This window comes from Pseudoalteromonas sp. TB51, from assembly GCF_000498055.1.
GTDB classification, from domain to species: domain Bacteria; phylum Pseudomonadota; class Gammaproteobacteria; order Enterobacterales; family Alteromonadaceae; genus Pseudoalteromonas; species Pseudoalteromonas atlantica.
This window is the reverse complement of the sequence record NZ_AUTO01000259.1, coordinates 1-42700: the sequence shown is the minus strand read 5'-3', so window position 1 is coordinate 42700 and position 42700 is coordinate 1. Positions and strand designations below refer to the sequence as shown.

Genomic DNA, 42700 nt, shown 5'->3' with positions numbered 1-42700 from the left:
GTCTTCAAAAATAAGCTCAGCGTGGCTGCCATTTAAGCTTTTAGCCACTATTTGCTGCATCACTTTTTTAGCGTCTTCTACCTGCTTTGGCGAAAGCGCCCGTAAATCACCCGCTACATGGACGGTTTGCGCAATTACGTTACTTTTACCAAACGCCGTGGCTGACGAGTTAGCACTGTCGTAATCGGCATCAGTACCGCCTACAATAAGCCCAGGATTAAAGGTTAAATTAGGTTGTGTGGCTAGTTGCTCTCTAAAGTCATTTAAAATACGCGACGCCTCGTAAATAGCGCCATAGCCCACACTGTCACTAAATATTTGCGATGAATGGGCCGCATTGGCCGTTACATTTAACGTCCAGCCGGTATAACCACGGCGCGCCGCCATCGCGGTTTTAATATTGTTATCGCCGTTCTCAAAACCTAGCGCTACGTCAGCCCAAATTGCGCCATCAACAATCGCCTTTTTAGATAAACTAAGTGGGCGGCCGCTGCTTTCTTCATCGCCGGTAAGCAGCACTTTGATGCTTACGTTTTCAAGTAAATTAAGCGCTTGCAGGCTTTTAAGTGCGGTAATTATAATAGTGTTACCACCTTTCATGTCGGCTACACCTGGGCCTCTGGCGGTGTGTTCATCAATTTGTTTATAGGTAGTAAAGTTATCGTGTTTAGCAAACACGGTATCAAGATGGCCGATCATCAGTATTTTTATTGCATCGGGATCATTACTCTCATGGGTTGCTAATACATGCCCTGCGCGGTTAAAAGCGCTGCCATCTAACCACTCAACCTTAAAACCAATCGCTTTTAGTTGCTCGCTTGCCAGCGCGCCTACCTTTTTTACGCCTTCAATATTTAGTGAGCCGCTATTAATGTTTACCGCTTGTTCTATTTCTTTAAGCGCTTGCGGCATGTTTTGCTCAACTTGTTTTACTATTTCACGCTCGTTTTTATTAAGCGCCGCATAGCTTGTAAGCGACACGGTACTCGCAAGGGTAAATATAAGTGCTTGGCTAAATTTTAAAAGTGACATAACAGCCTAATAATTGAAAAGTAGTTCAGCTAATATGAAGTAAAAATACAAAGGGTTCAATAGGCGTGCTTTATATCTTGTATAACAACAACGAGTTACAAGGTTAAGGGTTAAAGGGTGTATGTGTTATTGGTTTAAACTCAGGTATTTAAAGTATGATTTGTTAATTAATAATCAACTAGTACAACTACACAGCTATATGTCTGATATTACTGATCTCCAACATTTTGGGGTTTTGCTACATTTAGGAAAGGTAAGGCGAAGCTAACTATTTGTTTACAGGTGTTTATTTTATAGCTAGGATAAAATCACTGTAATATAGGAACATTTGTCGGTTTGTAAAACGACAGATGTCGTAGACTAAGTTGTTAGCCGCAACCTACACACGGAGGTTTTATGTCTATTCAAGAAGTTGAAGTTACTTTAGAGGAGTTACAATCATTAGATCAAGAGCAAATAGTCGGTTCATGTAAAAGCCTCGTGTATTATGAATTAGAATCGGCTTTTGGTGGCATAAAAGACTCTAATGCCGCACAGTTACTATCTGCCATTTGCTCGATGCACCTAAAACCTGAAAATTCGAAAGCTCCATTTTCACCTAAATTTATAATGCAAGACCGTAGAGGTCTTATTGCAAATGATTTTTCTAAAGAGTCTTTGAACTCTCTTTCTCAATTTTGTTCGTTTGTAACAATACCTGAATTGAAGGCAAGATTAGCTGATATTTCTTGGGTTACAAAAGCAGGAAGCGTTGAACATGCATATATGGCAATTGAATCATATATTGAATCAGCAAAGAATTTGTTAGCTGTAGCTGATTCATGGATATATCCTGCGGAAAGAATTGAACGAGCCTTAAGGCTAAGCTGCATGTTTCGAAGGGGTTCGCAACGACCTGATTTATTTGAAAAATTATCAGACTTTATTTTATCTGAAGTAAACAATAAAAAAATAGATGATTCGCCTTTTTATGCATTGCGTTTATTAAAATTATCACATGAATGTGGTGTTGGGGATGATGACTGGATTCTTAATACTGCAGAAGAAATTGCTCAAACTCGTTTTGAAATAGGCGACACAAGAACAGCGATAAGTGGGTGGGAATGTGCATTGCATTCTGCAATTTCAACACGAGATAAAATTAAACAGCAAGAAATTTGGAGAGAAATAGCCTCTTGCCACGTTAAAGATTCTGAAATACAAGATGGTGGTTTGATAGCCGCTAACTGTATACTTAGGGCAATTGATGCTTTGTCTAAAGTTCCTAATACTAGACAAGAAAGACTTGAGCTATATGAGACTATGAGAGATCATCAAATCGAATCCCTGCATCAACTTCATGAGTTTTCATCTCCGCCCCAAGACATTAGCGAAATTGTTCATCAATCAAAACTTGAAGTTCAAGGTAAAGATTTTTTCGATATGCTTTTTAGGCTCGGTGTTCTGGTTTCAAGACCAACAGACATTAATAGGCTCAAAGAGCAAGCTATCGAACAAATGCAAAATAGTATTGCATGGATGTTTAGCGGAACTCATATAGATCATGAAGGTATTACCGTTGCTAAAGTTCCATCAGGAATGGGCCTTGATGATAAACAAGATGGACCTGCTACTTGGTCCACTATGATGAAAAACATCGCAATAGACCATCAACTTGCAGTACAAGGGCAAATACGACCCGCTCTAGATGAGCTAATGATACAGCATTATGTTTCAAAGTATGCCTTAGAAAGAATTTTAAAAAATAATCCGTTTATACCTTATGGTCATGAATATTTTTACATAAAGGGTATTTCGTTTGGTCTTGAAGGTGATTTCCTTAGTGCATGTCACATACTTATTCCACAGATTGAGAATTCACTTAGATATGTAGCGCGCACTCAAGGGGAGGAACCAACAACATTACACGGTGACGGTTCTCAAGAAAGAAGTGGTCTTAAATTTCTATTAGAACATCCTGTTGTTATTGAAACTTTAGGGCAAGATATTATTGGTAATCTACAGGCAATATTAATAGATAAGATATATGGGGATTTGAGAAATCAAATGTCACACGGGTACATGCCAGCAGGTCACTTTTATGGTGTTGCCCCTGTCTTTCTTTGGTGGTTAGTTTTACATATTGTGATGTTACCTCTAGGTAGTCATTGGAAACTACATTATCGACCTGAAAATAAAGCTAACAAGGAAATTAAATTAAACAGTGGTTTATAATTTTTACATTATGACTCATTGTTTTAGTACGCTTAATTCGGCGTTGGGTGTTCTTCCGATAGAGGGTAAGTTGTGGACGATAATATAGATGATAACCCTGAATGGGTAACTCACGGCAAAACAATCAAGCAACTCATCAAAGAGCTGCAAACGTTCGAGAATCAAGACTTAGAGGTTCAGATTTCAGTTGATGGTGGTGAGTCCTTCAAATGCATAAGTTTAGTTGGCAAGCACAATAATGGCGGGGTTCAATATTGTGTTCTTGAAAATTTTGAGTAAATGTTTAGGCGTTATAAATACATGAGAATCTAATGAAGCAATACTCTGTAGTAAAAGTTATATCTCTTAATAAAAAGTTTATCTATTCAGAAAAAAGCTTTGGCTCAAGAGCTCCTCAAGTCGGTGATGTTGGAACAATAGTTGAAGTTTATGATGGAGCCTTTGATATTGAATGTTGCGATGAAAATGGTGTTACTATTTGGCTTGAAATATTCGAACCTAGTGATGGTGATTTAGAGTTACTGTACATATAGTAAGCTTTTATTAGTGACGAATACTTTCCCTGCATTCTATCCAGCCAGTATTTATCAAAAACACCCGTCAGGTTTAACGCCATTGGCATTAAACCTGAAAGCTCAAATTCAACCAATCATCGTTAATTAGTCGGCATTAAATATATCTCGCGCACGTTGTTGCGCTGGTTTGCTTCAATGGCAAATAGTACGGCGTCGGCCACATCTTGTGGGTCGAGTTTGTCGGGTTTTGCTTCATCAAAAAATGGAGTGTTTACCATGCCAGGGGCTATGGTGGTACAGCGGCCGTTCCACTCGCTCATTTCCTCAACTAAGTTTTGCCCAAACCCGTAAGCAAACAAACCATTTAGTTGCGCCATAAATAGAGCCTTTAATAGGCTTACGGCCAGCGGCTGGGCTGGTTAATATAAAGTGGCCTTTGTTTTAGCCCACATGTCTGTGCGCTTTATTTAGAAATTTGCTACCACAACAAAGTAATGCACAGTATCCTGTACATGTAATAATTTCCAGCTAGACTTGTCTTATATAATGTACAAGTGAGGTGCAAAATGAGAATAGTGTCTTTTACCGAAGCCCGAAATAGTCTAAAAGCCGTTTTGGATAATGTAATTAATGATGCAGATACGACAGTAATCACTCGCCGTGACGCTGAAGATGCAGTTGTAATGTCATTAGATTACTACAACAGCCTTATGGAAACTGTTCATTTACTTCGCTCTCCAGCGAACGCTGAACATTTAAACAGTTCAATTGCGCAGTTTAAAGTGGGCAAAACGACCCCACGAGAACTTATTGATGAGTAGTAGGTTATTATCATGGACTGATGAAGCTTGGAATAGTTACGTCTACTGGCAGACTCAAGATAAGAAAACCTTGAAACGTATAAATAAGCTAATTGTCGATGTTAAGCGCTCTCCTTTTGATGGGATTGGAAAACCGGAACCCCTCAAAGAAAATCTTTCAGGCTTTTGGTCTCGCAGAATAGATGATACAAATCGTTTGGTATATGCCTTGGATAATACAGCAATTACAGTTATCTCGTGTCGTTACAATTACTAAATAAACAAGATAAATAAACAAGACATCCATCTTAAATTTTCATTCTATCCAGCAGTATTTAGAATTAACAACCATCAGGTTTAACGCCATTGGCATTAAACCTGACAGCTCAAATTTAACCAAACAACGTTAATTAGTCGGCATTAAATAAATCTCGCGCACGTTGTTGCGCTGGTTTGCTTCAATGGCAAACAGTACGGCGTCGGCTACATCTTGCGGGTCGAGTTTGTCGGGTTTAGCTTCATCAAAAAATGGAGTGTTTACCATGCCAGGGGCTATGGTGGTACAGCGGCCATTCCACTCGCTCATTTCCTCAGCTAAGTTTTGCCCAAACCCGTAAGCAAACCATTTTGTTGCACCGTAAATAGAGCCTTTTATTGGCTTACGGCCAGCAGCTGAGCTGGTTAATATAAAGTGGCCTTTGTTTTGGCGTAAATGAGGCAGGGTTGCTTTTGCCGTCCACAGCAGGGCTTTAATGTTTATGTCTATCATGGTTGACCATTCATCGGGGTCGCCTTTTTCAGTGCCTGCGGTTGAAACGCCCATACCTGCGTTGGCAAATGCGGCATCTAGTCGGCCAAATTTTTTAAGCCCTTTTGTTACTACGTTTTCAAGTTCGGTAAAGTCGGTGGCATCTGCGGGTACACTCAGTGCGTTATCTTCACCTAATGACTCAACTAGTTCAGCTAATTTATCTTCACTTCTGGCGGTAAGAATGACTTTATGGCCGTTATTAACCAATGTTTTTGCACTCGCTTCACCTATGCCACTAGAGGCACCTGTAATTAGAACTACTTTTTCTTTCGCCATGATTATTTCTCCTATGTTTACATATTCAAAATGATAAGAACGGTTTAACTAATACGTGCTATTAACTGTACCAGTTCTGGGTTAACGGGGCTTGAATGCAGGTCACTTTACGAATGAATTATTTGGATGATGTTAGGTGAGTGGCTTTAATGGGTTTTTGCAAAGGTGGAGTGTTCGTTTTTGTTATACTTTTTATAAAAAAAAGCGCACCTTAAAGTGCGCTATACGTTTATTGTGTTATGTCAAAGCTAACTGAAAGGTCCTCAGTTTGCGGTACACTAATTTGCTTAAGTTGATAAACAGTGAAATCAGTATCTTCTAGCTCTGCATCGTCTATATGTGCGGTGCACGTATAGCCAAGTTGGTAGTCTCCCGGTGTAATGAAAGCAAGCTCAAACTCATATTGGTTATCGTCTTGATCAAATACAACATTTGCGGTCGCAAGTGGGGCATCTTCTGGGGTTTGCTCATCTATTTCGTATATATCTTTAGGTGTTTGAGCATCTGATGAATATAAATATACGGCGTGTCCAAACGTTGAATCTGCAGCAGCAGTGGCGATATTATCTGTTTCACAGTTATTAATAAGCGCTTGGCTTACTGTGCCTTCAATTTCTTGTGACTCAGAAAGATTTTGTAATCGTACGCCTCTAGGTTTTAAAAAGATCTCCTCATTACTTTGGGGATCGACCAGCGATTTTTTTAGGTCAAATTCTAAAACAAAGTCGTTATCAGTTTGGTTAAGTGTAAAGCCATCGAGTTGTATTTCGCCTACACCATCATTCCCTTTTCTTTTTACCACGAGCGGAGCAATGCTGTCGTCTTCGTATACTACGTGAGATGTAAAACTAAGGTTATTAGTATCGCCATTTATAACCTGAGCGCGGATCCACGAGTATTCGCCTGCTGGCACTTCTTGATCGTCAAGCAGCTCAAAAACATCGTCACCGGTGTAATCGAGCAAATTAACCATTTGTGGTTGAGATGCGTCAGCTTCACTTCGGGTTTCAAAACTAAATTCTTCATCGCCTTGTGTTTTAATAGTGATTGAATCAAACACGACGTTAACCGCTTTTAAACCACTAACCGGCGCATCTGACACACCAAGGCTAAAGGTTGACTTGTCGCTAGATTGTGGCGGTGTTGTGTCATTGTCATCACTTGAAGAGCCACACCCGGCTAATGCAAAAAGAACGGCGCTGCTGACTAATGTTGATTTAAAATTCATGATTTACTCCTTTAGTTTATAGAGCAGATTGTAGAAGGGCTAAGCTGAATTTAGATTGAACTGGTTTTTAGAATAGTTACTTGAAGTTAATCTTTATTTTACTTTGCGCATTTTTGAACAAAAGTATGTACGCCATAGGTTAACTAATTTGTGAGCACTAAGGTTTTAAGTGTGAAAATTTAAGCGAAAAAAAGAAAAACTTTGCCCAATTAATTTGCTGATATAGGCACACCTTCCACTTATTTTAATGCTATCGCTTTAAAATTTTTACTATATACTCCCGCCACTTCTTTTGAAGTGTATAGATTTAATTCTTGCTGATAATCAGCCCATAGTTGGAATATGTATGAAAGATAAACTTATTGTGTTTTGGCAAAGCCATTCAGAAACAATCATCACTTTAGGTTACAAAGTGGTATTAGCCTTGGCTATTTTAGTTGCGAGTGCACTTATTGCCCGCTCGGTTAAAAAAGCGATTAAAAATTCTAAGTCGCCATTAAAAAAAGTAGACGAAACGCTACTGCCGCTTTTATCGAGCATTGCGGGGTATTTAGTTTACATAATTGCTGGGCTGTTTATATTAGATATTTTTGGCGTTAATACGGCAAGCTTAATAGCGCTAATGGGCGCGGCGGGTTTAGCGATTGGTTTGGCGCTTAAAAACACTTTAAGTAATATTGCAGCCGGCATTATGTTATTAATACTTAGGCCATTTAAAATAGGCGACTTTGTAGATGCGAGCGGCACGCTTGGCACAGTGAACGAAATAAACTTATTTACGACCATTTTTAAAACCACCGACGGCCTTTATATCGCATCGCCTAACGGTAAAGTGTGGGGCGGCAACATTAAAAACTTTACCCGCAACGGTAAAAGGCGCATGGATATAGTGGTGGGTATTTCGTACGCCGACTCTATTGATGTTGGCTTAAATGTACTTAAAGAAGTTGCCGAATCAGAAAGCCGATTACTCGCAGAGCCAGCGCCTAAAGTAATGGTTACCTCAATAGGCGAAAGCGCAGTAAATATTCAATTACGTGCATGGGCTGTAAATGGCGATTACTGGCAAACCGTGTGGGATTTAAATAAACGCGTTAAAGAGGCCATAGAAGGCGCGGGGCTGAGTATTCCGTTTCCGCAGCGAACGCTGCATATATCTGAGTCGATGGCATCGGCAATAACGGTTAATAACGGTAAATAAAACCTTTAAACACTATTAGCATAAGCACAAATAAAAATAGCGAGCCTTGGCTCGCTATTTTTGTATCAGCTTTTTGCTGACGAGTATTAACCTTCTAATTGAAAGTCGTATACCGAGCCTAAATTAAGCAGTTGGGTTAGTTCATCCAGCGCTTGGTAGCTTTCGGTGAGTAGGGCTGAGTCGGCAAAGTCGCTTGCGCCTAACTTATCGCGGTAGTTACGTTTTGCCCAGTCACAAAGCTGTGTGTATTTAGTATCGGTTAAAATAACCTCTGGGTTTACTGCGCTTAGCTCTTGTTGGTTAAGGGCTACACGTAAACGTAAGCAGGCAGGGCCGCCGCCATTTTGCATACTTTGGCGCAGGTCAAAAAACTGCACTTGGTTTACTGGGTTATCCGCTAAAATCATTTCTTCAATGTAGGCGTTTACTGCGCTATTACGTTGGCACTCTTGTGGCGCTACTAATAGCATTGAGCCATCATCTAGGCTTACTAATTGGCTATTAAACAAGTAACTGCTTACTGCATCGCTAATGCTTACTTTATCGGTAGGTACTTCAATTATGTATAGCTGTTTGCTGCCGGTGTAGGCATCGCGAATTTCTTGCAGGGCATCGTGTTGGTTTAAAAATGCTTGCTGGTGGCAAAGCAATACGTTTGCGTTACCTACTGCAATTACATCGTTATGAAACACGCCTTGGTCTATAACATCTGGATTTTGCTGCAGTAAAATTTGGCTCGATTCTTTTAAATTATGTAATCGGCAAATGGCTTCTGAGGCTTCTAGTGTTTGCCTTGCAGGAAACTTAGCCGGTTTTGGTAATTGGCTGTTAAAGGCACTTGCACCAAATACAAACATTTCTAGGCCTTGCTCGCCGTGGCTGTCGCAAAGGCGGGTGTGGTTAGCCGCGCCTTCGTCGCCAAAAAAGCCCTGATCGGGTAAATGCGTGTGATGTGCAAAGTAGCTATCGTTATTAAACATGGCTTTTAGTAAGCGGGTAGTTGTAGCAGGCTCTAGCGAGCGATGAAACTTATTGTTTAAATTAGCTGAGGTAAAATGCACTTTGCCATCGAGGGTGTCTGGCGATGGAGAAACAGTAGCGGCATTGGCGGTCCACATTGCAGAGGCCGAATAACACGCGCGCAATAAAATAGGGTCTGCTTTAAATGCTTTATGAATAACTTGCGAGTCGTTGCCGGTAAAACCTAGGCGACGTAGTACGTTTAAATCGGGGCGTGCGTGGGGCGCAAATACACCTTGTGTTAGGCCTTTGTCGTGCATGGCTTTCATTTTTTCAAGGCCCTGTAACACAGCTTCTTGAGGGTTTGAAAAACTTGCCGCATTATTTAACGAGGCAACGTTACCATACGATAAACCCGCATAGTTGTGAGTAGGGCCAACTAAGCCATCAAAATTTACTTCTAAGGCGTGCATACACGTTCCAATCATATTGTTTTTAGTTACTTAACAATACAACGCAATGGCCGCGCTTGCAAAGCCTATAAATACGAAATTTATCGGCTGTNCCTGCCATACGCTAATGTCTAAACGCCATAGTAGGTAAAGGGTGTGGTATAGGTTAGCCATGGTATTTTCCTTGAAAGTTTCACTGAACACATCTGTACTTTGAAAGAATTATGCCAACTGTTAATTGAATATTTTATGAATACAAATCAGATATTTATTAAAACACTAAAAATAACTTTTGAGCGCTTAGCACCACTTTGGGGCTAAAAGGCTTAAAAGTTGCACCAAAAAGCCACGCAGCGGGTGCGTGGCGTATGGTTTATACGCTGTATTTAGCGCCCTACTTTACCCTTTACTAGTGGGTCGAACGACAGCACACTAAATTTTCCTTGGCTGGCATTTTTACCGTTATTTAATACTGGCGAGCGATGTAGCTCATCTACGGTAAAATATATTTTATGATCGGCGCCATAACTAAAGCCATCAGGCCAGCTTAAGCGCTCGTCTTTATATAATACGTGGTATTTACCGCTTGGTTTTACTACACCAATTGCGCCGTTGGTTATGTCGGTAACATACACATTACCGCCGCCATCAACAATAATGCCATCTGAAATTGGTTTAGTGCCGTAACGCGTTACTTTACTTTCAAGGGCGCTTGCGCTCAGGCTTTTATTGTTAATATCGCTTGTGGCAATACGGTAAACCGATGTGCCAGACATAGAGCCAAAGTAAAGCCACTGTTCGCTTGGGTCGAGTGTGATTGGGTTTACGCCTAAACGTGCTGGTTGGCCGCCTAGTTTCATGGTGCGCCCTTCAATGACCATGTCGATGTTTTCGGCTGTGGTGTATGGGCTATTTTGTAAGACTCTGCGCGCCTCACCTGTTTTTAAATTTACGGTAATAATAGCGGCTTGGCTGCCTTGTGCGGTGTCGGCAATGTATACAACGCCGTGTTTATTATCGATAACTAAATCGTTTAAAAACGAGGTGTCGGTAATGGTGGGTTTAGCTAAATAAATTATTTTATGCAGCTGCTCTTTGTTGGTATCCCAACCGACTAAACGCCCAGCATGATCAGGGCCTGATGTATCAAGCATCCATAATACGCCATCGGCTGATACATTTATGCCAAGTACGTCGTAAAACCCTTTTCCGTTTTTGTACGCGTATGCCCATTCTTCATTAGGGTAGGGTTTGGTGGTGCCATCGCTTAATAGCTCCATAATTTTTTGTTTTTGGCCGTAAAAACCATGTACCGATAAAAACTTACGACCCGATGGCGTAATAGCAATATTACCCGGTGGGTGTTGTGCATCAAATGTAGCAACTGTTTTTAAATCGGTGTGCGTAGGTTGGGTATTAGCAAATGCAATGCTGGTTAAAAATGCGGTGCTGCAGGCTGCTGCTAAAAGTATTTTTTTAATCTGGTTCATGCTTAAAAGCCTTCTAAAACAAGTTTACCGCGTGAGGTGTGCGATTCTAAAATTTGATGTGCTTTATATAAATTAGCGGCGTTAATTGGGCCTAAATTTTGCCCAAGCGTGGTTTTAAGTATACCTGAGTCTATCAGCTCGCTAATTTCATTAAGTAAGGTGTGCTGCGCTGTTATATCGGCGGTAGTAAATAGCGAGCGGGTAAACATAAACTCCCAATGCACTGAAATACATTTACGCTTAAACTTTAAAATATCGAACGATGTAGGGTCATCTATTAGCGCAAATTTACCTTGCGGTTTAATACACTCAACTATTTGGTCTTGGTATTGCTCGGTATGAGTTAAGCCAATAACGTAATCAAACTCAGCTAAACCAAGCTCTAGGCGCTGCTCGTTTAAGTTTTTAGTATGATTGAGTACATGATCCGCTCCTAACTCTTTAAGCCAAGTTACGCTTTGCTCGCGCGATGCAGTACCTACCACCTTTAGCCCAGTAAGTTGCTTGGCAAGCTGTACTAAAATAGAACCAACGCCACCTGCGGCGCCAATAACTAAAATAGATTGCTGAGTATTTTGCTTATTTTTAGGCACTTGCAGGCGATCAAATAGCATTTCGTAGGCGGTAATACTGGTTAGCGGCAGCGCTGCGGCTTGTGCGTCGGTTAATGTTTTAGGCGCACGCCCTACAATACGTTCATCAACCAATTGAAATTGCGCATTACTGCCTTGGCGCGATAAATCGCCAGCGTAAAATACACGATCTCCCACATTAAATAACGATACCGACTCGCCAACGGCTTTTACAACGCCTACGCCGTCCCAGCCTAATACTTTGTAGCCTTGCTCTGGCGCTACATTTGCACGTATTTTTGTATCTACAGGGTTTACCGAAATAGCCTTTACTTCAATAAGTAGGTCGTGCCCGCTGGCTGTTGGGGTATCAAGCTCAATTGCTTGTATAGAGCTTGCTGTAAGCGTTTTAGTGTTTTTGGTGTAGCCAAATGCTTTCATGTGCGTTCCTGATGATTTTAACCAAGTGTTTTTAACTTATAAGCACTATAGCTCAGTTGAAAAATAGAAAAAGACATGAAAAACTAAAGCACTTTCAAATTTTAATTGAAAATATGCGATCATTTAACGATATTCAAACTTTTATAGATGTAGCTAGTTGCGCCAGTATTTCTGAAGCTGCACGGCAAAACGAGCAAACTCCAGCGGCGGTAAGTGCTGCTATTAAACGCCTAGAAAAAGACTTAGGAAACGTGCTGTTTATTCGCTCTACCCGCAGCTTACGCTTAAGTGTGGCAGGGGAGCAGTTTTTAAGTTACGCCAAAGACTCCCTTTCACTTATTCAACAAGGGGTAGCTGCAGTACAAACCGCAGTGGGCGAAGTAACGGGAACGCTACAGGTATCGGCCCCGTGCGACTTAGGGCGCAATAAACTAAGTGAATGGCTTAATGAGTTTTTAGCACACTACCCGCATGTAAAACTTAAATTGCACTTAAGTGACGAAGTAAGCGACATTTACAGCCAATCAATTGATATTGCACTGCGCTTTGGCGTACCAAAAGATTCGCAGTTAATTGCAGCGCCACTTTTTTTAAATAATGCGCGTATTTTAGTGGCCTCTCCTGAATATGTAGCAAACAATGGATTGCTTACACACCCCCTTAACTTAACGCAGCACACCACCATTACCTTTATGCGCTTTGGCGAAGTGTTTAAAGAGTGGCGATTTTATAAAAATGGCGCAGTGCAAAAAGTGCAGCTAAATTGCCAACACATAGTTAACGATGGCGAAATGGTTAGGCGCTGGGCGCTAGAGGGCAAAGGCATTGCGTATAAGTCGTACTTAGATGTAATTGATGATTTAGCAAGCGGGCAGCTCGTTCATTTATGCCCTGAGTGGCAAAGCGATCCGTTACCGCTTTATATGATGTACGCCGATCGGCGCCAAATGACCCCGGTGATCAGCGCATTTAGGGCGTTTATTCAACAAAAAATAACCGCGTTAGTTGGCTAACTCATCATCGTTTTTAGTTGTTAAATCGCTTATTACTAAATCAAGCAGCTGCATTAGCTGTTTGGCTTGTGTGGGATCTACACTTTCAAACTTACATAATATGCTTTTTGGAATATCAGCGGCTTCTTTTTTAAGGGCTTGCCCACTTTGGGTAAGCTGAATTAGGCGCTTACGCTTATCGTGCTCATCTTTAATAACAGCCAGTAGAGACTTTTCGGTCATTTTTTTGAGTATTTGGGTCATAGCGCCACCATCAATAGCGGTTTTATCTATTAGCTGCGCTATGGTTATTTTGTCTTGCTCCCACAGCGCCATCATCACTACATACTGCGGATACGTTAAATTAAGTGCAGCTAAAGGCTCACGGTAAGCGCGGGCAATACTATTTGATGCCATATATAACCTATGACAAAGCTGATTTTTTAATTTTAATTGCTCAAATGACATACCTAACTCCTAGTGCGTTAATACCTTCAACTCAAAAAACATTTTAATTTGCATGCAAAGTATTTGCAATCTCTAATTACTTGACCTATTGTTTTGCATGCAAATTAAATTAATTGATAAACTTTGGAGTTCACTATGAATGTATTACAAAACGTTGCCTACACAGCAAAAGCAACTGCAACCGGTGGCCGTGAAGGTGTAGCTAAATCAGACGATGGCCGTTTAAATGTAAACTTATCAACCCCAAAAGGGCTAGGTGGTGACGACGGACAAGGCACAAACCCAGAGCAGTTATTTGCAGCTGGTTATGCAGCGTGTTTTATTGGTGCACTAAAATTTGTAGCCGGTAGCGAAAAAATTGCGCTACCAAGTGATACACACATTAACTCTGAAGTATCTATTGGCGCGATTGAAGGCGGTTTTGGCATTGCAGTTAAATTAGCTGTATCACTCGGTGATATGGATAAAGCGGCGGCGCAAGAGCTGGTAAATAAAGCACACCAAGTATGCCCATACTCAAACGCAACACGCGGTAATATTGAAGTTGAGCTTTCGGTTATTTAATTAACTGATCACTTAGCATTGTAATAGCCTAGTGGTTTGCCACTGGGCTTTTTTGTATGCAAAGTTTATTAAATAACGTTATAAATATATAAAAACAGCATGATTAAATTAACCCATATACCAGCAACTGACACAGCTGTATTTGTCTTGCAGTGATTAAGTAAGCAGCTCTTTAATGCTGAAAAATGTTGGGAGGATGAAAAGGGTTAAGGCGTTCTGCAAGAACGCCTAGAGAGGGCTGGCTTTATCGTCTGTATCGCCTGTATTGGGTGTGCTTACAACCCTAACTCCGATAACCCTGGGTGATCGTCGGGGCGGCGTCCTTGAGGCCAGTGGAATTTTCGTTCTGATTCTTTGATGGGTAAGTCGTTGATGCAAGCAAAGCGGTTTTGCATTAAGCCATTTTCATCGAATTCCCAGTTTTCGTTGCCGTAGGAGCGAAACCAGTTGCCGCTGTCGTCGTGCCACTCATACGCGTAACGCACGGCTATACGATTTTCAGTGAAAGCCCATAACTCTTTTATCAGCCTATATTCCAATTCTTTTTCCCATTTTCCCGTTAAAAATGTAGCGGCTTCTTCGCGGNTTTGGTATCCACTGTATAAGCAAGTGATACCTTTTCAGCGTTACGGCTGTTCCAGCCATCTTCTGCTAGGCGCACTTTTTCGATGGCGCTTTCGCGGGTAAAAGGGGGCAGTGGTGGGCGTGTACTCATGTTTAAATCCTCTTTGGGTAAATTAACGTTGAATAACTTGTATAGGTTTCAACAATAAGTGACTTTGAATATTAGCCTGATTAATTGAGCTACAAATCTAATATAACAGTGTCGCAATCTTTCGCTGGCACAGCGCAGCATAACAATACGTCTGATGGGTCAATATGCGCACTTGGCTTGGTGCGATACGTTACAGCACCACTTTTTAGTTTAACCGCACATGAGCCACATTGGCCGTTGCGGCAACTGTATGGTGGCGTAAGCCCTTTGCTTTCGGCTACGTCGAGCAGGGGCTTGTCACCCTTGTACCAGCTTTGTTCAATACCTGAGTGGGCAAACTTTATCACAGCAGATTTAGCCTCTAGCTCAGCGTGGTTGCTGGTATCTGTTGATTGGCGTGCTAAAGACGACGGCCCAAACGCTTCGGCATGAATATCTTGATCTTTTACCCCAATGCCAATCAGTAAGTCATACATACTTTGCATAAAACCTTGGGGGCCACACAGATAAAAGTCTTTGTCGAACAGCGACGGGAAATCGACGCTATGCTCTGTGGCCATTGCATTAAGTACGTCCATTACCAAGTTTTGGCTAATTCGCCCTTGGGAAGTGTAATCGTTCGACACAATAGCGTTTTGCGTTTGATTGCTGTGCGCCTGACTTAATACAGAATAATACTGAATACGCCCAGCGCTTCGCTTAGCAATATTGCTCAGTTCTGCATAAAAAGCACGTTGCTCACTATTTTTGGCCGCTTGAATAACTGCCATTGGGCGGATATAGCGAGTGCGTATACCTTCACTAACTGCATCATTTGCCATGGCCACCATTGGTGTAATGCCCACACCTGCACCTATTAAAATGGCTGGGCGCTGTTGTGTGTTATCGATAAAAAAATGGCCGCTTGGTGCTTTAATCTGTATTTCACTGCCAATCGATATTCGAGAATGCAAGGTACTTGATACCAGACCATACTCTTCACGTTTTACTGAAATACGATAACCACTTTGCGATGGGGCACTGGATACAGTGTAATTGCGCACAAGCCAGTTTTCAGTATTTTGCTGCTTAATACGCAGGGTTAAGTGTTGCCCTGGGCAAAATGGCAGTACGGGAGAATCATCTTTTGGCTGTAAATAAAATGAGCGGATTGTACTGCTCTCGTCTTCGATTTTACTGACGGTAAATGCGCGCCACTGGTTGCGCTGTGCTTGTGCTTTAACGATTGCTTCTGCCTGTGACCAAGTACCCGTTGCTTGAGAATTGGGAGAATAGCTGTCGAATTGAGCGCGAAATGGCAGTGCCGCTTTTAATGTCACCCCTTGGGTTAGGGTAAATTGCCAGCCGCGCTGTGCACCTCGAAACTCTTTAATTATCGGTGAGTCACTCTCCAGCAAGGTAACCGTGCCGGTTAACATAAAAACATCGCCGCTGGTAAAATCAACAAACAGTAAACCCGCTTTGGGGTTGACTAAGAAGTTGCCCAGCGTATTGAAGAAGTTATTCCCTGCATAATCAGGAATGGTGAGGGTGTTTTTGTTAACCTTTATAAAACCTGGCATGCCGCCACGGTGTGACACATCAACCCCCATAGCATTGTGGGCAGATAGCTGACGGTTTACTTCGTTTGCAGGTTCGTTATCCGCAGAACTGGCAACAAAAAACGTATCCGCTTGGCGGATAAAGGCTTTTAGGCTATCACTTAGTTCAAAAAACGTTTCAGCGCGCGGGGCCTTGTATGGCGCATCTGGCGAACGGATAAAGTGAAGGTCGCGAGTTTGAATATACTGCGGACAATTGCCAAAAGATTGCTCAACCTCTAAAGCAAACTGGTTGTTCGCAGCGCTGGTAACACAAGCGTTGACGCGGTTTCTACGCCGGGTCGACATTTCTAACCCCAGTAAACCCAATCGAGCACCTTGTGTGATTGCTGCGGCTAATGGATCACCTGATAAAATTGGGGTGTTTACTGTGAGCTGAGTCGGGGAAGGGGACTGCACGAAGCCGGGCTTTCCAGGCAAAATTGACGCCCAAAGTTGCCCCTTATCTGATGTACTACCCAACACCATAAATGGCAGTTGTTGGAAAAACTGCCTATGCTGATCTGGCATAAATTCGCGTATCGCGCGGCGGCCAATAGTACGCATTTTTTCGTAACTTCCGGCATTTCTTTGCATTTGCTGTTCACCTTCGTGAAAAGCACTTGAAGTAATGTGTGTGTTCATAATGACTCCATTAGCGCAGTGCGCCGGAAAAGCATTTGCCTAAAATATTAAACTGGTGATACAAAAAATGTCGGGCTCAAACCTATTCATTGAAAGGCAGAGCCGCTAAAACAAACACTTACTTTACCAGCCCCGCTTTTGTAGCCTGCATAGGAACGAAACCGCTTAACCCTTCTACGTTAGATAACCAGCGACGTATATTCGGATATGGGTCAAGAGATACATCACCCTCGGGAGCGTGGGCGACATAGCTGTATATCGCAAAATCAGCCAAGCTCACTTTATTTGCCACTAAGAAGTCAGTGCCATCGAGTTGCTGTTCCAATTTTGTTAAGGCTTTTGCTGCTGTTTCTTTAGCGAAAACAGGGTCAACCGGCGAGTTGAAAACATTAATTAACCTCGCTGCACCAGGACCATAGGATATCTCTCCTGCAGACATGGCAAGGAAACGATGCATCTCAGCTTCGTTGGCAAGATCTTGCGGAATATATGAAGGGGCATATTTGCGTGCCAAGTAAATCAAGATTGATATTGAATCGTGGATTACCACGTCGGAATCTTCAATTACTGGTACTACACCCAGTGGATTGAGAGCCAGAAAGGGGGCTTGTTTATGCTCCCCCGCGGGTAAGTCTACATAAATAACTTCATGGGCTATGCCTGCAACACTTGCAAATAACTCTACTCGGTGGGCATGGCCGGATAATGGAAAACCGTGAATTTTAATGGCGTTTGACATGATATTTACCTTATTTAATCGTTAACTGATGACTTTTGCTGTTAGCCACTGACCTGTTGTGGCATGGGTAAATATTAGGCGCTGCGTTTCTTATGAACAATATGTTGATTTATAGAATCACTATGTACAGAATGTTCATAAATTGGGCGAAGCATTACACGGAGCAATATAAGGAGCTCTTATGGATACACTTGACGGCATGCGCACGTTTATTGCGGTAGCTAAGCAAAAATCTTTCACTGGTGGTGCCAAGCAACTAGGCATAAGCACTAAACTAGCGAGTAAATACATTGCTCAGCTGGAGCAAAAACACGGTGCTTTGTTGTTCCAACGTACTACGCGCAGTGTTACGTTGACCGAAACTGGGCAGGCGTATTTTGTGCGATGCGTTCCTTTGTTGGAACAATTTGAAGAGCTAGAAGATGTCATTCAGCATCGGCAGTCTGATCTGTCTGGCACAGTTCGCTTAACCGCACCTACCGCATTTGGCAGTACTAAATTAGTTGATGCACTGGCCCCATTTTTAGCCAAGCATCCGAAAATTAATGTTGAGTTGAACCTGTCTGATCAGTATGTGGCTATTATCGATGAAGGTGTGGATGTTGCTGTGAGGTTTGGGCCGTTGAAGGATTCAACGCTGATCGCAAAAAAATTGATGGATATGCGTATTGTTTTTTTTGCCTCTCCTGAGTATTTAAAGCGCAATGGCAAACCAAGGCATCCCCGTGCGCTGGCGACACACAATTGTTTATTGCAAACTTCTCAAAACGACCCTGAAAACTGGAAGTTCAAGGAAGATGGCAATACGTTCACCGTTAATGTTAGCGGCGATTTTGCTTCTAACTCCCCCAGAGCAGTAACCCACATGGCTTCTCAAGGGCTGGGAATAGGCATGGGCCCACAATACGTGACAGAGCCTTACGTAAAAGACGGCTCATTGCAGTTACTGTTCGAACCCTATGAAGCAAGCATATTGGAATTAAACGCAGTGTATGCTTCAAATCGCCACTTACCGGCAAGAATACGAGCATTGCTTGATCATCTTGCGCTTTCTTTTGCAACTTAGTGGTAATTACCTCAATAGCTACTGTGCAGTCACAATGTATAACGTATCTGCTTATTGATTTAGACTTTGCTTGTAAAGTAGAGCAAAGCGTGGGGCATCTTTTTATCGCACAGAGCTGCGTAAATACCTTGTTAGCATAAGGCTTTAAATTGCAGTAGCGATAAAACAAGTATGCTCATACTAAAACGTTACAAAAGCCCAGGGGTTTGCCACTGGGCTTTTTTGTGCGCTGCAGTTTACTAGAGATCACATTAATTGAAGCGGGCTTTTAAATAAATATACGAAAAATCGTATATTCACTATTTCATATATTCTCATTTTGTTTTATTGTATGCACACTAACTAAACGAGGATGCTATGGAACAACTCAACCCACTTCAATTTTACAAATGCTTAGCCGACGATACGCGCTTAAAAGCCATGTTATTAATTAGCCATGAGCAAGAGCTATGTGTGTGTGAGCTTGTTGCTGCGCTTGAACTGAGCCAACCTAAAGTGTCGCGCCATTTAGCGCAGCTTAGGCAATGTGGCTTATTGAGCGACCGTAAGCAAAATCAATGGGTGTATTACAGCATTAATAAAGCCTTGCCGGAGTGGGCTCTTAGCGTAATAGCACAAACCAAAAACGAAAATTCTGCGTTTTATAACGATGATTTAAATCGACTCAATGCAATGGGTAATCGCCCTGAGCGTGCAGCAAGCTGCTGTTAATTAAGTAAATTGATATAACTTTACTAAAGGTATTTATTATGACAATTAAAGTAGGTATTAACGGCTTTGGCCGTATGGGACGTTTAACACTGCGCGCAGCACTAGAGTGGCCAGAAGTAGAATTTATTAAAGTAAACGATGTAGCGGGCGATGCTAAAACACATGCCCATTTATTAGAGTTTGACTCAGTGCACGGGCGTTTAGCGCACAGCGTCACAGCAAACGAGAATAGCTTTAGTGTAGGCAAACACACTATTGCAGTTACCAATAATAAAACCATTGGCGATACTGATTGGTCTGATTGCGATGTAGTGATAGAAGCCAGCGGTAAAATGAAAACCACTGAGCTGTTAAATCAATATTTAGCACAAGGTGTTAAGCGCGTTGTGGTTACCGCTCCGGTAAAAGAAGACGGCATTTTAAATGTGGTTATGGGCGTTAACGATAATTTATATAACCCAGATGAGCACAAAATTGTGACTGCGGCTTCGTGTACGACTAACTGTTTAGCGCCTATTGTAAAAGTACTGCAAGAAAAAGTAGGCATTAAGCACGGCTCAATGACCACTATTCACGATATTACCAATACCCAAACTATTATTGATGCGCCACATAAAGACTTACGCCGTGCTCGTTCGTGCGGGACAAGTTTAATACCTACTACAACCGGTAGTGCAACAGCCATTACGCATATATTCCCTGAGCTAAAAGGTAAGTTAAATGGCCATGCCGTGCGAGTACCGTTAACTAACGCATCTATTACTGACTGTGTATTTGAGCTTGAGCGTGGTGTAACTGCCGCTGAGGTGAATGAGTGGTTTGCTCAAGCGTCTAAAAACGAGCTTGCTGGCGTATTAGGTTATGAAGAAAAACCACTTGTATCGATTGATTACAAAACCGATCCACGCAGTAGCATTATTGATGCGCTTTCTACCATGGTTATTAATAATACCCAGCTTAAATTATACGCTTGGTACGATAACGAATGGGGCTACGCTAATCGTACTGCCGAGCTTATGCTTAAAGTTGCTAAAAGTGACTTGGTTTAACCATTAATTAAAGGTTTTAAGGGCGTTAACCATGTTTGAGCAACTCGCTAATTTACCTACAGCAATAAAACAGTATTTAATTATTACCGGTAATTACTGGGCATTTACCTTAACCGATGGCGCACTACGTATGCTGGTGGTGCTGCATTTTCATCAGTTAGGGTATGGTGCGCTGGCCATTGCCATGCTGTTTTTGTTTTACGAAATTTTTGGTGTGATCACCAATTTAGTGGGCGGTTGGCTAGGGGCTCATTTAGGCCTTAATAAAACCATGAACTTTGGCTTAGCGCTGCAAATAATGGCGCTTGCCATGTTATGTGCGCCAAGTGAATGGCTCACCGTAGCTTATGTTATGGCGGCGCAAGCGCTTAGCGGCATAGCAAAAGATTTAAATAAAATGAGCGCCAAAAGCGCCATTAAACACTTAGTGCCCGAGGGAGAAAGCGGCCAAGGCCAGCTCTATAAATGGGTGGCTATTTTAACGGGCTCTAAAAATGCGTTAAAAGGGGTCGGCTTCTTTTTAGGTGGTTTACTCCTTACGGTACTGGGTTTTGTAGGTGCTTTAAAAGCCCTAATTTTATTACTCACTATTGCGTGGATTATTAGCGTTGTATTTTTAAAAGGCGACATGGGCAAGGCTAAAAATAAGCCTAAGTTTAAAGAGCTTTTTTCTAAATCCCGTGCAATAAATTTATTAAGCGCAGCACGGTTATGTTTGTTTGCCGCGCGTGATGTGTGGTTTGTGGTGGCTTTACCTATTTATTTAGCCCAGCAATTTAACTGGAACTTTTGGTGGGTAAGTGGCTTTATGGCACTTTGGGTAATTGGCTACGGCGGTGTGCAATCACAAGCGCCGCGTATTACCGGCACCAGTAACTCAAACGTTGATACCGTTAAACATGCCTATTTATGGGTGTTGCTGCTAAGTGGTGTAACAGCACTATTAGCTCTTTTTATGCAGCTTGATGTGGCCGTGCATGCCACTCTGATTATAGGTTTGCTTATTTTTGGCGGTGTATTTGCCGTTAATTCATCTGTGCATAGTTACCTAATTGTCAGCTTTGCTAAAAGCGATGGTGTATCGCTTGATGTTGGCTTTTATTATATGGCCAATGCCATGGGGCGTTTACTGGGCACGGTGCTTTCGGGGTGGGTGTTTCAGGTTTATGGCTTTGTAGCGTGTTTGTGGGTGAGCGTTGCTTTACTGATAGGTGCCACGATAACCACTGCTATTTTGGCCAAGCGTTAGGCCTAATTGTTCAAAAAACTTAAATTATTTTATGTTATTGATGGCTTGATGCAGTTTGTATATTAAACTGTAGGGGTGTTTTAACAAAAGGTAATTTAAGTGCGAGAACTCACGTTAGCAAAAAAGTTATTATGGATAACTGTAGGGAGTACATTTTTAACAGTATTAGTACTTTCTGGGGTTTTATGGTGGCAAATGTCATCAAACAGCGAGGCGCTCGCTAAAGAATCTGAAGATTATATCGTGGCCGAAGTTGAGCAAAAGCTTAACGCAAACGCGGCTGCTTACGGCGAAAAAATTGCCGGGTTTATCAACGAAGCTTACCGAATTCCAAACTCATTAGCTGCATTACTTGGTGATGCGGCTAATACTCAAACATTAGACCGCGACACGGTAGTGAGCATTAACCGCTCTATACTTGAAAAAAATCGGTTTTTATCGTCAATTTATTCGCAGTTTGAAGCCAATGCCTTTGATGGGCAAGACGCGCAATTTAAACAAGGATATAAACACTCAGTTAATGGCGATGGCACGTTAGAAGTATATATAACGCGTGACCAAAACGGCATTATTGAGCAGCAAAAAGTAGCTAACGCTGCTGATAAATACCTGACCTCGTTAAACGAATTTGGTATTCGTGAAGCGCATTGGTATTTATGCGCAAAAGATACACTTAAGCCCTGTATTATGGAACCTTACCTTTACGAAATACCTTCTGGTGATTCGGTTATGCTTACCTCTTTAACCGTACCTATTACTAAATCGGGCCGCTTTATTGGTTTAGCAGGCGTTGATTTAACGCTCCCTACGTTTCAGGGCTTAACCGAAAAACTTTCGAGCGAACTTTATAACGGCCAAGCAAAAGTAACACTTTTAAGTGATATAGGTTTAATTGTAGGCAGCAGTCACTACAAATCTAAATTAGGCCGCCCATTTAAAGAGGCAGTTAGTAGTAACACTTACAGTGAGCTGGTTAAATTTAAAGGGCAACATGGCCTTTTTAAAACACCTAGCGAGTATTTAGTTAACTACCCAATTAATATTAAGCTGGCTAACACTCAGTGGAGCCTACTTATTGAAGTGCCAAGTAATTTAGCCTTAGAGGGGCCTAATGCCTTAGCTAAAAACATGAGTGACTCGGCCAATCAGCTCGGTGTTGTTATTTTAATAACCGGTGCTGTTATTGCTTTAATCGCTTTTATTATTATGAAAGTAGTAGTAGGCACTGTGGTTGCACCCCTTGAGCAAATTCAACAACGTGTAGATAACCTTGCCAGCTCAGAAGGTGACTTAACTCATACGCTCCATGTAGATACCCACGCAGAGCTGATTGCGCTTGCGGGTGGTTTTAATGCCTTTTTAGCTAAGCTACGTGGCTTAATTGCAGAGCTTAAAGATGTGTCATCGCAAACAAAACAGCAAGGCGAAATAGCACAACATATTGCTATTGATACAAAACATAATGTGCAATCGCAGTTTCAAGAAATTGAAAGTGTAGTGACCGCTATGAACGAAATGAGCGCCACCGCACTTGAAGTTGCCAGAGCCTCTGAGCAATCTGCTCAACAAGCGGATGAAATAAATGGTTTAGTGGTTAGCAGTGAGTCGAGCTTGTCATCGGCTATGAGCCAAGTGAAAACCATGTCTGAAGAAATAAAAGAAGCCAACCAAGCGGTTGAAAAAGTGGCTTCGCGTAGTAAAGATATTACGCAAATTTTAGATGTGATCAGAACCATTTCAGAGCAAACCAACTTACTTGCACTTAATGCCGCCATTGAGGCAGCACGCGCTGGCGAGCACGGCAGAGGCTTTGCGGTAGTTGCCGATGAAGTACGTGCACTGGCGTCTAAAACACGCTCATCTACCGATGATATTAGCCAACTTATAGATAGCTTATTGTTAGAAGTAGGTAATGCATCGACCGTAATTGAAAAAGGCGTAGTACGCGCACAAAGCGCAGTAGACGAAACCTCAGTGGCGTTTGACGCACTGCACAGTGTGGTAGTAAAAGTAGATGAAATTACTAATCAAATTACCCACATTGCCACCGCAGCCGAGGAGCAAAGCTTAGTAACCGAAGAGATAAACCGTAACCTTACGCTTATTTCTGATGCGGCATCGCAACTTGCTGATTTATCGACTCAGGCGGGCGATAGTAGCGAAGCGCTTAATGCACTGGTAGCGCAGCAAGATAGCGAGCTTAATAAACTTAAAACGTAAGTAAAGCTCAACCCTAGCAAATATAAAAAGCGGCTAATTCACACGAATTAGCCGCTTTTTTAGTTGAGACTTTTTAGAAGTTAGTAATGCGAAACGTTATAGCTTTTTGATCAAGGCAAACATTTGGTTGATCATCGGCTGCGCTAATTGCTCAACCCCTGGGCGGTTAAAATAGCCACGCAGCCCAGTAAATTGCACCTGAAAAAACTGCGCGTATTCAAGCGCGGTAAGGTTGCTGCTTAGCTCATTATTTTTAATGGCTTGAGCAAACAAGGTGGTTAAGTAGGCTTCAAACTTTGCTGATAGATCTAGGCTTAGCTCGTATAACGAGGCGTCTTTTTCTGCAAATTCGCTGTTTGCTTTTACCAACATACAAATAGCACTTGGGCTACAGTCTTTGGTTTTAATAATTACGTTTTCTACAAACGCACGCAAACCACCTAAAACAGAGTCAGAACTTGCTAAAAACCCATCAATTTGGCTTTTCATTTGTACTGTGTAGTCTTTTAAAGACTCGCTGTATAGGCCTTCTTTAGAGCCAAACGCCGCATATATACTGCCTGGGCGCATGTTAATGGCTTCTTGTAAATCGCGGGTTGAGGTGGCGTTAAACCCCTTTTCCCAAAACAATTGGCTTGCAACGCGAATTACATTATCGCGCTCAAATTTAACTTTGTTTGCCATTTTATTCTCAACTATTTTGAACGTATGCTCAATTTTAACTTGAACAGTCGCTCAAAATCAAATAGTATGTGTCTCGAAGTTACTTAACCTGACACCAGGTTACTCAAACACATTAATTTATTGGAGCAGAACATGGCAGAATTTACGTTATATACCCAAGACAACGCACCAGAAGAGTCAAAATCGCTTATGGCTGATTCAGTAGCAGCATTTGGCATGTTGCCTAACCTTCATGCCGTAATGGCCGAAGCGCCTACGCTACTTAAAGGTTACCAAGTACTGCACGAGTTATTTCAAAACACCTCGTTTAACGCAGAAGAGCTAACTGTGGTATGGCAAACAATTAATGTTGAGCACGAGTGTCATTACTGTGTACCAGCACACAGCGCAATTGCCGCTTCAATGAATGTAGACCAAGATATTGTTGATGCCCTAGTAAACAAAACACCACTTGCAGATGCAAAACTTGAAACACTACGTGAAACCACACTTGCAATGACACGCGATCGCGGCGTAATTAGCGATCAGCAAATTGAAAAGTTTTTTGCAGCAGGTTACGGTAAACAGCAACTACTAGAAATCGTTGTAGGCTTATCGCAAAAAGTAATGAGCAACTACACTAACCACCTTGCTGATACACCCGTTGACGAACCATTTAAAAAATTTGCTAAATAATCGCGGTGTTATAAATAACAAAGGCAGCTTAGGCTGCCTTTTTGTGTTTTAAGCGAATGGCCATTATTTAAATTTAACGGCTTTAGTGCTGCGTGTATAAGTACGCTGCTCGGGCTTAGTCCACTCACCCTTTTTTAAATAAGAAGTTGAAACTACAAACGTATCGTTTTTTAGTTCGCTGATCGAGCGCACTTTAGTAATACCTTCTTTACTGCCTGTTACCTCTTCATACGCTACAAATTGGGTAGGGCTGAGCACTTTCATGGTGCCTTTTGTGTAAAAACCTGCGGTAGTAAAATAGTAAAACACCAATGACTCTTTTTTACTGTCGTAAAAAATCATTGATTCCCCACCATATTCGCCTTCATTAATAGAGTGCTTGGTATGTATAGCTTTACCATTTAATGCGCGCTCCCAGAGGCCAACGTCTTGTACAGGTTTTGCGCCTTTAGGTACGTCAAAATCGGCCTGCCAAGTACCTAAATAAGGTTTAAATACAGCGAGTTCTTTATCAAGATCGCTTGGGGTATCAGTGGCGTAACTATTAAAGGCGTATAAGCATAATACTAAAAATAGGGCTTTAAAGTATGTCATAATTTGGCTCTTATTATTTTGGTTTAACTCTTTTTAGTATAGGCGATCATGAATTGATAAAGAAAACATTAATCATCTTCTCACTGCTTTTTTTGGTTGCAGTATGGCAAGCTCATTGGCTTTATAATATGAGCATTTATATACCAAGCTACATTACAGGTTTAAGCTTTTTTACTTTTATAATGTACGCATGGGATAAACGACAAGCTAAACAATCAGCGCATAAAAAAGTAAACCGCACACCCGAGCGCAGGCTTCAGTTACTGTCGTTACTAGGCGGTTGGCCCGGCGCACTCATTGCACAGCAATGGCTTAGACATAAATCGCAAAAACGTCGTTTTATAGTGGTGTTATGGCTGTGTATTATTTTAAATGTAGCGAGCATACTGTCGGTATTTTTTCTGGTAGGCTAAAAATATAAACACAAAAAGGACTTTTATGACTAGTTCAAGGTTAGCAGGTGTCACTTTAACGCTTATTTTATTTTTACTATTTCCGATACAAGGATGCGCAGATATGTTTGGCTTTTTTAACAAACAAGATGTAACACTATCACTGCAAATAAAAGGCCGGCTATTAAAAAATGGGGAGCCGCAGGCGGGTGTTAAAATTACCCGAGAACTCATTTATGGTGATACCTACACAGATGAAGTAATAAGCGATAGTAATGGAGATTTTTACTTTAAAAGTAAAACTATACGCAGCTCTAATCCTTCAAATATGTTTTTTAATAGCTCTTTGCTACAGAGTATTTATATTGGAAATAAAAAAGATGAAGATTCAATACTTTGGGATACTTCAATACAGTTCACGCAAGAGCAAGCGCTACTTTCTGATATGCTAAATCACTTTGAATGCGACCTCAGTGAAGAGGCTGAAACTTACGATATACCGATAAAAGATACTGGCCAGTATTATACAGTTTATACGCGGTGTATACGCTAGGGATTAAGTTAGCTTTATAAAGCCACTAATGTTTATCTATCAGTGGCTTTATAGCAATTGTTAACGTTTTAACTGTGCTTCGCTTTGATTAAGCAAACGAATTATTGGGTTTCCTGCTAAAATTTTGTTTTTTAGTAAGTAACCAATAATTAAGCCTGCTATAAACCCACCAATATGTGCGCCATAATCAATTCCATCTGGGCCTGTTATTGCACCAAAAATATTAAACCCTAACCAAATCGCGAAAAACCACACCGCAGAAAGCTTTTTCTGGTAAATTACAAACATAAAAGTAAGGCTTGCATGCCTAAACCACATTAAGTACATACCAAATAAACCAGCAATTGCGCCACTTGCACCTACCCCAGGAATTGCCGACATAGGGCTTACTATGAAGCTAGCAAACGAGGCAAGTAATCCGCACACTAAATACCACATTAAAAAGCGCTTATGACCTAATACATCTTCTAGGTTATCGCCAACTATATGTAAAAAATACATATTGCCTACTAAGTGCATAATAGAGCCATGTAAAAATACACACGTTAAAACACTCCATAACTCTTTGCCTTGGCTTAAATCTGCGGGTGTCATCGCAAAATTATCAATAACATAATTAAAGGCATTTGGATTTGAAAAATACAGTGCAAAAATGAGTGTATTTAAAGCAATAAGGCTGCGGGTCACCCACGGTGATTTTTGTGGTTTTATATTATATTCAACTGGCATTTGCGTTAAAAATTGAAAAAGATAGGTTTTCCAACTTACTTTTTGATTGAGCTCACTTAAGCTGTTTTTTAATTCAGGGCTTTTTTCTACGCTTTCTAACTCGTCTCTATCAATCCATGTGCCATCACAATGTCTACATACATCAATTTCGGTATGATAGGCCTCGAGAAGATGAAAACGCTCTAAACTTTTACTACAATCTGGGCAATCAAGTTCTGAAACACCTAAAGATTCTCCAAAATGAGTTTCAAATTTATCACCTTCTGGCCCTTCATTTATTTCGCTGATCATCCTGTTAACTTCGTTTTTTTCAAACCATAAGCCACCGCATTCTCGGCAGATGTCAATTTCTTCACCTTGATATTGGGTTACTTCTAATGGATGATCTTTACAATGAGGGCAGCGTTTAGTTGGCATGTGTTAACTCCTTTAATGAGCCGACTGAAATATCGTTTTGTTGCAGCTCTTTTTTCAATTGTTCGGCACTATTTTTTAATCGAGGAAGGGTAGTCGTTTTTAGTTGTTCTGCTATTTTTTTAAGCTCACTTGCAGCATGCTTAGCTGAGGTTTTTCTGCTAACGGCTGCATTAATTAAAAACTCTGAACGAGAGTAAAAACGGCGTATTTGGGTCAACAGTTCGCTGGGAGTTTCAAGCGTTGTTGGCGAGTATTGCATTGTTTGCCATATGTATTTTTCAAGCGTTGGCTTAAAATATTCCATTTCAGATTTTGGCGGGCTTTTAGCTAAAAGCGCTGCATATTCACTCACACTTTTAACATTATCGGTTACTTCATCAAACAATGAGGTACGTAAATAATAGTTATCTTCCATTTTGCTGAAGTTATCAAATTTAAGTGCCTGTTCTAAACCGCTTTGAGCGGCTAAGTACACGCCAAAAATAGTAGAGATCACCATAAAAAATTGATTTAGCCAAAAGCCAGTACTTTTGAGTTCTTTGTTATCGACCGTTTTTAAGGCCTGTGCCAATTTTTGTGTTGTAGCTGGGTTTTTAGAGTTGTTATTGGGTGGAGCTGGGTTAGTAGGTTCCAACGCTATATCCTTATAATTGCTTCCTTTTTAGACATGATAGAGTACTTACATTGTAGCTAATTATCAATGCGACTTGCCGATAAATGTACCTTTAATGCTAACTAGATGAATTTAACAGCACAGCACCACTTTGGTTTTCGCCTAAGTGGTCGTTTTTGTTATAAATAGGGCACTTACTCATAGATAAACATCCACAACCAATACAGCCATCTACGCGGTCGCGTAGGCGCTGCATATACGCTATGCGCTCATCAAGCTGTGCTTGCCATTGCTTTGAAAGGGCTGACCAGTCTTTTTGTGTGGGAGTGCGCTGCTCAGGTAATGTGGCCAGGGTGTGTTTAATTTCATCAAGCGTTATTCCCATGGCTTGTGCGGCTTTTATTACCGCTATACGGCGCAGCACATCTTTTTTATAGCGGCGTTGGTTGCCGCTATTTCGCCAACTACGTATGAGTCCTTTTGTTTCGTAAAAGTGTAGGGTTGATACTTTTACGCCGCTGCGCTTAGCGACATAACCTACGGTTAGGTTAGCCTCGGTTAGTTTTTTTTGATCTATTGGCATTGTTTTAAATTTCCGGTTGACCTCAATATAAGTTGAGGTTTTAAGCTTCTTTCAACATTAAAAAAGGAGCTAACTAAATGCAACAAAAAAATGAGCGTAGTACTGTTATTATTTATTCAAGCGCACGTAAAAATGGTAATACGCAGGCACACGTTAACAGCTTTGCTGAGCAAAACGATGTAAGGATAATATGTTTAGATGATTATAAAATAGCGCCGTACTGTTATAACAAAAACTATAAAAACGATGATTTTTACGCTGTATTTGAAGCACTGTTAAAGTATGACCACTGGGTGTTTGCCTCACCCGTTTATTGGTACAGCACCACGGTACAAATGAAGTTATTTATTGATAGAATAACCGACTACATGGACGATGAAGCATTAAAACCAAAATTACGAACGCTGCGTAGTAAGCATTTTTCAGTGCTTTCTAATGCGTCATCAAGTGAAGCGCCGGCGTGTTTTGTAGAGCAATTTAAAAATACGTTTAGTTATTTAGGTATGCAGTTTATTAATCATCACCATAAAAGTACCCAAAAGGTTGCTTAAATTGCAGCCTTTTTTGGTTGTCTCTGGTAGTTTAGTAATACGCTTAAAAACACAGGATTGTTTTATGAAATATTCACTAGGGTTAGTGCTGCTTTTTAGCCCGTTTATTTATGCTAATGAGCAACCAATTAACGGGTTTGGTAATTATTATAATGTACCCGAGCATGACAAAATTAATAGCTCAACGGTATTTAAAATAGCATTTGATGTTGCCGATGGTGCTAAAAAAGGCGAGCAAAATAACTCAATAAATTCGCTAGCGCGTTTTATTAACATGCATGTAGCGCATGGTGTAAAGCTTAAAAACATTCAACTTGCATTAGTTGTGCACGGCAGCGCGAGTGTTGATGTGTTAGCTAATAGCGAATATAAAAAACGCTTTAGTGCTGACAATAAAAACTAAGCGTTAATTGAGCAGCTACTTGCTAATAACACTCAGGTGTATGTGTGCGGGCAATCGGCAACTCACTTTAAAGTAACGCCTGAATTGCTTATTGATGGCGTAAAAAAGTCGCTTTCTGCGATGACCGCGCACGCACAACTTCAACAACAAGGCTATACGCTCAATCCATTTTAATGACGCAAATAACAAAAAATATACTCTGCTTTGGCGACTCTAATACGTGGGGTTTAAATCCCGAAACAGGTAAGCGCTATGATGAAAAGACCCGTTGGACCGCGCGGTTACAGCAACAGCTAGGCAGCGGCTTTAGCGTAATAGAGTCGGGGCAGCCAAACCGTACGCTTGTGAATAACCCGCCTTTTACAGGGGAGCTTAATGGTATTCGCTATTTAAAACCCGATTTGCAGCAACACGCTTTACACACGCTCATTATTGCACTTGGCACTAACGATTTAAAAAAGCGTTTTAACTTAGCCCCAACAGATATAGCCACCGGCCTTACGCATTTTATTGGCTCTATTAAACAATTTTACTCGCCTGCTAATTTACCGAACATAATTGTTATTGGTCCTTTATTTATTAACCCTCAGCATGGGTTAAGCCGTATTTATTTAAACTATAATCAAAAATTACAACCCTTAAACGCTCTCTTTAAACGTGTAGCACACGAGCACGCGCTTAATTACGTTGATATATCACACCTTAACGCCCCCCTAGGGAGTGATGGTATACATTTAAATAGCCAAGGCCATAAGCAGCTTAGCGATATACTCAGCCACCTGGTTTTGCAATTATAATGCAAACAAATCAATAAATTAAAAACGTAATTTGCTTTAATTATTTTACAAGCTTGATTGCTTTTATGCCCAGATATGCAATTATTATTGCACCTGACTCACACACAGCTTCTTTAAAAAGGTGTTATGAAACAATATCAACGTAGGTCTTTAATTGCAGTATTAAGCGGTGTCGTGGTTTTTATTATATGTGCTAGCACACTGATGTACTTTGCTGCACAAAAGCTAAGTAGGCAGTTAGCGCGAGATTCAAATTATATTGTTCAACACATAGATGCTGCCGCAACAGAACGTAGAAAAATTTTAACCCGCCTAAATAACGCAAACGCTAAACAATGTAATAACAATACATTGATAGAAATGCGCCGCGCGTTGTTTGATGCACAATACGTGATAGATATTGGTTTTTTTACAAATAATGAGCTGGTTTGCACCACCGGTGCTGGAAAGCTGGCAGCTACAATTACCGATAATCCTCCCGACTATATTCGAATTGATAAATACGATAATAAACCTGTGCGCGTAAGGTACGAACCGCAATTGTATTTGCTTTTGTTTAGTGGCCGAGCAATGGAAGTGATAATTGTAAGGCAAGGTAATTACAATTTAATAGTCGATACGCGTGCTTTTAACGATAAAGTAATTGTTTCTCCTCAGTGGGAAGTACTTTATAAAAACACGCGCGAGACGTTTCATTTAGCAGGGGCTAAAGGGGTTTATGAGCAGGTAAAAAATCACTCATTTTTACCTTATGAATCAATTATTAAATGCAGTACTAATAACCCCGGGTACTGCGCAGCCGCACAACTTCCGTGGAGCCAATTTTTTGCTGATAATCAATTTTTATTGATTATTTCGCTTATTTTAATTTCGTTAGCGGGTGTATCGAGTGGGCTGTTAATTGACTATAGCTTAGCGGCTAGGCGCTCAACTATCACGCGTGTGCGCAAAGGCCTTAAAAAAGGCTCATTTTATTGGACCTACCAACCCATTATTTGTTTGCAAACAGGTAAAGTGGTTGGCTGTGAGGCGTTGGCCCGTTTTGAAGATAAATACGGGGTTTTATTTCCTGATCAATTTATTCCTATTATCAGAAAAACCAATTTAACGTGGCGCTTTACCCAAGCCATGATTGAAAAAGTACTTTATGAGCTAACCACCGTTGAGGCATTACCGCGCAATTTTAAAATTTCTATTAATATTTTTCCCTACGATGTAGAAACAGGCAAAATTGCGCTTTTAAAAGACATACCTGCACTCACCGATTCGCGCTTTATTATTTGTTTAGAAATAACAGAAGACGAATACTTAGACTCAACAGTTGCCCATGCCCACTTTAAAAGGCTGGTTGAGGCGGGCTTTAATTTATCGATAGATGATTTTGGTACGGGTTACTCTAACTTAAAAAATCTACAAAACTTGAGCTTTCATCAGCTTAAAATTGACCGCACCTTTGTACAAGACATAACAACACAAGGCTTAAAGGCCTCAATGATCCCCAATATTATGGCGTTGGTACGTAAGTTTAACTACACCTGTGTAGCAGAAGGCATAGAAACAAATGAGCAAGAAGCCATACTAAAACAAGCTGGCGTACATTATGGCCAAGGCTGGAAATATGCCAAGCCCATGGCACTTCGAGAGTTTAAAGCGTATTTAAAATTGCAAACGGTTTAAACGTGTTTTACCTCATACACGTATGAGTATGATATTTATAACAGTGTAAGGTTTTAAAATGATTAAAATAATAGCCAGCGCATTTATGGTGTTAATGCTTAGTGCGTGCTCAGCTCAATACCCAAATCAGCAAATTACCGGTAAGCAGTTTCCTACCATTAGCGGCCAAAGCCTAGATGAGAAAAGCGTAACCATACCGAGTGATTTTAAAGCCGATAAAACCTTGTTACTCATTGGCTATAAACAAGATAGCCAATTTGACATAGACCGTTGGTTAATTGGCTTAGACATGACAGGGGTTACATTACCCACTTACGAACTGCCTACCATAGCAGGTATGGCCCCGCGTATGTTTAGTACATTTATAGACAGCGGTATGCGCAAGGGCATTCCAAAAGAGCTGTGGGGCGGGGTAATCACTATTTATGAAGATGGTGACACTGTGCAAAAATTCACAGGTAATAAAAACCCAAACAATACTCGCGTTGTTTTAATAGATAGCAAAGGTAAAATTTTACATTTTTACGATAGGGGCTTTTCGGTAGAGGCGCTTAATAAACTAAACGAAAAAATAAAATAAAGGGAGCCAAGCTCCCTTTAGTATTAAGTGTGTTTAAAACGCATAACTTACACTAAAGCGCGTAGTGCGTGGCATAATATAGCGGCCATTTGGGGCATCGGCATTACGTGGGTCGCCCTCTGTTATACCTTGCTCATCCGTTAAGTTATCAATGGCCAGTTGTAGTTTTATGCCTTCCATAGGTTCTAAAATTAAGCCTAAGTCTACTTTTTCGTAGCCATCAAGAGTCACCGTGTTTTCGTTGTTACCAAAGCGGTCATCAACAGCCGACAGTGTGCCATATAACGTGGCATACATACCTTGTAGTTCAAAGTCGTAGCTAGGTGTGATACGCACTTGCCACTTTGGCTGACGCTGAGATTCATTTCCTTCATTGGTTGGGCTTTGCGTAATTTCGGTTTCTTGTAGTGTGGTATTTAAATTAACCGAAAAACCCGACTGATGATTAAAGTTATAATCAAGCTCAACACCGTACGCTTCGTTTGTTAAAATTTCTGCAGGTACACCTGGGCGGCGTACAAATGTATCGCCCTTTACTTCGTTAACAAACAAGGTCGCGTAAAAGTCTGTAGAGTCAGAAATTAGCTTGTAGCCAAATTCGCCTTGGGTTACTTCTTTAATTAGCTTTTCGCCGCCTTCATAAGCGCTAAAGTTATCTCTAAAGTCGTCAAAGTAAGGCATTTTATAACCACGGTTTACGCGTGCAAATACACCCATGTCATCGTTTATTGAATAGTTAATCCCCGTGGTCCACGATGTTTTATTTTCATCATAGTTAACTGTTTTGGTAATAATTCCATCAAGGCCTTCATCAACACTGTATTCTACTTCATGACTTTCGTGGCGCACGCCTGCATCTAAGGTAAAGTCCTCGGCAAATTTGTATTGAGCTGTTACATAAAACGCATTGGTGCGCGCATCACCTGTTGAGCTAATATCGTGGTTAAAATCGCAGCCATCAGTGCTTTGATTACACTCAATGCCAGTTAGCGACTCGCCGCCTGCTTCTAGTACGTGGTAAGCCGTATTACCTAAACTCCACCAATCGTTTGCCGATGTACTGGCTGTGTAGTAACCAAACGTGGCTGATAAATCATCAAATTGCTTTGAAAACGCTAAATCGTTTGTAAATGAGCTAATTTCTTTTAAAACAACCCAGCGGCCAAGTTGTTGTATTGGAGTATCGCTTGCGTACTCAGTATTGGTTACTGCACCAAATGCGGTTTGCCCATTATCGGCAACTGCACCAACTGTGGTTGCTGAGCCACTTGGCACTAACCCGTATGTATTAGCATCCCCTTTAGTTATATTAAAGCGGTCAGAAAATTGCCAACCATTATCAAGCTCTAGTTTAATGCTACCGCCTGTTACGTGGCCGTCCCAACCTCGGCCATCCCCTAAGTCAATATCGTGTGCTTGTGCATCAGGGCCTGTGAATATTGTTGCTTGGCGGTTTAATGTGCCAAGTTGGGTATATTCTGCGTCAATCCCTTCAATATTAAGTGGGGTAGGTAAGTACCATGCACCATGGTCATCTGTTTGACGGGTATAAAAATTAAGCTCGCCGTTATCTAAATCTTTAGTGATATTAATGGTAAATTGGCTGCCTTTCTCAGAGGTAAAACCTGCATCACGAATACCCGGAGAGCTTTTTACATACCCGCCAACCATAAAGTATAAATCGTCAGTAATTTCACCACTAATAACAGCATCTACTCGTTGTAGGTCGTAATCAGATGTTGTGTATTTAAATAAGCCCTCGGTGTCTTCACCACCACGCTTTAGCCTAAAGTTAGTTGTTAAACCCGGTTGGCCATTTGATAAAACAGGGTTTGGCCCACCGCGTAAAGCTTCCATGGTCTCAATCGTTTCATCAATTCTAAAAAGTGAAGAGTTTTCTAAAAACGATAATGTAGGGGCTGGGTAAACGGGTGACCCTTCAATACTTAGGGTTAAAAATGGGGCGTCACCGCCGCCAGGAAAACCACGTACAAATACATTGGCACCAGATTCACCCCCTGAGCTTTCTACCCAAACCCCAGGTACGGCTTTAAACAGATCGGCAGTGCTTTTAGGTGAAAGTTTAATAATTTGCTGGCTATCAATATTTGTAACAGCGTAGCCTGCATCAATTTTTCTGATGCCGACCCCGGTAGGTGTGCCCGAAACAACAATTCGCTCTACCTTGGTTTCTTGTGCTTGCTCTTGTGCAAAGGTTGCGTGTGAGCTCAAGGCTAAAGTTATAGCGCACGCTAATGTACTTTTTGCTTTATTGAATGTCATGTGTGATCCCGTTTTTAGTGTGTTAAACAGTGTGTTTTTTACTGCGCTGTATACAAAGTTTTTATGTAAACAGGCTGTATATGATGAAACCTTAAAGATTAATGCAAACGTTTGCAATATTTATTTGTAAATTATTTATGAATTATATTTGTAGAAATATTGAGCGTAAAAGCCAAGGTATGGCTTTTTTAGCCTGTGAGGCAAGCCAGAAAAAATTAATAATGCTATATTGTCAGCTAGTTACATTAAACATTAGTTAATACAACGCGGCTCAGGGTTTTCATGGATAACAAAAAAATAAAATTAGCTGATTTAGCAAAGCTGGCAGGGGTGTCTACCTCTACGGTTTCGCGTGCTTTAAATGACAACCCGTTAATAAAACAAGAAACACGCGATAAATTAAAACAACTCGCTAAAGAGCATAATTTTAGTTTAAACACCGCTGCAAGCCGCTTGCGAACGCAAAAAACAAATGTTGTTGCTGTTATCATTAACTTAGATGAACAAACCGAACAATCGATTGGCGATCCATTTTTACTTAAAGTGGTTAGCGAAATTAATCTTGCACTTAATCAACAAGGGCTAGAGCTTTTATTGTCTAATTCAATAATGGCACAGCACGATTGGGCCAATTATTTTATTAATGGCCGAAGAGCCGATGGTATTATTGTGGTTGGGCAGGGTAAAGATCAGCGCAATATAGAGGCGGCTGCTAAAGCGGGGATCCCTTTGGTTGTGTGGGGAGACCCTAAAACACCCAGTAATTACCCTATTGTAGGCAGTGATAACTACCTAGGTGGAATGCAAGCCACTGCGCACTTAATCGAACACGGTGCAAAAAATATTTTATTTTTAGGCGACCCAGAACACGGTGAAATTAGCGAAAGGCACCGTGGTTATGCGGCTGCGCTATCTACGCATAAACTAGAGCAGCACGTTGTTTCTATTGATATTACTAGTAGTTCGGCGTATCAAGAAATTAATAGTCTATTACGCGAAAAAGGGCTCTACTTTGATGCAATAATGGCTTGTAGCGACATGGTTGCCTTAGGTGCAATGAAGGCGTTAAAAGAGCGCTATGTCAGTATCCCTAACGATGTTGCATTGGTGGGCTTTGACGATATAGCAATGGCAGATATTAGCCATCCGTCGCTTTCAACAATTAAACAAAATACTCAATTAGCGGCTGAACTTTTAGTTAAAAAGCTTATGCAACAATTTATGGGTCAAAAAGTTGAATCTCAAGTTATTGATATAGAATTAATAACTCGCCAATCGAGTAAACGTTGATTTATGAATGATAGATACAAATTTTAAAACTTAAAATGCAAACGATTGCATTGATTTTTATTCTACACTAAACTCAACATTCACTGACACAAACACACACGCTAATTACCCAAAGGTGTTAGCTTTAATCGTTATGGCGCACTGCGTTATAAGTAAGGCAAGCTATGAGTAAAACAAAAATCACACTAGCAATTGCTGCAAGCTATTTTATTTTCGCAATATTATTAAATAGCGTAGGAACAGTCATTTTGCAGGCAATAAACACACTGGGCGTTAGCAAAACTGAGGCGTCTGTTTTGGAAGGGTTTAAAGACTTATCAATTGCGATAATGTCTTTTGTTGTTGCCTCGTTCATTCCTAGATTAGGGTATAAGCTCGCAATGTTAGGGGCTTTAGCGGTCGTTGCATTAGCGTGCTTAAGCACCGCACTGATCAGCGAATTTTATATGTTTAAAGTGCTATTTGCAGTGATAGGCTGTGGCTTTGCGGTAGTAAAAGTTTCTGTTTATTCGATTATTGGCCAAGTAACCGAAGATGCTAATAGTCACTCGTCACTTTTAAACACCATCGAAGGCATTTTTATGGTGGGTGTATTAAGTGGTTATTGGATTTTTACCGCCTTTATAGACCCAAGCCAAAACAATGCGTGGCTCAATGTTTATTACGCGTTGGCTGCGCTTACTTTAATTGTATTACTAAGTGTTGTTATTGCACCGATTGCGCCTGCAATTGATAAAAATAAAACTGACTCTAGTCTGAGTGACTTTATAGCCATGCTTAAATTAACGTATCAGCCCTTGGTGCTTATTTTTATTATAAGTGCATTTTTATATGTCCTTATTGAACAAGGCGTAGGTACTTGGCTGCCAACCTTTAATAACCAAGTTTTGCAATTGCCTGTGGCTATAAGTATTCAGTTAGCGAGTATTTTTGCAGCGGCGTTAGCGTTTGGTCGTTTAGTTGCGGGGCAGGTGCTTAAGCACATTAATTGGTTTTTTGTACTGTGCGGATGCTTAGTCGCCATGGCATTACTTATTATTGTAACGTTACCCCTAACTGAAAACCTACCTAATACAGCAATCACTAGTCTATTTGATGCACCACTGGCTGCATTTGTTTTGCCCCTCATTGGTTTTTTTATGGCGCCAATTTATCCAGTGTTAAATTCGGTAATGCTCAGCGCGTTAGAAAAGCACCAGCATGCAGCCATGACAGGGTTAATCGTTGTGTTTTCAGCACTTGGAGGCACAACTGGTTCAATGATCACAGGCTACGTATTTGAGCATTTTAGCGGTCAGCACGCATTTTACCTGTCGTTAATTCCCATTAGCTTAATTTTTATAAGCGTGATTATTTTTAAACAGCGCACCCGCGCCATTTCTCAGCACGCTGCCAGCATATAATTGATTTAGGATTGTTATGAATTTTTTTGAGAGCCAGTTATTTAAAGATGTACAGACCCAACATATTTTTGCTGACTGTAAAACATTTGCAGATGCAACTGCACGAACCAGCTGGCAAAGTGCGTGTAAACACTACGAGCAAGTAGCACCACTTAATCAAGCCCAATTAAAAGAGTTTGTAAATGCTCACTTTATTACGACCCCCTTACTACGTATGCAAAGTGAGCCAGATACCGCAAGTGTTAAACACTACATTAACTCTTTGTGGCATGGTTTGAGACGGGCGGCTGATAAACCTAAAGCCGATTCTTTATTAGCATTAAAGCATAGCTACATTGTGCCTGGTGGGCGTTTTCAGGAAATATACTACTGGGATAGCTACTTTACAGCGCTCGGCTTAATTGATGCTAATAAACCTGAAATTGTTGAAGATATGCTGCAAAACTTTATCGACCTTATAAACGATTATGGGTGTATTCCAAATGGCAATCGCAGTTACTACTTATCGCGTTCACAGCCACCTATTTTAGCGCTTATGGTTGAATTGCTATGGCAGCACGAGCACAGTAAAACCAATAATGTAGCATGGCTTGAAAAATGTGTTAATGCGCTTGAAAAAGAGTATGCGTTTTGGATGCAAGGCGCAGAAGAGCTTACTAACGAGAAAACGGCACTAAGGCGAGTGGTAAAAATGCCATGCGGTGGCAAGTTAAATCGTTATTGGGACGATGAAGCAGCCCCTAGGGCAGAATCCCTGAGAGAAGATCTGGCACTCGCAGAGGGCTTAGCTGAGCATAAAAAGCCCGACTTTTATCGACATATACGCGCAGCGTGTGAATCAGGCTGGGACTTTAGTTCTCGCTGGCTAGCTGAGCCTGATTCACTTAGCTCTATACAAACGACCGATATAATACCCATTGATCTTAATTGTTTGCTTTATAACCTAGAAAAACAGCTTAGTAAGTTTAATAAGCTGCTAGGTAATAGCCAACAAGCCGATTTATTTAGCGACTACGCAGCAGCTCGCCGCACACTGATTAATAAATACATGTGGAGTGAGCAGCAACACTTTTTTGTTGATTATAATCATCACAAAGCGAGTCAATCTAAGGTGTTAAGCGCTGCTGCATGTACTGCATTATTTTTTAACTTAGCGTCTGAGCAACAAGCTCAACATGTTGCCGAGCGACTAAGCCGCGACTTTTTAAAGGCCGGCGGCATAGTTACTACCGTTACCTCTACATCACAGCAATGGGATAGCCCTAATGGGTGGGCTCCGCTGCAGTGGTTTGCTGTTAAAGGGCTTAACAATTACGGTTTTAGTGATCTTAGTAAACGTATAATGCAAAACTGGCTAACAATGGTAGAAAACGACTTTTCTGTTAATCAGTGCCTACTAGAAAAATACAATGTGTGCGTGCCTCAATTAAAAGCAGGGGGCGGAGAATACGTAGTACAGCAAGGTTTTGGCTGGACTAACGGGGTTACCTCACGCTTTTATACGTTATGTGAAGACTGATCAGAGCAGTGTTTTATATGAAAATAATTCACTAATTTTCATTAAGTTATTGTAACTATTAACTAAATATTATTGGTGATTGTTTTATGCCGTGTATGAATAATGCCCAGGTGCATTGTAAGTGATTAATAAATTCGGTAGTGTGGTGTAAACATTTCAAGGAAGAAATCTATGCTACAACCACACGCCGTTTTTGTAAAAACCACGTTTCAATCTTCTTTTCACAGTGAAAGCTACACAACTATATTAAAAACCATGCAAGCCATTTTTGGCGATATAAAAATGGACGACGTGATCCCTAAAAACGAGAAAAGGGATAAGTTTGATTTATTTTTAATTGATGGCGATAAAAATAACTGGTTAGATTTGCTGCCTGCCGACTTAATTTGCCTCGCTAAAAAGTACAAAGTTGTCTTATTTAATGTAGAGCCCAATGCCGTGTGCGAAAAAAATCTACTGTTGAATCATTTCAATGGTGTGTTTTATAAATCAGATGCACCAGAAACTATTTTTAAAGGGCTAGTTAGAATAACCTCAGGCGAGTTATGGTTTACGCGAGAGGTTATATCAAAAGCGTTTTCAAATATTCTCTCGGTTGCCTCTTCGTTTAATAGCCTACAAGAAGATATCTCCCCAAAAAAAGGGGATTATGCGCACCTTACTAAACGTGAAAAATCGGTTATTCACTTAATTGCTCAAGGGGCGAGCAATAACGCCATTGCCGATAAACTTAATATAAGTGACCACACCGTTAAAACGCATTTGTACAGTGCCTTTAAAAAAACCAATTCTCGTAACCGTGTTGAATTAGCAAATTGGGCTCAGCGTTACATATCGGTGTTATTACCTATGGCTAAGTAAACCACTACTCCTAAAGTGACCTTAAGCCCAGCACTGCTGGGCTTTTTTTGTTTTACGATAAATCTAATAAGCTCTTAGAATTTAGTTTTAACGGCTCACATCTAGGCTTTATTATACCAATGCGCATAACTAAATGATTAAGTACTATTGCGGATTGGTATTATACGGATGAGTTTTAAGCCAGTGCTCGGCGATTTGCTCGCGCGTGGCAAACCACACTTGCTCATGCGATTTAGCATATTCTAAAAACCGTGCAAGGGCTTTAATGCGCCCAGGGCGGCCAATTAAGCGACAATGCAGCCCTATAGACATCATTTTAGGGGCGTTCTCACCTTGTGGGTCGCCTTCTTCATAAAGCGTATCAAAGGCATCTTTTAAATAATTATAAAACTGATCGCCGGCATTAAAGCCTTGCACTGCAGCAAAGCGCATGTCGTTTACATCAAGCGTGTAGGGCACTATTAACTGTGGTTTACCTTCTTTAATACTGTAAAAGGGTAAGTCGTCGCTGTAATCGTCGGCATCATATAAAAACGAGCCATTTTCAACCACAAGGGCTGCTGTGTTAGGGCTTGTGCGCCCGGTGTACCAGCCTGTGGGCTTTTTACCGGTAAGCGTTTGAATGATTTCAATGGCCTTTTGCATGTGCTCGCGCTCGGTTTGCTTATCTATATGTTGATAATTAATCCAGCGCAGGCCGTGGCTTGCAATTTCGTGCCCAGCTTCAACAAAGGCTTTAGCTATATCGGGGTGGCGCTCAAGGGCCATTGCCACAGCAAAAATGGTGACCGGTATATCGTATTTTTTAAAGAGTTTAAGTAAGCGCCACACGCCTGCGNGCCATATTCGTAAATAGACTCCATGCTTATGTGGCGGTCTTCTACATGCGGGGCACTGACTATTTCAGATAAAAATGTTTCGGCCGCTGCATCACCATGCAGTACACAGTTTTCACCGCCTTCTTCGTAATTTAACACTACTTGCACGGCTATACGGGCTTTATTAGGCCAATTGGCATGCGGAGTGTGTGCACCATAACCAATTAAATCGCGCGGGTAGTGTTTAAATTGCTCGCTCATGTTACTGCTCCTTTTTTACTGCGCTGAGCCAAGTGCCAAGCATTTCACGCTCTGCATCAGTCATTTTGGTCATGTTAGCCAATGGCATATCTTTGGTAATAACGGCGCGAGTATGAATAAGTGCACTGGCTTTTTTTACATCAGTAAGTGAGTCGAGCTTAAAGCCGAGCGGCGCGGTTTGAAAAAGCTTCGATGTAGGGGTTTCACTGTGACACTGTGTGCAGTGTTTATTAATAATATCCCATGCTTGCGCATCGCTTATACTTGCTTGTAGCTCATTATTCGCGTTTACAGAACTACTTGGCCACGGTGCAATGGCTAGCATTAACGCAAAAAACGCGGCAATACCGCTTATTAGTACTGAAGGCTTATTAACACCTTGGTGCTTTAAATTAAAAAAGTGGCGTATCCACATACCAATAATAAAAAAGCCAATAAGCACTAACCAACCAAACTCATGGCTATAGGTATACGAAAAATGGTTACTTAGCATAATAAAAATAACTGGTAGGGTGGCGTAGTTATTATGTACTGAGCATTGCTTTGCTTTTAAACCCGGCGCTGAATCAGGAATGCGCCCAGCTTCTACTTCGCTTACCATGTAGCGCTGTGCAGGCATAATAATGTGATATACATTACCGGCCATACAGGTACCAATTAATGCACCAACATGAATATACACTGCGCGGTCACTAAATAGCTGATCAACCCCATACGTCCATAACGCTAAAAAGCCTACACCTAGGGCAATAAATGCCTTGCCGTTTTCAACAAGCGGGCTTTTACACAATAACCGATAAACACCATAGCCTAAGCCTATAAAACCAAGTGATGCACCAATAGCTGCAAACTTACTGAGCTCACTTTTACTGGCATCAAGTAAATACACATCTGCGCCCACATAATATAACAGCGTAAATAACAGCGCGCCGCTGATCCAGGTTGTGTAGGCCTCCCATTTAAACCAATGTAGGGTAGAGGGCATTTGTTCTGGGCCATTTTGATACTTAGCCACTTCGTAAAAGCC

General features: G+C 41.1%; 39 protein-coding genes and 5 pseudogenes. 25 read left to right on the top strand and 19 right to left on the bottom strand.

Features of this window, described 5'->3' with window-relative positions; genetic code table 11:
* The coding region (locus L650_RS0115415; protein ID WP_029773667.1) for a M20/M25/M40 family metallo-hydrolase at window positions 1-1032 on the bottom strand (1032 nt) is incomplete at its 3' end.
* Between the two features lie 396 nt (window positions 1033-1428).
* Between L650_RS0115415 and L650_RS0115410 the strand changes: the two genes are divergently transcribed.
* From L650_RS0115410 to L650_RS0115400, 3 genes are all read left to right on the top strand, one after another.
* Window positions 1429-3246, top strand: a complete 1818-nt coding sequence (locus L650_RS0115410; RefSeq protein WP_128081069.1) for a DUF4209 domain-containing protein — start codon at window positions 1429-1431, stop codon at window positions 3244-3246.
* A 72-nt stretch (window positions 3247-3318) separates the two neighbouring features.
* The gene (locus L650_RS0115405) at window positions 3319-3525 is read left to right on the top strand and encodes a hypothetical protein (RefSeq protein WP_212750827.1); all 207 of its coding nucleotides are present in this window, start codon (window positions 3319-3321) and stop codon (window positions 3523-3525) included.
* A 32-nt stretch (window positions 3526-3557) separates the two neighbouring features.
* Window positions 3558-3779: a hypothetical protein gene (locus L650_RS0115400; RefSeq protein WP_029773664.1), complete on the top strand. Its 222-nt coding sequence runs from the start codon at window positions 3558-3560 to the stop codon at window positions 3777-3779.
* A gap of 122 nt (window positions 3780-3901) precedes the next feature.
* Here L650_RS0115400 and L650_RS0115395 read toward each other — a convergent pair.
* Window positions 3902-4196, bottom strand: a pseudogene (locus tag L650_RS0115395) (SDR family oxidoreductase); the annotation flags it as partial.
* Window positions 4197-4327: 131 nt separating this feature from the next.
* On the opposite strand from L650_RS0115395, the gene L650_RS0115390 reads away from it, so the two are divergent.
* On the top strand, window positions 4328-4582 hold the full coding sequence (locus L650_RS0115390) for a type II toxin-antitoxin system Phd/YefM family antitoxin (protein WP_029773663.1): 255 nt from the start codon (window positions 4328-4330) through the stop codon (window positions 4580-4582).
* Window positions 4575-4838, top strand: a complete 264-nt coding sequence (locus tag L650_RS0115385) for a Txe/YoeB family addiction module toxin (RefSeq protein WP_029773662.1) — start codon at window positions 4575-4577, stop codon at window positions 4836-4838. The genes L650_RS0115390 and L650_RS0115385 overlap by 8 nt, the downstream gene beginning before the upstream one ends.
* 129 nt (window positions 4839-4967) lie before the next feature.
* Here the strand turns inward: L650_RS0115385 and L650_RS0115380 are convergent, their stop codons facing one another.
* Both L650_RS0115380 and L650_RS0115375 read right to left on the bottom strand, forming a co-directional pair.
* Complete coding sequence (locus L650_RS0115380; protein WP_004587015.1) at window positions 4968-5648, bottom strand: SDR family oxidoreductase; 681 nt, start codon at window positions 5646-5648, stop codon at window positions 4968-4970.
* 229 nt (window positions 5649-5877) lie between these two features.
* Entirely contained in the window at window positions 5878-6876 is a 999-nt protein-coding gene (locus L650_RS0115375) for a DUF4382 domain-containing protein (protein WP_029773661.1), read from the bottom strand.
* 346 nt (window positions 6877-7222) lie between these two features.
* Between L650_RS0115375 and L650_RS0115370 the strand changes: the two genes are divergently transcribed.
* Window positions 7223-8077 (top strand): mechanosensitive ion channel family protein, encoded by an 855-nt coding sequence (locus L650_RS0115370; RefSeq protein ID WP_029773660.1) that lies wholly within the window; start codon window positions 7223-7225, stop codon window positions 8075-8077.
* 86 nt (window positions 8078-8163) lie between these two features.
* On the opposite strand, the gene astB is transcribed toward L650_RS0115370, so the two are convergent.
* The 3 genes from astB to L650_RS0115345 all read right to left on the bottom strand — a co-directional run bounded on the left by astB (window position 8164) and on the right by L650_RS0115345 (window position 11992).
* Window positions 8164-9510, bottom strand: a complete 1347-nt coding sequence (astB, locus tag L650_RS0115365) for an N-succinylarginine dihydrolase (protein ID WP_029773659.1) — start codon at window positions 9508-9510, stop codon at window positions 8164-8166.
* 365 nt (window positions 9511-9875) lie between these two features.
* The gene (locus L650_RS0115350; RefSeq protein WP_029773658.1) at window positions 9876-10979 is read right to left on the bottom strand and encodes an L-dopachrome tautomerase-related protein; all 1104 of its coding nucleotides are present in this window, start codon (window positions 10977-10979) and stop codon (window positions 9876-9878) included.
* A 2-nt stretch (window positions 10980-10981) separates the two neighbouring features.
* Complete coding sequence (locus L650_RS0115345; protein WP_029773657.1) at window positions 10982-11992, bottom strand: zinc-binding alcohol dehydrogenase family protein; 1011 nt, start codon at window positions 11990-11992, stop codon at window positions 10982-10984.
* Between the two features lie 113 nt (window positions 11993-12105).
* Here L650_RS0115345 and L650_RS0115340 point away from each other — a divergent pair, with 113 nt between their 5' ends.
* On the top strand, window positions 12106-13005 hold the full coding sequence (locus tag L650_RS0115340; RefSeq protein ID WP_029773656.1) for a LysR family transcriptional regulator: 900 nt from the start codon (window positions 12106-12108) through the stop codon (window positions 13003-13005).
* On the opposite strand, the gene L650_RS0115335 is transcribed toward L650_RS0115340, so the two are convergent.
* Window positions 12994-13452 (bottom strand): MarR family winged helix-turn-helix transcriptional regulator, encoded by a 459-nt coding sequence (locus L650_RS0115335; protein ID WP_029773655.1) that lies wholly within the window; start codon window positions 13450-13452, stop codon window positions 12994-12996. The two genes, L650_RS0115340 and L650_RS0115335, sit on opposite strands and share 12 nt — an antisense overlap.
* A 135-nt stretch (window positions 13453-13587) precedes the next feature.
* Between L650_RS0115335 and L650_RS0115330 the strand changes: the two genes are divergently transcribed.
* Complete coding sequence (locus L650_RS0115330; RefSeq protein WP_029773654.1) at window positions 13588-14016, top strand: organic hydroperoxide resistance protein; 429 nt, start codon at window positions 13588-13590, stop codon at window positions 14014-14016.
* A gap of 275 nt (window positions 14017-14291) precedes the next feature.
* On the opposite strand, the pseudogene L650_RS0115325 reads toward L650_RS0115330, so the two are convergent.
* The 3 genes and pseudogenes from L650_RS0115325 to L650_RS0115315 form a co-directional block, all read right to left on the bottom strand.
* Window positions 14292-14731, bottom strand: a pseudogene (locus L650_RS0115325) (DUF1348 family protein).
* A gap of 89 nt (window positions 14732-14820) precedes the next feature.
* The gene (locus tag L650_RS0115320) at window positions 14821-16956 is read right to left on the bottom strand and encodes a pyridoxamine 5'-phosphate oxidase family protein (RefSeq protein ID WP_029773653.1); all 2136 of its coding nucleotides are present in this window, start codon (window positions 16954-16956) and stop codon (window positions 14821-14823) included.
* A 118-nt stretch (window positions 16957-17074) separates the two neighbouring features.
* The gene (locus tag L650_RS0115315; protein ID WP_029773652.1) at window positions 17075-17695 is read right to left on the bottom strand and encodes a glutathione S-transferase family protein; all 621 of its coding nucleotides are present in this window, start codon (window positions 17693-17695) and stop codon (window positions 17075-17077) included.
* Window positions 17696-17876: 181 nt separating this feature from the next.
* Here L650_RS0115315 and L650_RS0115310 point away from each other — a divergent pair, with 181 nt between their 5' ends.
* The 5 genes from L650_RS0115310 to L650_RS0115290 all read left to right on the top strand — a co-directional run bounded on the left by L650_RS0115310 (window position 17877) and on the right by L650_RS0115290 (window position 23990).
* Window positions 17877-18761: a LysR family transcriptional regulator gene (locus L650_RS0115310; RefSeq protein ID WP_029773651.1), complete on the top strand. Its 885-nt coding sequence runs from the start codon at window positions 17877-17879 to the stop codon at window positions 18759-18761.
* A gap of 357 nt (window positions 18762-19118) precedes the next feature.
* On the top strand, window positions 19119-19472 hold the full coding sequence (locus L650_RS0115305) for a metalloregulator ArsR/SmtB family transcription factor (protein ID WP_006794425.1): 354 nt from the start codon (window positions 19119-19121) through the stop codon (window positions 19470-19472).
* A gap of 38 nt (window positions 19473-19510) precedes the next feature.
* Window positions 19511-20521 carry an ArsJ-associated glyceraldehyde-3-phosphate dehydrogenase gene (locus tag L650_RS0115300; protein WP_029773650.1) on the top strand — a complete coding sequence of 337 codons (1011 nt, stop codon included), beginning with the start codon at window positions 19511-19513 and terminating at the stop codon, window positions 20519-20521.
* A 31-nt stretch (window positions 20522-20552) separates the two neighbouring features.
* Complete coding sequence (gene arsJ, locus L650_RS0115295) at window positions 20553-21770, top strand: organoarsenical effux MFS transporter ArsJ (RefSeq protein WP_029773649.1); 1218 nt, start codon at window positions 20553-20555, stop codon at window positions 21768-21770.
* Between the two features lie 99 nt (window positions 21771-21869).
* Window positions 21870-23990: a methyl-accepting chemotaxis protein gene (locus L650_RS0115290; protein WP_029773648.1), complete on the top strand. Its 2121-nt coding sequence runs from the start codon at window positions 21870-21872 to the stop codon at window positions 23988-23990.
* 96 nt (window positions 23991-24086) lie between these two features.
* Here the strand turns inward: L650_RS0115290 and L650_RS0115285 are convergent, their stop codons facing one another.
* A complete protein-coding gene (locus tag L650_RS0115285) occupies window positions 24087-24674 on the bottom strand; it encodes a TetR/AcrR family transcriptional regulator (protein ID WP_024032893.1) in 588 nt (195 codons plus the stop codon).
* A gap of 132 nt (window positions 24675-24806) precedes the next feature.
* Between L650_RS0115285 and L650_RS0115280 the strand changes: the two genes are divergently transcribed.
* Window positions 24807-25349, top strand: coding sequence for a carboxymuconolactone decarboxylase family protein (locus L650_RS0115280; RefSeq protein WP_029773647.1), 543 nt, complete (start codon window positions 24807-24809; stop codon window positions 25347-25349).
* Between the two features lie 63 nt (window positions 25350-25412).
* Here the strand turns inward: L650_RS0115280 and L650_RS0115275 are convergent, their stop codons facing one another.
* Entirely contained in the window at window positions 25413-25943 is a 531-nt protein-coding gene (locus tag L650_RS0115275) for a hypothetical protein (RefSeq protein ID WP_029773646.1), read from the bottom strand.
* A 53-nt stretch (window positions 25944-25996) separates the two neighbouring features.
* On the opposite strand from L650_RS0115275, the gene L650_RS0115270 reads away from it, so the two are divergent.
* Window positions 25997-26356 (top strand): DUF1294 domain-containing protein, encoded by a 360-nt coding sequence (locus L650_RS0115270; RefSeq protein ID WP_029773645.1) that lies wholly within the window; start codon window positions 25997-25999, stop codon window positions 26354-26356.
* A gap of 25 nt (window positions 26357-26381) precedes the next feature.
* Complete coding sequence (locus L650_RS0115265) at window positions 26382-26888, top strand: DUF6795 domain-containing protein (RefSeq protein WP_039972191.1); 507 nt, start codon at window positions 26382-26384, stop codon at window positions 26886-26888.
* Between the two features lie 60 nt (window positions 26889-26948).
* On the opposite strand, the gene L650_RS0115260 is transcribed toward L650_RS0115265, so the two are convergent.
* From L650_RS0115260 to soxR, 3 genes are all read right to left on the bottom strand, one after another.
* The gene (locus tag L650_RS0115260; RefSeq protein WP_029773644.1) at window positions 26949-28034 is read right to left on the bottom strand and encodes a rhomboid family intramembrane serine protease; all 1086 of its coding nucleotides are present in this window, start codon (window positions 28032-28034) and stop codon (window positions 26949-26951) included.
* The gene (locus L650_RS0115255) at window positions 28024-28668 is read right to left on the bottom strand and encodes a hypothetical protein (RefSeq protein WP_029773643.1); all 645 of its coding nucleotides are present in this window, start codon (window positions 28666-28668) and stop codon (window positions 28024-28026) included. Before L650_RS0115255 ends, L650_RS0115260 begins: the two co-directional genes overlap by 11 nt.
* Before the next feature lie 97 nt (window positions 28669-28765).
* Entirely contained in the window at window positions 28766-29230 is a 465-nt protein-coding gene (gene soxR / locus L650_RS0115250) for a redox-sensitive transcriptional activator SoxR (protein WP_029773642.1), read from the bottom strand.
* Between the two features lie 77 nt (window positions 29231-29307).
* Between soxR and L650_RS0115245 the strand changes: the two genes are divergently transcribed.
* The 5 genes and pseudogenes from L650_RS0115245 (at window position 29308) to L650_RS0115225 (ending at window position 33238) form a co-directional block, all read left to right on the top strand.
* On the top strand, window positions 29308-29781 hold the full coding sequence (locus L650_RS0115245; protein WP_029773641.1) for a flavodoxin family protein: 474 nt from the start codon (window positions 29308-29310) through the stop codon (window positions 29779-29781).
* Between the two features lie 64 nt (window positions 29782-29845).
* Window positions 29846-30358 (top strand): annotated as a pseudogene (locus L650_RS0115240) (DsrE family protein).
* Window positions 30358-30981 (top strand): GDSL-type esterase/lipase family protein, encoded by a 624-nt coding sequence (locus L650_RS0115235; RefSeq protein WP_223230588.1) that lies wholly within the window; start codon window positions 30358-30360, stop codon window positions 30979-30981. Before L650_RS0115240 ends, L650_RS0115235 begins: the two are co-directional and overlap by 1 nt.
* Before the next feature lie 126 nt (window positions 30982-31107).
* Window positions 31108-32658, top strand: a complete 1551-nt coding sequence (locus L650_RS0115230) for an EAL domain-containing protein (RefSeq protein ID WP_029773639.1) — start codon at window positions 31108-31110, stop codon at window positions 32656-32658.
* 58 nt (window positions 32659-32716) lie between these two features.
* Window positions 32717-33238 carry a hypothetical protein gene (locus L650_RS0115225; protein WP_029773638.1) on the top strand — a complete coding sequence of 174 codons (522 nt, stop codon included), beginning with the start codon at window positions 32717-32719 and terminating at the stop codon, window positions 33236-33238.
* Window positions 33239-33271: 33 nt separating this feature from the next.
* Here the strand turns inward: L650_RS0115225 and L650_RS0115220 are convergent, their stop codons facing one another.
* A complete protein-coding gene (locus L650_RS0115220) occupies window positions 33272-35521 on the bottom strand; it encodes a TonB-dependent receptor (RefSeq protein ID WP_029773637.1) in 2250 nt (749 codons plus the stop codon).
* A gap of 279 nt (window positions 35522-35800) precedes the next feature.
* Between L650_RS0115220 and L650_RS0115210 the strand changes: the two are divergent.
* The 4 genes and pseudogenes from L650_RS0115210 to L650_RS0115195 all read left to right on the top strand — a co-directional run.
* Window positions 35801-36811 (top strand): annotated as a pseudogene (locus L650_RS0115210) (LacI family DNA-binding transcriptional regulator); the annotation flags it as partial.
* 164 nt (window positions 36812-36975) lie between these two features.
* Window positions 36976-38214 carry an MFS transporter gene (locus L650_RS0115205; protein ID WP_029773635.1) on the top strand — a complete coding sequence of 413 codons (1239 nt, stop codon included), beginning with the start codon at window positions 36976-36978 and terminating at the stop codon, window positions 38212-38214.
* Between the two features lie 16 nt (window positions 38215-38230).
* Window positions 38231-39733, top strand: a complete 1503-nt coding sequence (treF, locus tag L650_RS0115200) for an alpha,alpha-trehalase TreF (RefSeq protein ID WP_029773634.1) — start codon at window positions 38231-38233, stop codon at window positions 39731-39733.
* Between the two features lie 171 nt (window positions 39734-39904).
* Window positions 39905-40594 (top strand): response regulator transcription factor, encoded by a 690-nt coding sequence (locus L650_RS0115195; protein WP_029773633.1) that lies wholly within the window; start codon window positions 39905-39907, stop codon window positions 40592-40594.
* 144 nt (window positions 40595-40738) lie between these two features.
* Here L650_RS0115195 and puuE read toward each other — a convergent pair.
* Window positions 40739-41673 (bottom strand): annotated as a pseudogene (gene puuE, locus L650_RS0115190) (allantoinase PuuE).
* 1 nt (window position 41674) lies between these two features.
* A partial coding sequence (locus L650_RS0115185; protein ID WP_085065508.1) for a urate hydroxylase PuuD occupies window positions 41675-42700 on the bottom strand: 1026 nt, incomplete at its 5' end.

What these genes read in the sequence shown, in the direction of transcription:
- L650_RS0115410 (WP_128081069.1), top strand. Translation starts at nt 1,429, where the DNA reads ATGTCTATTCAAGAAGTTGAAGTTACTTTAGAGGAGTTACAATCATTA.
- L650_RS0115400 (WP_029773664.1), top strand. Translation starts at nt 3,558, where the DNA reads ATGAAGCAATACTCTGTAGTAAAAGTTATATCTCTTAATAAAAAGTTT.
- L650_RS0115390 (WP_029773663.1), top strand. Translation starts at nt 4,328, where the DNA reads ATGAGAATAGTGTCTTTTACCGAAGCCCGAAATAGTCTAAAAGCCGTT.
- L650_RS0115385 (WP_029773662.1), top strand. Translation starts at nt 4,575, where the DNA reads ATGAGTAGTAGGTTATTATCATGGACTGATGAAGCTTGGAATAGTTAC.
- L650_RS0115380 (WP_004587015.1), bottom strand. Translation starts at nt 5,648, where the DNA reads ATGGCGAAAGAAAAAGTAGTTCTAATTACAGGTGCCTCTAGTGGCATA.
- L650_RS0115375 (WP_029773661.1), bottom strand. Translation starts at nt 6,876, where the DNA reads ATGAATTTTAAATCAACATTAGTCAGCAGCGCCGTTCTTTTTGCATTA.
- L650_RS0115370 (WP_029773660.1), top strand. Translation starts at nt 7,223, where the DNA reads ATGAAAGATAAACTTATTGTGTTTTGGCAAAGCCATTCAGAAACAATC.
- astB (WP_029773659.1), bottom strand. Translation starts at nt 9,510, where the DNA reads ATGCACGCCTTAGAAGTAAATTTTGATGGCTTAGTTGGCCCTACTCAC.
- L650_RS0115350 (WP_029773658.1), bottom strand. Translation starts at nt 10,979, where the DNA reads ATGAACCAGATTAAAAAAATACTTTTAGCAGCAGCCTGCAGCACCGCA.
- L650_RS0115345 (WP_029773657.1), bottom strand. Translation starts at nt 11,992, where the DNA reads ATGAAAGCATTTGGCTACACCAAAAACACTAAAACGCTTACAGCAAGC.
- L650_RS0115340 (WP_029773656.1), top strand. Translation starts at nt 12,106, where the DNA reads ATGCGATCATTTAACGATATTCAAACTTTTATAGATGTAGCTAGTTGC.
- L650_RS0115335 (WP_029773655.1), bottom strand. Translation starts at nt 13,452, where the DNA reads ATGTCATTTGAGCAATTAAAATTAAAAAATCAGCTTTGTCATAGGTTA.
- L650_RS0115330 (WP_029773654.1), top strand. Translation starts at nt 13,588, where the DNA reads ATGAATGTATTACAAAACGTTGCCTACACAGCAAAAGCAACTGCAACC.
- L650_RS0115320 (WP_029773653.1), bottom strand. Translation starts at nt 16,956, where the DNA reads ATGAACACACACATTACTTCAAGTGCTTTTCACGAAGGTGAACAGCAA.
- L650_RS0115315 (WP_029773652.1), bottom strand. Translation starts at nt 17,695, where the DNA reads ATGTCAAACGCCATTAAAATTCACGGTTTTCCATTATCCGGCCATGCC.
- L650_RS0115310 (WP_029773651.1), top strand. Translation starts at nt 17,877, where the DNA reads ATGGATACACTTGACGGCATGCGCACGTTTATTGCGGTAGCTAAGCAA.
- L650_RS0115305 (WP_006794425.1), top strand. Translation starts at nt 19,119, where the DNA reads ATGGAACAACTCAACCCACTTCAATTTTACAAATGCTTAGCCGACGAT.
- L650_RS0115300 (WP_029773650.1), top strand. Translation starts at nt 19,511, where the DNA reads ATGACAATTAAAGTAGGTATTAACGGCTTTGGCCGTATGGGACGTTTA.
- arsJ (WP_029773649.1), top strand. Translation starts at nt 20,553, where the DNA reads ATGTTTGAGCAACTCGCTAATTTACCTACAGCAATAAAACAGTATTTA.
- L650_RS0115285 (WP_024032893.1), bottom strand. Translation starts at nt 24,674, where the DNA reads ATGGCAAACAAAGTTAAATTTGAGCGCGATAATGTAATTCGCGTTGCA.
- L650_RS0115280 (WP_029773647.1), top strand. Translation starts at nt 24,807, where the DNA reads ATGGCAGAATTTACGTTATATACCCAAGACAACGCACCAGAAGAGTCA.
- L650_RS0115275 (WP_029773646.1), bottom strand. Translation starts at nt 25,943, where the DNA reads ATGACATACTTTAAAGCCCTATTTTTAGTATTATGCTTATACGCCTTT.
- L650_RS0115265 (WP_039972191.1), top strand. Translation starts at nt 26,382, where the DNA reads ATGACTAGTTCAAGGTTAGCAGGTGTCACTTTAACGCTTATTTTATTT.
- L650_RS0115260 (WP_029773644.1), bottom strand. Translation starts at nt 28,034, where the DNA reads ATGCCAACTAAACGCTGCCCTCATTGTAAAGATCATCCATTAGAAGTA.
- soxR (WP_029773642.1), bottom strand. Translation starts at nt 29,230, where the DNA reads ATGCCAATAGATCAAAAAAAACTAACCGAGGCTAACCTAACCGTAGGT.
- L650_RS0115245 (WP_029773641.1), top strand. Translation starts at nt 29,308, where the DNA reads ATGCAACAAAAAAATGAGCGTAGTACTGTTATTATTTATTCAAGCGCA.
- L650_RS0115235 (WP_223230588.1), top strand. Translation starts at nt 30,358, where the DNA reads ATGACGCAAATAACAAAAAATATACTCTGCTTTGGCGACTCTAATACG.
- L650_RS0115230 (WP_029773639.1), top strand. Translation starts at nt 31,108, where the DNA reads ATGAAACAATATCAACGTAGGTCTTTAATTGCAGTATTAAGCGGTGTC.
- L650_RS0115225 (WP_029773638.1), top strand. Translation starts at nt 32,717, where the DNA reads ATGATTAAAATAATAGCCAGCGCATTTATGGTGTTAATGCTTAGTGCG.
- L650_RS0115220 (WP_029773637.1), bottom strand. Translation starts at nt 35,521, where the DNA reads ATGACATTCAATAAAGCAAAAAGTACATTAGCGTGCGCTATAACTTTA.
- L650_RS0115205 (WP_029773635.1), top strand. Translation starts at nt 36,976, where the DNA reads ATGAGTAAAACAAAAATCACACTAGCAATTGCTGCAAGCTATTTTATT.
- treF (WP_029773634.1), top strand. Translation starts at nt 38,231, where the DNA reads ATGAATTTTTTTGAGAGCCAGTTATTTAAAGATGTACAGACCCAACAT.
- L650_RS0115195 (WP_029773633.1), top strand. Translation starts at nt 39,905, where the DNA reads ATGCTACAACCACACGCCGTTTTTGTAAAAACCACGTTTCAATCTTCT.